The organism is Pseudomonas azotoformans (genome assembly GCF_900103345.1).
Taxonomy (GTDB): domain Bacteria; phylum Pseudomonadota; class Gammaproteobacteria; order Pseudomonadales; family Pseudomonadaceae; genus Aquipseudomonas; species Aquipseudomonas azotoformans.
Genome location: NZ_LT629702.1, coordinates 3,194,263 through 3,251,721, shown reverse-complemented (window position 1 = coordinate 3,251,721; position 57,459 = coordinate 3,194,263). Strand labels below are relative to the sequence as shown.

Below are 57,459 nucleotides of genomic sequence, written 5' to 3'. Positions count from 1 at the left end.
GATCGTACGCTGGAGGCATTTTCGCGGCCATTCATGCAACGCTACGCTGGCTCCTATCGATTTGGAGAACTTGTAGTCTACGAGGACGGAACCCGCAGCAATCTGGTCTTCGATGACTACGACGATGCGCAATTCGCGTGGCGCTACCCAGACTTGACCGACCAAGTCTTGTATACGGCACAGGTAGTGGCGCACACGGTTCGTATAGAGATGGCTGATGAAGCGCGTGTGTTGGTCATCTTTCAGCGCGCCCAGGAACGGCTAAAAGAAGTGCTGGAAATGCCTGACCAGGACGCAAACCGAGTCATTCGCTCGTTAAAGGAAAATGGCTGGCAGGTATCGGGGAAATTGAAGAAAGCTTATCCGCAGCTGGAAGTGATTCACCTAGCCGAACGGATTGTGGAAGCGGTGCGATCCGCATTTGAAGATCAAGAATTGGGTAGCGGGGACGATTGATCGGAATGGGCCATCCGCGCACTTGCACCCCATGCTAGTGCGCGACCCACGGTCTACCCGCCAACCCCATCCACCCGCATCACCGCTGCAACCGAGCCCGCTTCTTCTTCGCATGAAAATGCCGAAAATGCGCATCCTGCGCCGCCGCCAGCAATTCCCGATCCCCACGCGTATCGCCCCAGGCACGCAGCCGATACTCGCCCAAATCCCCGTAAACCGCCTCAAGCCGCAACACCTTGTTCTCACACCGGCAGTTATTCCCGGTGAGCTTGCCGGTCAACACCCCGTCGACCACCTCAAGCTCCGTGCCGATCAGCTTGATCCCCAGCCGATTCGCAAACGGCTGCAACACCAGCGCCGGCGATGCCGAACACAACGTGACCTCCGCCCCGGAGCCCAACTCCTGCTCCACCGACAACACCCCGGTCGGCCGCATCAGCCGCGCCCAGGTCTTCTGGCAATACTCCTCGGCCTTCTGCTGCACCCATGCCTTCTCCACCCCGGTCATAAAGGTGCGGATCAACTGCGCCTTCAACTCATCCCGGCTGATCTGCCGCACCAGAAAGCGCAGCCCAGGCACCGCCAGTTTGACCATCCGGCCGTAGAACTCGCCGGGGCCAAAGGCAAACTTGAGGAAGGGCACGAAACTGTCGTGATGGGTCAGGGTGCCGTCGAAGTCAAAGACGGAAAGTACTTTGGCGTCAGCGGGGCCGGCTTCGAGCATGTCTGGGTTCACGGGTTGGCCTCGGTCCTATCGGGTATTTTTTGAGTGTGCATCAGGTGTGACAGCGGGAGTCTACTCCCGTGCCAATCTTCCGACTCTGGCGTAAAGCCCTTCGGTGAAGACGTCCCGGTCACTCGACCGGTGACAACGCTGATGGCAATTGGGGCACAAGGCTACAGCATTGGTGGTGCGATCCGAACCACTCAGGGCGAGGTGACCAGCTTGATGTGCTTCAAGAAGTGGCAATTCACCGCGTACAAAAAAGCCCTGAACACGTCAGGGCTTCATGGGGTTGCTTGGCTCAGGAATCAATCCCAGCTCAGCGCACCGCCAGTCTGGTACTCGATCACACGGGTCTCGAAGAAGTTCTTCTCTTTCTTCAAATCCATGATTTCGCTCATCCACGGGAAAGGGTTGGTGGTACCTGGGTACTCTTCCTTCAACCCAATCTGCGACAAACGACGGTTGGCGATGAACTTCAAGTAGTCTTCCATCATCGCCGCATTCATCCCCAACACCCCACGCGGCATGGTATCGCGAGCATATTCGATCTCCAGCTGAGTCCCTTGCAGGATCATCTGGGTCGCTTCTTCCTTCATCTCGGCATCCCACAGGTGTAGGTTTTCGATCTTGATCTGGTTGATCACATCGATACCGAAGTTCAGGTGCATCGACTCATCGCGCAGGATGTACTGGAACTGTTCCGCCACGCCGGTCATTTTGTTGCGACGGCCCATGGACAGGATCTGGGTGAAGCCGCAATAGAAGAAGATGCCTTCCAGCACGCAGTAGTAGGCGACCAGGTTGCGCAGCAGTTCCTTGTCGGTCTCGACGGTGCCGGTTTCGAACTTCGGATCGGAGATCGAACGGGTGTACTTCAAACCCCAGGCGGCTTTTTTCGCGACCGATGGGATCTCGTGGTACATGTTGAAGATCTCGCCTTCATCCATGGCCAGGGATTCGATGCAGTACTGGTAGGCGTGGGTGTGGATCGCTTCTTCGAAGGCCTGGCGCAGGATGTACTGGCGGCACTCCGGGTTGGTGATCAGGCGGTACACGGCCAGCACCAGGTTGTTGGCGACCAGGGAGTCGGCGGTGGAGAAGAAGCCCAGGTTGCGCATGACGATGCGGCGTTCGTCGTCGGTCAGGCCTTCGGGGTTTTTCCACAGGGCGATGTCGGCGGTCATGTTGACCTCTTGCGGCATCCAGTGGTTGGCGCAGCCGTCGAGGTACTTCTGCCAGGCCCAGTCGTACTTGAAGGGGACGAGTTGGTTGAGGTCGGCGCGGCAGTTGATCATGCGCTTTTCGTCAACGGCGACGCGGGCGGAGGCGCCTTCGAGTTCGGCGAGGCCTTCGGCGACGTCGAGTTTGTCGAGGGCGGCCTTGGCGCGGACGATGGCGGCGGAGTCATTGGCGGTGACGGCGCGGGCTTCGATGGCGGCGGCGGCGCCGGCACCGTCGAGGCGGTCCATGTTGGCTTCGGTGGCGTGGCCGGCGTTGGCGCCTTTGGTGGCTACTTCGCCTTCTTCTTCTTTGTCGAATTCGTCCCAGCTCAGCATGACGTGTCGTCTCCTGCGTGAGGGCTCAAAGGTGCCCGTGTGAAACCGGATGGTTGGGTGTTCACACGGCCCCCAGGGCCGCGGTGGATCTTAAGGAATCGTTTGTTGCAGCTAGCGCACGCATTAAACGGAATAGGGTTACGGGTGCTCTGCGTGAGGCTTGAGGTGCGGAGCGGTGGTTGCTTGCTCCAGCGGGAGGCCTCAGGTCTGACTCTTCATCCCAGTGTAAAGGGATATTGCAGGCCCGATTTACCCGCGCATTGTAGGGGAAAAAAAACGGTTTGTGTTGAGGCGGATGGTCACGGAGAGCGGCCAGAATGGCGTGTTTTTCGGCCAGAGTGCGGGTTTATAAGGCTTTGCTGGGGTTGGATTTTTTTGACGGGCGGTGGGATGTTTTTTGTGGGGCGCAGAGAGGCGTGAAGCGTCAGGCTTTATAGAGGTGGTGTGGCGGCTATCGCTATCGGGGGCAAGCCCCCTCCCACATTGGGGCGGGGTCGGTGCTTTGCCGCAAGAACAATTTCTTGCGGCGAATAAGTTCGAACTAACCAAGTGATTATCCGTTAGAACAACCATTGCCCATCACGTGGTAATTAAGAATATGACGCTGGCCCTGCGAGTCTTCATATTCCATCTTCACCGGTACAACTTCACACACTTCCGGAATACTGCTCATGGACAGTACTTTTGCCACGTCCAGATGGGTGCTGTAAGTGTAGTCTTCAACGATCGGGGTGTTGCGGCCAGCTACGTCAGTCGGGGCTTCGTCGGCCAGGGCGGCGGTGGCGCACAAGCTGCTGAGGGCCATAACTACTAAAGCTTTCATTTCTCTATTTACCTTCTTCAGGGCGAAAGGGGTCACGGGGCCCTTGTGAGGCCACGTGTGTAACTTAAGAGTTGGGAAGTTCGGATTAACGTTGCCTTCGTGGGGGCTGTTGCGTTGTTAATCACAGTGTCGTGTTGACGGAAGTGATTTTAGGCCCCCAAGTTATATTCATATACCCGTGCTTTTGATAAACACTATTGGCGGTTTTTGTAACAATCCTGTGGTAAAGCTTTTTTCACAAAGCCGCAAAGCGCCACGGCCCGCGGGTTAGAGGTGCAAACGGGGATATCAGGGCAATTTGTAGGGGCTTGTTACTACCATCGTCGAATGGTTCTATAGGGCCGCCCCGGCTACAACAGGGCCATACAACAACAACTATGTCACCGAGGTAAGAAAGATGAGTGCGGCTTCCCTGTACCCCGTTCGCCCCGAAGTAGCAGCCAACACGCTGACCGACGAGGCGACCTACAAGGCCATGTACCAGCAGTCGGTGGTCAACCCCGATGGCTTCTGGCGCGAGCAAGCCAAGCGCCTTGACTGGATCAAGCCTTTCACCACGGTGAAGCAGACCTCTTTCGACGATCATCACGTCGACATCAAGTGGTTCGCCGATGGCACCCTGAACGTTTCCTACAACTGCCTGGACCGTCACCTCGCCGAGCGTGGCGATCAAATTGCGATCATCTGGGAGGGCGACGACCCTGCCGAGAGCCGCAACATCACCTACCGCGAGCTGCACGAAGAAGTCTGCAAGTTCGCCAACGCCCTGCGCGGCCAGGACGTGCACCGCGGCGACGTGGTGACTATCTATATGCCGATGATCCCCGAAGCCGTGGTCGCCATGCTGGCGTGTACCCGTATCGGTGCGATTCATTCCGTGGTGTTTGGCGGTTTCTCGCCGGAAGCCCTGGCCGGTCGCATCATCGACTGTAAGTCGAAGGTGGTGATCACTGCCGACGAAGGTATCCGCGCCGGTAAGAAAATCCCGCTGAAGGCCAACGTCGACGACGCCCTGACCAACCCGGAAACCAGCAGCATCCAGAAAGTCATCGTGTGCAAGCGCACCAATGGCCAGATCAAGTGGAACCAGCACCGTGACATCTGGTACGAAGACCTGATGAAAGTGGCGGGCACTGTGTGTGCGCCCAAGGAGATGGGCGCCGAAGAAGCGCTGTTCATCCTCTACACCTCCGGCTCCACCGGCAAGCCCAAGGGCGTGCAGCACACCACCGGCGGCTACCTGTTGTATGCCGGCCTGACCCACGAACGCGTGTTCGACTACCGTCCGGGCGAAATCTACTGGTGCACCGCCGACGTCGGCTGGGTCACCGGCCACACCTATATTGTCTACGGGCCGCTGTCCAACGGCGCGACCACCGTGCTGTTCGAAGGCGTGCCGAACTACCCGGACATCACGCGGGTGGCGAAAATCGTCGACAAGCACAAGGTCAATATCCTTTACACCGCGCCGACCGCGATCCGCGCCATGATGGCCTCCGGCACCGCTGCCGTGGAAGGCGCCGATGGCAGCAGCCTGCGCCTGCTCGGTTCGGTGGGTGAGCCGATCAACCCGGAAGCGTGGGACTGGTACTACAAGAACGTCGGCCAATCCCGTTGCCCGATTGTCGATACCTGGTGGCAGACCGAAACCGGCGGCAACATGATGAGCCCGCTGCCGGGCGCTCATGCGCTCAAGCCGGGTTCGGCGGCACGGCCGTTCTTCGGCGTGGTACCGGCGCTGGTGGATAACCTCGGCAACCTTATTGAAGGCGCGGCCGAAGGCAACCTGGTGATCCTCGATTCGTGGCCGGGCCAGGCGCGTACCCTGTACGGCGACCATGACCGTTTTGTCGACACCTACTTCAAGACCTTCCGTGGCATGTACTTCACCGGTGACGGTGCGCGTCGTGACGAAGACGGTTACTACTGGATCACCGGCCGTGTGGACGACGTGCTGAACGTGTCCGGCCACCGCATGGGCACCGCCGAGATCGAAAGCGCCATGGTTGCCCACCCTAAAGTCGCGGAAGCGGCGGTTGTGGGTGTGCCGCACGACATCAAGGGCCAGGGCATCTATGTGTATGTCACCCTCAAAAACGGCGAAGAGCCGAACGAAGCGCTGCGCCTGGAGCTGAAAAACTGGGTGCGCAAGGAGATCGGGCCGATTGCTTCGCCGGACGTGATCCAGTGGGCGCCGGGCTTGCCGAAGACGCGTTCGGGGAAAATCATGCGGCGTATCCTGCGCAAGATCGCCACGGCTGAGTACGACGGGCTGGGGGATATCTCCACCCTGGCGGACCCGGGTGTGGTGGCGCATTTGATCGAGACGCACAAGACCATGAACGTCGCGTAAGGCGGGATAGTCAGATAAAGCCCCACCCGGTGTAAGCCGGGTGGGGCTTTTTTGTGCGACCTCAAAACCACCGGAGATCCAGTGTGGGAGGGGGCTTGCCCCCGATTGCAGTGGTTCAGTTGAAATGCCTTTCACTGACACACCGCTATCGGGGGCAAGCCCCCTCCCACATTTGGATCACCGGCAGATCAATAAATATCGGTTTATCGTGTAGGACGTTTCTGAATGTTACCGCCCACCCTGAATGTGTAACCTCGCGCCCAAACCTGAGGCAATGCGCTACGCTCCTGCACCGAAAAACCCCATTCCAGACACCCCAGGAAATAAGATTAAACGCCAGACTTGCCGTGCCAGAAGGGTTTGCGAATAATAGGCCCGCAATTTGCAGCGTCTACAGGTTTAATGTCTTTTGTCTCTGCATAAAATCCAGAGGCTGTCAATGAGCTGGAACCGCTTTCTCGGTGCTTCTGTAAATTGTTGTCGCATTGAGGAAATATCGGCTTCCAGCCTGTCGTTAGAATGCCGATCACTCGCTCGTCGTCTCCGGTGTTGAATCGGTGTAGGACGCAGCACCGCTATTCGGTTTCCCTTACGCCGCATCGTGGGCCATGGCTCATACTGCTGTTTTGCCCTATACCGATGGAGTCCCAAGATGAAGAAACTCGTGCTGTTGGGCGCCCTGGCGCTGTCCGTGCTGTCCATGCAGGCTTTCGCTGATGAAAAGCCCCTGAAGATTGGTATCGAAGCGGCTTACCCTCCGTTTGCCTCGAAGGCGCCGGATGGCAGCATCGTCGGTTTTGACTACGACATCGGCAACGCCCTGTGCGCAGAGATGAAGGTCAAGTGCACGTGGGTCGAGCAGGAATTCGATGGCCTGATTCCTGCGCTGAAAGTGCGCAAGATCGACGCGATCCTGTCGTCCATGTCCATCACCGACGACCGCAAGAAGTCCGTGGACTTCACCAACCGCTACTACCTGAGCCCAGCGCAGCTGGTGATGAAGGAAGGCACCACCGTCAGCGACAGCCTGGATGAATTGAAAGGCAAGAAGATCGGTGTGCAGCGCGGTTCGATCCACGATCGTTTCGCCAAGGAAGTCCTGGCCCCTAAAGGCGTCACGGTTGTGCCTTACAGCTCGCAGAACGAAATCTACCTGGACGTGGAAGCCGGTCGCCTCGACGGTACTGTGGCTGATGCCACCCTGCTGCAAGACGGCTTCCTGAAAACCCCGGCCGGTAAAGGCTACGCGTTCGTGGGCCCACAGTTCACCGACGCCAAGACTTCGGCGACGGCATCGGTATTGCTGTGCGTAAAGGCGACAAGGCCGAACTGGACAAGATCAACGCGGCCATCGCGGCGATCCGTGCCAACGGCGAATACAAGAAAATCCAGGACAAGTACTTCGACTTCGATATTTACGGCGCTGACCCTAAGTAACTCGTCGCAGCTGTCTGTCCCAAATGGCGCAAGCAACAGAATTCCTGAGGTTTGCGCCATTTTTTCATCCCCCTTTTCGAGGACCTGAATCATGTTGAAAGGCTACGGGGCCGTCATCCTCGATGGCGCATGGTTGACGCTTCAGCTCGCCTTGTCGTCCATGGCCTTGGCCATTGTTCTGGGTCTGATCGGGGTCGCGTTACGCCTGTCACCGGTGCGCTGGTTGGCCTGGCTGGGTGACTTGTACTCCACGGTGATCCGCGGGATCCCCGACCTGGTGCTGATCCTGCTGATTTTCTACGGCGGCCAGGACCTGCTCAACCGCGTCGCGCCGATGCTCGGCTACGACGACTATATCGACTTGAACCCCTTGGCCGCCGGTATCGGCACCCTGGGTTTCATCTTCGGCGCCTACCTCTCGGAAACCTTCCGTGGCGCCTTCATGGCCATTCCCAAGGGCCAGGCCGAAGCCGGCCTGGCGTATGGCATGAGCAGTTTCCAGGTGTTCTTCCGGGTGATGGTGCCGCAGATGATCCGTCTGGCGATCCCCGGTTTCACCAACAACTGGCTGGTACTCACCAAGGCCACCGCGCTGATTTCGGTGGTGGGCCTGCAAGACATGATGTTCAAGGCCAAGCAGGCGGCAGACGCCACCCGTGAGCCTTTTACCTTCTTCCTCGCAGTGGCGGCGATGTACCTGGTGATCACCAGCGTGTCGTTGCTGGCCCTGCGTCATCTTGAGAAGCGCTACTCGGTAGGCGTAAGGGCGGCTGATCTATGATCTTCGACTACAACGTCATCTGGGAGGCCATGCCGCTGTACCTTGGCGGCCTGGTGACCACCCTGAAACTGCTCGCCATCTCGCTGTTCTTCGGCCTGCTCGCGGCCTTGCCCCTGGGCCTGATGCGCGTGTCCAAGCAGCCGATCGTCAACGGCGCGGCCTGGCTCTACACCTACGTGATCCGCGGCACGCCGATGCTGGTGCAGCTGTTCTTGATCTACTACGGCCTGGCCCAGTTTGACGCCGTGCGCGAAAGCTTCCTGTGGCCGCTGCTGTCCAGCGCCACGTTCTGTGCGTGCCTGGCGTTTGCGATCAACACCAGCGCTTACACCGCCGAGATCATTGCCGGCAGCCTCAAGGCCACGCCCAATGGCGAGATCGAAGCGGCCAAGGCCATGGGTATGTCGCGCTACAAGCTGTATCGCCGCATCCTGCTGCCGTCGGCCCTGCGCCGTGCGCTGCCGCAGTACAGCAACGAAGTGATCATGATGCTGCAGACTACCAGCCTGGCCTCCATCGTCACCCTGATCGACATCACTGGTGCCGCACGCACGGTGAACGCGCAGTTCTACCTGCCGTTCGAAGCCTATATCACCGCCGGCGTGTTCTACCTGTGCCTGACCTTTATCCTGGTACGCCTGTTCAAGTTGGCCGAGCGCCGCTGGCTGAGCTACCTGGCGCCACGGAAGCATTGACATGGAACGTATCGATCACCGGTTGCCCTGGGGTCACCTGGGCTGCGAGCGCCAACTGAGCGTGTTCCGTTTCGGCAAGGGCGAGCGCAAGGCTTATATCCAGGCCAGCCTGCACGCCGACGAATTGCCGGGCATGCGCGCCGCGTGGGAGCTGAAAAAGCGCCTCGTCGAACTGGAACAGCAAGGTGCGCTCAACGGCGTAATTGAGCTGGTGCCGGTCGCCAACCCGATGGGCCTGGGCCAACTGCTGCAAGGCAGCCACCAGGGGCGTTTCGAGGTGGGCAGCGGCAAGAACTTCAACCGTGATTTCGTCGAATTGAGCGAGCCGGTTGCCGCGTTGCTTGACGGCAAGCTGGGCGATGATCCCCACGCCAACGTGCGCATGATCCGCCAGGCCATGAGTGACACGCTGAACGCGCTGCCCGAACCCAGCAGCCAGTTGCAGGGCATGCAGCGCATCCTGCTGAGCCACGCCTGCACCGCCGATGTGGTGCTCGACCTGCATTGTGATGCGGAAGCCGCGCTGCATATGTATGCGCTGCCGCAGCATTGGCCGCAGTGGCGTTCGCTGTCGGCGCATTTGAATGTGAAAGTCGGCCTGCTGGCGGAAGACTCCGGCGGCAGCTCGTTCGATGAAGCCTGTTCGCTGCCGTGGCTGCGCTTGTCCCAGGCGTTTCCCGAGGCACAGGTCCCGCTGGCCTGCCTGGCGACGACTCTGGAATTGGGTGGCCAGGCTGACACCGGCCGCGACGAAGCGGTCTTCCACGCCGAAGGCATCCTGGCGTTCCTCGCTGAGCAGGGCTTGATCAAGGGTGAATGGCCCGCGCCGCAATACGAGCCGTGTGAAGGCGTGCCGTTCGAAGGCACCGAATTGCTGTTCGCGCCCCACGCCGGGGTGATCAGTTACCTGCGTAAAGCCGGTGAATGGGTCGAAAAAGGCGAACCGATTTTTGAAGTGATTGACCCCCTGGAAGACCGCGTCAGCACTCTGTGCGCGGGCACCTCGGGGGTGCTGTTTGCCGTTGAACGGCTACGTTATGCCCAAGCGGGTTTCTGGCTGGCCAAGGTGGCGGGGCGCGAAGCGCTGCGTCACGGGCGCTTGCTCAACGACTGACCACCTGTTTTTGTGAGAACCGACCGCATGTACAAACTTGAAGTCCAAGACCTGCATAAACGCTATGGCAGTCATGAAGTGCTCAAAGGTGTGTCCCTGGCCGCCGCGGCCGGTGATGTGATCAGCATCATCGGTTCCAGTGGTTCGGGCAAAAGTACCTTTTTGCGCTGCATCAACCTGCTGGAGCAACCCCACGCCGGCAAGATCCTGCTCAACAACGAAGAGCTGAAGCTGGTGGCCAACAAGGACGGCGCCATGAAGGCCGCCGACCCTAAACAGTTGCAACGCATGCGTTCGCGCCTGTCCATGGTGTTCCAGCATTTCAACCTGTGGTCGCACATGACCGCGCTTGAAAACGTGATGGAAGCGCCGGTGCACGTGCTGGGCATGTCGAAGAAAGACGCACGTGAAAAGGCTGAGCATTACCTGGCCAAGGTCGGCGTGGGCCATCGCAAGGATGCGTTCCCCGGCCACATGTCCGGTGGCGAGCAGCAGCGCGTGGCGATTGCCCGTGCCCTGGCGATGGAGCCGGAGGTGATGCTGTTCGACGAACCCACCTCGGCGCTGGACCCGGAACTGGTCGGCGAAGTGCTCAAGGTGATGCAGGACCTGGCCCAGGAAGGCCGCACCATGGTGGTGGTGACCCACGAAATGGGCTTTGCCCGTGAGGTGTCGAACCAGTTGGTGTTCCTGCACAAAGGTATCGTCGAAGAGCGCGGCAACCCGCGGGAAGTGCTGGTGAACCCGCAGTCCGAGCGTTTGCAGCAGTTCCTGTCCGGCAGCTTGAAATAATCAAGGCTGCTTTTTCGCACTGAATTAGTGCATGCTCCACAGCCTTGAGGCCGGCCTCGATCCCCAGTGGGAGCGGGCTTGCTCGCGAATGCGGCGTGTCAGTCAATACATCTGTATCTGATATAGCGTTTTCGCGAGCAAGCCCGCTCCCACATTTGGATCTTCATCGGCTTTAAGGATTTGTGCTCGTTTCCGGGCTAGCATTGGCCCTTGTCTTTATTACCGTTACTGGCTTCGGATAGCACTCCATGACCGCCCATAAAATTGGTTTCCTGATTTGGCCCAGCACAAAAGCACTCACGCTTGCGCTGGCTGAGGAGGCCTTGCGCGTTGCCCAGCGGGTGCATCCGGATGTGGTCTATGAGCTGTCGTTCCTGCAAGCCGAGCCGGCGGCCGAAGGCGCTTGGCAACTGCCCGGCGAGCCGTGGGCCGGCAAGCTCGAGGGTTTCCAGAAGCTGTTCCTGCTGGCGGATGAGCCACCGACCGTCATTGCCTCGCAACTGAGCACGGCACTCAAGCAGTTGGTGCGGGCCGGTTGCGTGATTGGAGGCTTGTCGGCCGGTGTTTACCCGTTGGCCCAGCTTGGTTTGCTCGACGGCTACCGAGCCGCCGTGCACTGGCGCTGGCAGGACGATTTCGCCGAGCGTTTCCCCAAGGTCATCGCCACCAGCCATCTGTTCGACTGGGACCGCGACCGTCTCACCGCCTGCGGTGGCATGTCGGTACTCGACCTGCTGCTGGCGGTGCTGGCCCGTGATCACGGCGCGGAACTTGCCGGTGCGGTGTCCGAAGAGTTGGTGGTGGAACGCATCCGCGAAGGTGGCGAACGCCAGCGTATCCCGCTGCAAAACCGCCTGGGCTCCAGCCATCCGAAGCTGACCCAGGCGGTGTTGCTGATGGAAGCCAACATCGAAGAACCGCTGACCACCGACGAAATCGCCCAGCACGTCTGCGTGTCGCGACGACAACTGGAACGCATCTTCAAGCAATACCTCAACCGCGTCCCCAGCCAGTACTACCTGGAACTGCGCCTGAACAAGGCCCGCCAGATGCTTATGCAAACCAGCAAGTCGATCATCCAGATCGGCCTGTCGTGCGGCTTCTCCTCGGGGCCGCATTTCTCCAGCGCCTACCGCAACTTCTTCGGCGCCACCCCTCGCGAAGACCGCAACCAGCGGCGCAGCAGCAGCCCGTTCGAACTGTCATCGGTGCCGTCCGAACGCGGTTGAGCGCCTGCTTCACTCCTCTTCTGGCGGGCCCTGCGGTGGAATCAACCGGTTGCCCGCGGCATCCCGTGTAGCCGCCTGGACATACAGGGCAAAACCGGTGCGCAGGTAATACTGCCGCAACAATTCCAGACTGTGCTCAGACAGCGGGTTGCCGCGCAGGTCGGAGTCGTTGTCGAAGGTTGTTGCGACTTCCAGTATGGCCTCGGGCAACGTCTCGATCAGGTTGTTGCTCAGGTCCAGCGTATGCAGGGACGGTAGTTGGAATACTCCCTCGGGAACCTCACGCAATTGGGCATCACGCAGGTGCAGCGAGCTCAGCTGATACAAACGGCTGACAGCTGGCGCGTGGCCCAGAGGGTTGTTGCTCAGGTCGAGGAATTCAATGCCATTCAAGTTTTCCAGTGAACGCGCACTTTCGGGCGTCAAGCTCAGTCGGCATTCGGCAAGGTCCAGGGAGGACAGGTGCGGCATGCTGAAAATCGACGTCGGCAGGGTTTGCAATGAGCATCTGTTGAGGGTCAGTGTCTGCAGCTCGGAGAACCCCCTGAGGGTGCCGTCGACTTCGGTGGTTGTGCCGTCGCTGATCAGTTCGAACGAAGTCACATGCTCGAAGCGCGCGTTGAGTTGTGGCAGGGCGCCGAGTATGGGGGTTTCGAGTATCAGTGCATGGGTCAGCTCTTCATCGAGGCTTTCTTCATCTTCGGGGCTTTCATACCGCCAGGCTTGCTTGAGCAGTGTTTTGAAATTGCGTCGTACCAGTTGCTGTGTGGCGCGTGTCTGTTCGTCCAGGGGGATGTCGAGGATCGGGTGATGGGTCGGCACATCGACAATCCATTCATCCAGGTCGGTGTCCAGCTGCCGGTATTCCTCTTCGAGCTCGCTCATTTCAGCGTCTATGTCGCTCATCGTGCCTGGCAGTTTGAAGCTGAAACGATCGGCCTCGCTGGCGATGAAGGTCGGGTAGAGCTGTTGCACGCGTGCGCGCTGAGCGTCGGAAACCCTGGCTCTGAAGAACTCTCCGGTGCGTTGGCAATAGGCCTTGATCCGTTCCAATGCCTGCCCGGACAACGGGTTGCCCGACAGGTCAACGCCCCGGGCGATCGCGTCGGGCAAATCAGAGAGGCTCGCCGGCAGGTCCTCAATGGCATTGTTGCTCAGGTCAACCGCCGCATGCAGTTCGCTGCTCAGCAGGCCGGTCGGCACTTCGCGCAGGCCGGTGTTGCGCAGGTGCACGCGGCTCAGTTGGGGGAGTCGGTTGAAGTCCGGCACGAGTCCCAGTGGGTTGTGGTTGAGGTCCAGGAATGCCAGGTTGCTCATCCCTTCCAGACCCCGCACCGAGGACGCTGACAGCGTGATCGAGCATCGAGGCAGGCCGAGGAACTCCAGGCGTTGCAGGTTGAACAACGGCGCGGGGATATCCCCCAGCGGCGCGTCGCTGATGTCGACAACGTTCAGCTTGTTGAAGCTGGACAGGAAGTGATCCAGGTGCAGGGGGCGCCCGTTACCCTCGATACGAATGCCGCCGATATGCTCGAAGCGGATGCTCAACTGCGGTAACTCACCGGCCAGGGCGCGCGAGATTTCCAGGGAGTTGAGCCAGCGGGTCTGTTGCGGGGTTTCGCGCCGCCAACTGCGTTCCAGCAGTTCCTTGAGCACGGTTCGGCGTCCGCGCTCTACGTCGGAGAGGGCGGGGGCCCGGGCCCAGGTCTGGAGTTCTTCGGTCAGGGTCTGATAGTCGGCGGCCAATTGCGCGAGAGCCACTCTGCCGGCCTCGATGTCGCCCGGCAGGTCGAAGATGAACCGGTTGATCTGCTCGTCGCGGAACGTCGGAAACAGCCGTTGTGCGTCACTCATGTCGGCGGGCAGGGCATTGGCCTCCAGGTAGGTGCCGTGTGCCTGGTAGTAGGTCTTGACCTTCTCCAGCGTCGCCCGTGAGAGCGGATTGCGGGACAGGTCGAAACGGCGGCTGGATTCGGCCGACAATTCGAACATGGCCTCTGGCAAGGTACTGATCCGGTTGTCGTTCAAGATAGCGGCTTGAAGCTCCGTACGACTGAGCAGGCCGGCCGGCAGGCGCTCGATGCCGGTATTTGACAGGTCCAGGGCGACCAGTTCAGGCAGGGCCTCGACACTGGGGACGAGGCCGAGCGGGTTGCCGTTCAGGTCCAGCGAGCGCAACTGATGCATCGCCGACAGCCGCGCCAGGCTCTCCGGCGTGAGGGTGATCCGGCAATTGCTCAATTGCAGTGAATTCAACTGAGGCAGCGAGGTGATGTGCGCGGGCAGAACATCCAACGGGGTGTTCATGACCCCCAACTGGCGCAGCATGGGAAAGCGGCTGAGAAAGGGCAGCACGCCCTGCAGATACTCGGAGCCGTCCAACAGCAGCATGGAAATGTGATCGAACTGGGCGTCCAGGCGTGGCAGCTCACCCAGGAAGTTGGCGTTCAGGTTCAGCACATGGCCGTCGCGGGCCGGGTCTTCGTAGTAATCGTCGATCCTGGTTTCGCGGCGCCAGGCTTGCTTGAGCTGATGGGCAATGGTCAAGCGGTTCTGTTCTTCCTGACGCCGCTCCCAGGTGCTCAACGCCTGGGCGCTGGTCGGGTGGTGGGTTGGAATATCCGTTTGCCAGGCCAGCAGGTCTCGGTTCAGTTGTGTGTATTCCTGGGCCAGTTGCGCGAGCTGTGTTGCTGCGCCGCCCGGGCGAGTCTGCAACTGCTCAATGAGCGCGTGCAGTTGGGTATCCCTCAGGCCGGGGTACAGGGTACGTGCCCGTTGCTGCAGGCTCACCGGGCTGCCCGCGGTGCGCGGTTGTTGGGCATAACCCGCATCGTTGCCGAGCAGTTGCAGGGTTTCGACGGCGGGTTCCGGCTCGGCGCCCAGCAGTACCCGCAGCTCGTGGCGTGGCGGCGGGTGTTGGCGCAGGCGTTCGCGCAGTTCAGGGCCTTGGTGGATGCCGATGTTCAGCTGATCGCGCTGGGCATCGGGGAGGGCGTGGAGGATGGAGGTGTAGAGGTCGGTCTCGCCGGACAGCGGGCCGCGCTCGTCATAGGGCACGTAGCGGCCGCTATCCAGGCGTACCAGGCTGCGGCGGATGGGGGCGGTGTCGGGGCCGATGCTGCGCCACAGCGGCCCGTCGATGGTGCGGTGCCGGGCTTGCAGGTTGACGTCGGTGGACCAGCCCGGCAGCAACCGCAGTGCGCTCAGCGTCAGTTGGTCGCTGTCGAGGTTGATGTGCGAGTCCAGGTGTTGCCCCTCGTAGGCGCGATTCAGGCGTACCTCGGTAAGGGCCGCCTGGGCCAGTTGCGCCAGGCGCGGTGGCGTGCGCTGTTCGCGCAGTGCCGTCAGTTCCTGCGCGGTTGCCTGGCCCAGCAACTTTTCGGCAACCGAGGCGGGCAAGCCGGGGGCGCTGTCGATCAGCCGCTGGGCCTGGGGGTGTGCGGAATGCTGCCGGAACCCATAGCGCGATTCGAACAGGGCACCTCGATGCTTGCGTGCGATCTCGGCCAGCCGCTTCCTCAGGTTGCGCGCGCGGGTTTCCAGGCTCAATTGCGGGTCGCTGGCGCGCTCGCCGAACTGTGCGCGGATCTCTTCCGGGGTCAGCGCTTTCAGCACTGCCTTGAGCAGATCACCGTTGGTCAATTGCGCTTCATGAATTTGCACCAGGGGCTTGAACTGGTCGCCAAAGGTCCACGCCACACGGCCCTGGTCATCCAGGAAGCGCAAGCCCCGGGTGTGTGGCCATGAGCCGTTGGCGGTGAGCAGTTGCAGCAGGTCCTGCGGGTCGATACGGCCGTACACCGCCGGGTCATCGCTGTTCAGGCGTTCGATCAGGGTGTCCAGGTCACGCTCGATGCGCAGCCGTGCCAGGGCGTCATCAAGCAAGGGTGGCAGGGGCTCGCTGTGAAGGTGCATCTTGCGCAGGCCGTCTTCAGGGGTGCCGCTGAGGGTCAGGGCCAACTCGCGGTCGGCGTCACTGAGGCCCTGCGCCCGGTGACCCAGGCGACCGAGCAGGGTGGGTTTGGCCCATTGCAGCGGTTGGTCGAGTTCGGTCCGCCAGGTGCCGTGCTCGTTGTGGTGCAACTGCGGTTGATAGGCGTCGGCCCGTGTTGGGTGTTGGATGCGGTACTGGCCGTCCTCAGGGGACTTTTTCACCGCATAGAGTTTGCCTTCCAGCGGCAGGATCGATTCCTTGCGCACGTCATGCAGGCCGCGTGCGTCGATACCCAGGTGCGGCGGCAGTTGCAGCTTCTGCTGGTAAGGCTCGAGATCGGGTTTCCAGTAGCGGCGGGCGCCATTGGCGAGGGTGACCGGCTTGAAGCGGTCGATGAAGGCCAGTGTTTGCGGCGACAACAACTTGCGTAATTCAGGCACGCCGATTTGCGTGCCGGCGGAAAACAGTCCCAACTGAACCGCAGACTCCAGCAGCCCCATCAGGTGCGCGAACGCTTCGCGGTCGAGCCCTTCGGCCCAATCGACGATGCCCTCGAAGACGTCGTCGAGCAGTTGATAGGCCATGTAGCCCAGCATCAGCTCTCCAAGCCCCGGGATGAAGGGTGCAACCACCATCAGCAGCGTGTTCACAATGGAGGAGGCCACATTGACGAACGCATCCCACCGCGCCCAGCGGGCGTTGCGGTCCACGGTGGCGGTGGCGACCGCCAGGGTGCGGGCGTCATTGAGGATTTTGTTCAGCCTGGATTGATAGAGGAATACCCACGGATCGCCCAAGATCGGGATGGCGGAGAATTGCAGCTTGGGGTCGTCGGTGGGTTCGGCGCGCCAAGGGGCCAGACCTTTGCCTTGATCACTGGGGTGCCAGGTGATTTTCTCCAGGCGTTGGCTGAGGTCGGCGAAAAACGCGCCGAGGTGCTCGTGGGCCACGAAGCGACTGAAGAACGCCTGGTAATCGGTGGCGCGCAGTTGTCGGGTCAGTTCCTGTTTGAAGGCCAGCGCAGAGCGATATTCCTTGAGCGGGTGTTCCGGGTCATCTGGCACATAGGCCACCAGGCGCCGCACGCTACGGGTGTTTTCAAGATCCGGTGCGAACAGCAGGATGCCGGTCAGCGGCGTGCCCATCATGCTGAATTCATGGCACAGCACCGCATCGGTGCCGAGGCGCAGGCCGGTACGGCCATCGATGAAACCCTCTATCACCTGCGCGTAATCGTCCTGGATATCCTGCTGCAGCCGTGCCAGTTGCAGCGCTGCTCGCAGGGCGGCTTTCTGGCTGGCGTCGACCTTGGTTTGCAGCACCGCGCTGGCGACCGGGCTGTCCATGCCCAGCCCGCTACGCAGGTAGCGCAGGTAGCGGGCGCCCAGGTCGAGGTCGCGACACAGTTGGGCGAAGACAGCGACCGGCAGTTGGTGTTTGATCGCCGGCAAGGTGTCGAACCGGCCGGAAGCGTCGGGACGGGTGATGTAGGTGGAGGCCGGTTCATAAGCGTCCGCCAGGGTTTCCTTGTGTTCGAAGTTGTGCAATGCGGCGTCCAGCAGCGACACGGTCCAGGCGCGGGCTGCACCGGATCGCACGGGAAACCACGGGATGGTCAGGGGGATGTACAGGCGGATAAAGGTCGTTTCTACGTCCAGCTCAAGGTTGAACTGATGTTTCAAGGCGTCTGCAAGCAAGGGTTTGCCGAACGCCTTGGCATCCTTGAGATCCTTGAGCGCGTTGTCGACGCGGCTCTGGGCTTGCCAATGTGCACCGTTCAGCTGTTTGAAGGCGGCTTGCTGCGCGGCGTTGGCGGTTGGTAAAGGCAGGGGCGCAGCTTTTTTGAACGCCTCGCGCTGGCGCACGGACGCGCTGAGCAGCCAGCCGGGCAGGGCGCCGGTCAAGGGTTCAAAGTCTTGGTCGGGACGGCTGTTATCGCTGACTGCCGGTACAGGAGAAGTCGGGGTTGTCATGCTCGGATCCATGAGGGGGCTCGAAACCACGAGTAAATCAGCCACCTCGGCATGCCGGACTTTAGATAGTTATGCCGCCGGCACGTCTGGCCCTCACGCAAACGGCGCGCAGCGTTTAAACTGCGCCATTGCGATGCTATTTGTCGCATTGGCGTAAACCCACGTAAAACGCGGGTTGGCGCTATAAGAAGTTGTCGCTTGGCGACAAGGCCCTACTGAAAACTGTCCTTACAATCCCTGCATCGCCCGCCAGTTCCAGGCAGGCGTTCCTCTTCAGGAGACTCCGATGTCCGTTGAGCAAGCCCCGGTGCAACGTGCCGATTTCGACCAGGTCATGGTTCCCAACTACGCACCTGCCGCCTTCATCCCCGTGCGTGGCGCAGGTTCCCGTGTGTGGGACCAGGCCGGTCGCGAGCTGATCGACTTTGCCGGCGGCATCGCGGTCAACGTATTGGGCCACGCCCACCCGGCGCTGGTCGGCGCGCTGACCGAACAGGCCAACAAGCTGTGGCATGTGTCCAACGTGTTCACCAATGAGCCGGCCCTGCGCCTGGCGCATAAGCTGATCGACGCCACCTTCGCCGAGCGCGTGTTCTTCTGCAACTCCGGCGCCGAAGCCAACGAGGCCGCGTTCAAGCTGGCCCGTCGCGTCGCGTTCGACCGTTTCGGCACCGAGAAGTACGAGATCATCGCCGCGCTGAACAGCTTCCACGGCCGTACCCTGTTCACCGTCAACGTCGGTGGCCAGTCCAAGTACTCCGACGGCTTCGGTCCTAAAATCACCGGCATCACCCACGTTCCTTATAACGACCTGGCCGCGCTGAAAGCTGCGGTGTCGGACAAGACCTGCGCCGTGGTACTGGAACCTATCCAGGGCGAAGGCGGCGTATTGCCGGCCGAACTGGCCTACCTGCAAGGTGCTCGTGAGCTGTGTGACGCCAACAACGCCTTGCTGGTGTTCGACGAAGTGCAGACCGGCATGGGCCGTAGCGGCCACCTGTTCGCCTACCAGCATTACGGCGTGGTGCCGGACATCCTCACCAGCGCCAAGAGCCTGGGCGGCGGTTTCCCGATTGCAGCCATGCTCACTCGCGAAGACCTGGCCAAGCACCTGGTGGTCGGCACCCACGGCACCACCTACGGTGGCAACCCGCTGGCCTGCGCGGTAGCCGAGGCGGTGATCGATGTGATCAACACCCCTGAGGTGCTGGCTGGCGTGAATGCCAAGCACGAGCTGTTCAAGGCGCGCCTGGAGCAGATCGGCAAGCAGTACGGCATCTTCACCGAAGTACGTGGCATGGGCCTGTTGCTCGGTTGCGTGTTGAGCGATGCGTTCAAAGGCAAAGCCAAGGACGTGTTCAACGCGGCCGAGAAAGAGAACCTGATGATTCTGCAAGCCGGCCCCGACGTGGTGCGTTTTGCGCCGAGCCTGGTGGTGGAAGACGCGGATATCCAGGAAGGCCTGGACCGTTTTGAACGTGCAGTAAAAACGCTGACGCAAGCCTGATACACCCTTATTTGCCGGACCGTGTCATGTGGGAGGGGGCTTGCCCCCGATAGCGATGGGTCAGCCACCTGATTTATCAACTGACAGACTGCTATCGGGGGCAAGCCCCCTCCCACATTTGACCTGCGTTGAATCAGGAACTGTCCGGTATTTTTTTCCTATGAGTTTTTCGAGTTAAGGAGTGACACCATGCTGGTGATGCGCCCCGCGCAAATGGCTGATCTGGGCGAGGTACAGCGTCTGGCTGCGGACAGCCCGATTGGTGTCACCTCCTTGCCGGATGACGTGGAACGCCTGAGCGACAAGATCGCCGCGAGCGAAGCGTCTTTCGCCGCCGAGGTGAGTTTCAACGGCGAAGAAAGCTATTTCTTTGTGCTCGAAGACACCGAGACCGGCAAGCTGGCCGGTTGCTCGGCCATTGTCGCGTCGGCCGGTTACTCCGAGCCGTTCTACAGCTTCCGTAACGAGACCTTCGTGCACGCCTCCCGCGAGCTGAAGATCCACAACAAGATCCACGTGCTTTCCCAGTGCCACGACCTCACCGGCAACAGCCTGCTCACCAGTTTCTACGTGGTGCCCGAGCTGGTCGGTTCGCCGTGGTCGGAACTCAACTCCCGTGGCCGCCTGCTATTCGTCGCCAGCCATCCCGAGCGCTTTGCCGACTCGGTGGTGACCGAGATCGTCGGCTACAGCGACGAGAACGGTGACTCACCGTTCTGGGACGCCATCGGCCGCAACTTCTTCGACCTCAACTACGCCGCCGCCGAGCGTCTGTGCGGGCTGAAAAGCCGCACCTTCCTCGCCGAACTGATGCCGCATTACTCGATCTACGTGCCGCTGCTGCCGGACGAAGCCCAGGAAGCCATGGGCCAGGTGCACCCGCGTGCGCAGATCACCTTCGACATCCTGATGCGCGAAGGCTTCGAGACTGACCATTACATCGACATCTTCGACGGCGGCCCCACGCTGCACGCACGGGTCTCGGGCATTCGTTCGATTGCCCAGAGCCGCGTGGTGCCGGTGAAGATCGGCGAGATGGTCAAGGGTGTCGGTCGCCAGTACCTGGTGAGCAACGCGCAGTTGCAGGATTACCGCGCGGTGATGCTGGAGCTGGACTACGCGCCCGGCAAACCGGTGACCCTGGACCTGGCAGCCGCCGAAGCTCTGGGCGTTGGCGAAGGCGCGAGTGTGCGTCTGGTAGCGGTTTAAAGAATTGAGTGTCGCGGGTGGCTGCCAAACAGCGGCCCGTCTGAGGAGATAGCATGATCGTTCGTCCCGTACGCAGCAGCGATTTACCGGCCCTGATTGATCTGGCGCGCAGCACCGGCACCGGTCTCACTACCTTGCCGGCCAACGAAGAGCGCCTGACCCACCGCGTGGGCTGGGCTGAAAAAACCTTTCGCGGCGACGCCGGGCGCGGCGATGCCGACTACCTGTTCGTGCTGGAGAACGACGAAGGCCGCGTTGTGGGCATTTCCGCCATCGCCGGCGCCGTCGGCTTGCGTGAGCCCTGGTATAACTTCCGGGTTGGCCTGACCGTCAGCGCCTCCCAGGAACTGAACATCTACCGTGAGATTCCGACGCTGTTCCTGGCCAACGACCTTACCGGCAACTCCGAACTGTGTTCGTTGTTCCTGCACGCCGATTACCGCAGCGGCCTCAACGGTCGCATGCTGGCTAAGGCGCGCTTGTTGTTCATCGCGGAATTCCCGCAATTGTTCGGCAACAAGATCATTGCCGAGATGCGCGGGGTGTCCAACGACGCCGGGCGTTCGCCGTTCTGGGAAAGCCTGGGGCGGCACTTCTTCAAGATGGAATTCAGCCAGGCCGATTACCTCACCGGCGTGGGCAACAAGGCATTCATCGCCGAGCTGATGCCGAAGTTTCCGTTGTACAGCTGCTTTCTCTCCGAAGATGCGCGCAACGTGATCGGCAAGGTCCACCCGGACACTGAACCGGCGCTGAGCATGCTCAAGAGTGAAGGTTTCAGCTACCAGGGCTACGTCGATATTTTCGACGCGGGACCTGCGGTGGAGTGTGAGACCCAGAAGATCCGTGCCGTTCGCGACAGTGAAACACTGGTCTTGGCGATCGGTACCCCAGGCGACGACGCCACGCCGTTCCTGATCCATAACCGCAAACGCGAAGATTGCCGCATCACCGCCGCCCCGGCGCGCCTGGCAGCCGGAACCCTGGTAGTCGATCCACAGACCGCCAAGCGCCTGGGATTGGTGGTAGGTGATCAAGTGCGTGCCGTACCGTTGTCCGCTGCTCGGGAGTCGAAATAATGAATTCGCTGTACATCGCAGGTAGCTGGCTGGCTGGCCAGGGTGAGCTGTTTGAATCGCGCAACCCTGTGACCCAGCAGGTGCTGTGGGCCGGCAATGGCGCCACTGCCGAACAGGTCGAATCCGCCGTGCAGGCCGCGCGTCAGGCTTTCCCCGCCTGGGCCAAGCGACCGCTGGAAGAGCGCATCGGCGTGCTGGAAACCTTCGCTGCCACTCTGAAAAAACGCGCCGACGAAATCGCCCGCTGCATCGGCGAAGAAACCGGCAAGCCACTGTGGGAGTCGGCCACCGAAGTCACCAGCATGGCCAACAAGATCGCGATCTCGGTACAAAGCTACCGCGAGCGCACCGGCGAGAAGAGCGGCCCGCTGGGCGATGCCACTGCCGTATTGCGCCACAAACCCCACGGTGTGGTGGCGGTGTTCGGCCCTTACAACTTCCCCGGTCACTTGCCGAATGGGCATATCGTCCCGGCCTTGCTGGCGGGTAACATCGTGCTGTTCAAACCGAGCGAGCTGACCCCCAAAGTCGCCGAGCTGACCGTGCAGTGCTGGATCGAAGCCGGCCTGCCGGCGGGCGTGCTGAACCTGCTGCAAGGTGCGCGAGAAACCGGCATCGCCCTGGCGGCCAACCCCGGTATCGACGGCTTGTTCTTCACCGGCTCCAGCCGCACCGGCAATCATCTGCACCAGCAGTTCTCCGGGCGCCCGGACAAGATTCTCGCGCTGGAAATGGGTGGCAATAACCCGCTGGTGGTCGATGAAGTGGCCGATGTGGATGCGGCGGTCTACACCATCATCCAGTCGGCGTTTATCTCCGCCGGTCAACGTTGCACCTGTGCCCGTCGCCTGTTGGTGCCGGAAGGTGGCTGGGGCGACGCGTTGCTGGCGCGCCTGGTGGCGGTCAGCGCGACCATCGAAGTCGGCGCGTTCGATCAGCAGCCGGCGCCGTTCATGGGCTCGGTGATTTCCCTTGGCGCGGCGAAAGCCTTGATGGACGCCCAGGAGCTGATGTTGGCCAATGGTGCGGTGGCGCTGTTGGAGATGACCCAGCCACAGGACCAGGCCGCGTTGCTCACGCCGGGCATCATCGACGTGACCGGCGTGACCGAGCGCGAAGACGAGGAGTTGTTCGGCCCCTTGTTGCAGGTGATCCGCTACGCTGATTTTGAAGCGGCGATTGCCGAGGCCAACAACACCCAGTACGGCCTGGCCGCAGGTTTGTTGTCGGATTCCGAAGCGCGCTACCAGCAGTTCTGGCTGGAAAGCCGTGCCGGTATCGTCAACTGGAACAAACAACTGACCGGCGCCGCGAGTACCGCACCGTTTGGTGGGGTAGGGGCGTCGGGTAACCACCGCGCCAGTGCCTATTACGCGGCGGATTATTGTGCGTACCCGGTGGCGTCGTTGGAAACACCGACCTTGTTGGTGCCAGCAACACTGACCCCTGGGATAACACTGATCTAAAAATGTGGGAGCGGGCTTGCTCGCGAATGCGTTCTGTCAGTTGATGTATGAGGTGACTGGTCCACCGCTTTCGCGAGCAAGCCCGCTCCCACATTGGGTTTGTGTTGTGTTGAAGATTGCTTATAAAAACAGATGTTCGTGGAGCCTCGCCGATGAAATCCTATGAAGTCAATTTTGACGGTCTAGTGGGGCCGACCCATAACTACGGCGGTTTGTCCTTCGGCAACGTCGCGTCCCAGAGCAACAGCCAGCAGCATTCCAACCCCAAGGAAGCGGCGTTGCAGGGCCTGCAGAAAATGAAAGCCCTGATGGACATGGGCTTTGTACAAGGTGTGTTGGCGCCCCAGGAACGCCCTGATGTGGCCGCCTTGCGCAACCTGGGTTTCAGCGGCACCGACGCGCAAGTGATCCAGCAGGCGGCCAAAGACGCGATGCCGTTGCTGGTCGCGAGTTGCTCGGCGTCGAGCATGTGGGTGGCCAACGCCGCCACCGTCAGCCCGAGCGCCGATACGGCGGATGGCCGCGTGCATTTCACTGCTGCCAACCTCAATTGCAAGTACCACCGCAGCATCGAGCATCCGACCACCAGCCGCGTGTTGGGGGCGATGTTTGCCGATCAGAAGCACTTCGCCCACCACGCGGCGCTACCCGCCGTGGCGCAATTCGGCGATGAAGGCGCGGCCAACCACACGCGTTTCTGCCGTGAGTACGGTGAGGCGGGTGTCGAGTTTTTCGTGTTCGGCCGCAGCGCGTTCGACCCTCGCTACCCGGCGCCGCAGAAGTACCCGGCACGCCAGACCCTCGAAGCCTCCCAGGCCGTCGCACGCTTGCACGGTTTGAAGGATGACGGCGTGGTCTACGCCCAGCAGAACCCGGCGGTTATCGATGCCGGCGTGTTCCATAACGACGTGATCGCGGTGGGTAACGGCGAAGTGCTGTTCTACCACGAGGACGCGTTCCTCCATACCGAACAGATGCTCGCCGAGTTGCAAGGCAAGTTGGGCAAGCTGGGGGGTAACTTCCAGTCGGTGTGCGTGCCCCGCGCCCAGGTCAGCGTCGAGGACGCGGTACGTTCCTACCTGTTCAACAGCCAACTGCTGAGCCGCGCCGATGGTTCGATGCTGCTGATCGTGCCGGAAGAATGCCGCGCGAATGAACGCGTCTGGCAGTACCTGCAAAACCTGACCGCTGCCGGTGGTCTGATCCGCGAAGTGAAGGTATTCGACCTCAAGCAAAGCATGCAGAACGGTGGTGGCCCGGCGTGCCTGCGTTTGCGCGTAGCGTTGAACGAAACGGAGCTGGCGGCGGTGAATCCAGGCGTTATCATGACCGCGCCGTTGTACGACACCCTGACCCAGTGGGTCGGCAAGCACTACCGCGACAGCCTGCGCGAGAGCGACCTGGCTGATCCGCAATTGCTGCTTGAGTGCCGGACGGCACTGGATGAACTGACGCAAATCCTTAAACTGGGCTCGGTTTATCCTTTCCAGATCAATTAACGCCACCTTCTTTTACGCCCTATGCTGAGAGCTACTTTATGACCACCGACACCCTGAAACTGATTCTTGAAGACACCGACGGCACCCAGCTGGAAACTTCCTGCACCCGCGTCGCCGTGGTCTGGCAGGGCAAGGAAATCTGGATCCAGCATGACGGCCGTGGCCAACTGCTGATCGGCGTGGACGTGGAAGAGGGCGACGCCGAATACGCCAACCTGCTGATGCGCCCACTGGCCACCAACCTGATGAGCCTGCAGCTGGAAATGGAACCGGCCGAGGTTGAAGGCGATGACGACGATCACGTCCACGGCCCAGGCTGCAACCACTAAGGAAGCTGCGTATGCTCGCCCTTGGCAAACTGCTTGAACTGACCCTCGCCGGTCGCGAACCGGCGCAAAAAATTCAACTGACTGTCGACGGCGTGCAGATGCGCTGGCTCAGCGAGGGCGCACTTGAAGTGCGCCCGCCTGAGGCGAAGGACAACGGCAGCGACCTGCTGCTGTCGTCCGGCATCCATGGCAACGAAACCGCGCCGATCGAACTGCTCGACCGCCTGTTGCATGGCATTGCCCGTGGGGAAATCAAGCCCCGCACCCGTATTCTGTTCCTGTTCGGCAACCCCGAGGCCATGCGTCGCGGCGAGCGTTACCTCGAACTGGACGTCAACCGGCTGTTCAACGGCCGGCATGAGAAAAATATCGGCCCGGAGGCCATGCGCGCCGCCGAGCTGGAGCAACTGGCCCGCAGCTTCTTTAGCCAGCCCGGCCGTTCGCGCCTGCATTACGACCTGCACACGGCGATTCGTGGTTCGAAGATCGAGCAGTTCGCCCTGTACCCGTGGAAGGAGGGTCGCCAGCATTCGCGCCACGAGCTGGCGCGCCTGAACGCTGCTGGCATGCAAGCGGTGCTGCTGCAGAACAAGACCTCGATCACCTTCACCGCATTTACCTACGAGCAGCTCGGCGCCGAGGCGTTCACCCTGGAATTGGGCAAGGCGCGGCCGTTCGGGCAAAACCAGAGCGTGGACGTGTCCCGCCTGGAAACACGCCTGAAGCAGATCATCGAAGGCACCGAGCCGCCGACGAGCAGCCTCGACGGCCTGCAGCTGTTTGCCGTCTCCCGTGAAATCATCAAGCACAGCGACGCCTTCCTGCTGCACCTGCCGGCGGATGTGGAAAACTTCTCGCCGTTGGCCCAGGGCTACCTGCTGGCCGAAGACGTGGCCAAGACCCGCTGGGTGATCGAGGAGGAGGGCGCGCGGATCATCTTCCCCAACCCGAAGGTGAAGAATGGTTTGCGGGCGGGGATATTGATTGTGCCGACTACGGACGCTGGCCTGGCCTGAAGCTCAAGGCCTGGTCAGATCCAAATGTGGGAGGGGGCTTGCCCCCGATAGCGGTGGGTCAGTTGACAATTAAGTGACTGACACACTGCCATCGGGAGCAAGCCCCCTCCCACCTTGTACTTTGCCGTGTTGCTTAGACCGCTACCGCGCGTGGCTCGCTACGGCGAATCGCGCGGACTTTGTGCAAGGTGTCGGCGCAGGTGCGTGCTGCTTCCTGGCCTTTGTGCACGAAGTGCTCGTAGAAGAAAGTCTGGTGTTCGCTGCCGGCGTGGAAGTGATGCGGGGTCAGGGACACCGAGAACACCGGCACTTCGGTTTCCAGCTGCACCTGCATCAGGCCGCTGACCACCGACTGGGCGACGAACTCGTGGCGGTAGATGCCGCCGTCCACCACCAGCGCGGCGGCGACGATACCGGCATAACGGCCGGTCTTGGCCAGCAGCTTGGCATGCAGGGGCATTTCAAAGGCGCCGCCGACTTCGAAGAAATCGATGTCCGATTCCTGGTAGCCCTGGGCGATGATCTCGGCGAGGAAGCCTTTACGGCTCTGGTCGACAATTTCCTTGTGCCAGCAGGCCTGGATAAACGCGATACGTTCGCCGTGGTGGTGCTTGGCTTTGCTGTCGATTGCGGTGGGTTGCATGTTCTGACTCCTGTTTAAGAAAAAAACAGGGCGTTATGAATCGAATGGGATTTAAGGGTACGCGAGCACACATCGTGCGCGGCCCTCAGGTGCCAATCCCGTTCTCTCTTCATCCGGACTATGACCGTCGGCCCCGGGATCACACCGGGTCTGCTGACCTTGTCGCCGTCCTGCGTGAGCAGTTCGAGGCGCCAAGCGCTCGCGGGCTATACACATTGCGTGTAATTACCGCCGGTGGGGAATTGCACCCCGCCCTGAGAACGTTGCCGCCAGAACCCTGGCGGCGGAGAGTTTTTAACACGGTTTTTTGAAAACTGCACGGCCGCGGTATCGATAAGCTATATCGGTTTGTTTGGTTGGTATTCGATTGAATGCAGTTGGGGCTTGATATTCCGTGGCGTTGCCCGCAGTAATCACTCACAAAAGGCACTTACTGAACCCTCGAGAGGCTTGTTTCATGTCTGTGATCGACCTGCGCAGCGACACCGTGACCCAACCCACCCCCGGTATGCTCGACGCGATGGCCACTGCCGCCAGCGGCGATGACGTGTATGGCGAAGACCCCAGCGTCAATCGGCTGGAGGCCGAACTGGCCAAGCGCCTGGGCTTTGCCGCGGCGTTGTTCGTGCCCACCGGCACCATGAGCAACCTGCTGGCGTTGATGGCCCACTGTGAGCGCGGCGAGGAATACATCGTCGGCCAACAGGCCCATACCTACAAATACGAGGGTGGTGGTGCCGCAGTGCTCGGCTCGATCCAGCCGCAGCCGCTGGAAGTGCAGGCGGACGGCTCCCTGGATCTGGACCAGGTGCTGGCGGCGATCAAGCCTGATGACTTCCACTTCGCCCGTACCCGTCTGTTGGCATTGGAAAACACCATGCAGGGCAAGGTGCTGCCGCTGGAGTACCTGGCCAAAGCCCGCGCGTTTACCCGGGAGCATGGCCTGGCCCTGCATCTGGATGGCGCACGGCTCTACAACGCAGCGGTGAAGCTGGGGGTGGATGCGCGGGAGATCGCGCAGCACTTCGATTCAGTGTCGGTGTGCCTGTCCAAGGGCCTCGGTGCGCCTGTCGGCTCGGTGTTGTGCGGGTCCACGGCGCTGATCGCCAAGGCCCGGCGCCTGCGCAAGATGGTCGGCGGTGGCATGCGCCAGGCCGGTTCCCTGGCCGCTGCGGGGTTGTATGCCCTGGATCACCAGGTGCAGCGCCTGGCTGACGACCACGCCAATGCCCAATGGCTGGGGGATGAGTTGCGCAAGGCGGGTTACGAGGTGGAGCCGGTGCAGACCAACATGGTCTATGTGCAGATCGGTGACCAGGCCCAGGCCTTGAAGGCGTTTGCCGCCGAACGCGGGATCAAGCTGAGTGCCGCAGCGCGCTTGCGCATGGTCACGCATTTGGATGTGAGCCGGGCGCAGGTCGAGCAAGTGCTCGCGACATTCGTCGAATTTTCGCGCAAATGACTGTGCAGACCGTCTAATTGAGCCTCTCTATCGCATAAACACGCTGTACCACCGGCAAAGGGCCGATATAATGCGGCCCTTTGCCGTCGCTCCGTCTGATGATGTTGCGCACTGGCCTTTGGCCGCAGCCTCCGTGGAAGAACCTAATGAAAAGCGCAGAAATCCGTGAAGCCTTCCTTCGCTTCTTCGAAGAGCAAGGTCACACCCGTGTCTCCTCCAGCTCCTTGATCCCAGGCAATGACCCTACCCTGCTGTTCACTAACGCGGGGATGAACCAGTTCAAGGACTGCTTCCTGGGCCAGGAAAAGCGCGCGTACACCCGCGCCGTCAGCAGCCAGAAATGCGTACGCGCCGGTGGCAAGCACAACGACCTGGAAAACGTCGGCTACACCGCCCGTCACCACACCTTTTTCGAAATGCTCGGCAACTTCAGCTTTGGCGATTATTTCAAGCAAGACGCGATCAACTTCGCCTGGACCTTCCTGACTGGCGTGCTGAAACTGCCGAAGGAAAAACTCTGGGTCACCGTCTACGCCAGCGATGACGAAGCCTACGACATCTGGACCAAGGAAGTCGGCGTGCCGGCTGAGCGCATGGTGCGCATCGGCGATAACAAAGGCGCGCCGTACGCCTCCGACAACTTCTGGACCATGGGCGATACCGGCCCGTGCGGCCCTTGCACCGAGATCTTCTACGACCACGGCGCTGACATCTGGGGCGGCCCACCCGGCTCGCCAGAAGAAGACGGCGACCGTTACATCGAGATCTGGAACAACGTGTTCATGCAGTTCAACCGCACCGCCGATGGCGTTCTGCATCCGTTGCCAGCGCCGTCGGTGGACACCGGCATGGGCCTGGAGCGGATCAGTGCGGTGATGCAGCACGTACACTCCAACTACGAGATCGACCTGTTCCAGAGCCTGCTGGCCGCTGCGGCCAAGGCCATTGGCTGCACCAATGAAGACCAGGCTTCCCTCAAGGTAGTGGCTGACCACATCCGTTCCTGTGGCTTCCTGATTGCCGACGGCGTGCTGCCGTCCAACGAAGGCCGTGGCTACGTGCTGCGTCGCATCATCCGTCGTGCCTGTCGCCACGGTAACAAGCTGGGCGCCAACGGCAGTTTCTTCTATCAGATCGTCGCGGCCCTGGTGGCCGAGATGGGCGAAGCCTTCCCGGAACTCAAGCAGAACCAGGCGCACATCGAGCGCGTGCTCAAAGCTGAAGAAGAGCAGTTCGCCAAGACCCTGGAGCAGGGCCTGAAGATCCTCGAGCAAGACCTCGCCAACCTGCAAGGCTCCGTGGTGCCGGGCGACGTGGTGTTCAAGCTCTACGATACCTACGGTTTCCCGATGGACCTGACCGGCGACATCGCCCGTGAGCGCAACCTGACCCTCGACGAGGAAGGTTTCGAGCGCGAGATGGAAGCCCAGCGCGTGCGTGCACGTTCGGCCAGCTCGTTCGGCATGGACTACAACAGCCTGGTCAAGGTTGACGTAGCCACTGAATTCACCGGCTACAAGGCCACCAGCGGTTCGGCCAAAGTGGTCGCCCTGTATAAGGACGGCCAGTCGGTTGATGTACTGAATGAAGGTGATAACGGTGTTGTGGTTCTGGACCAGACCCCGTTCTACGCCGAGTCCGGTGGCCAGATTGGCGACTGCGGTTTCCTCAAGGCGGCTTCCGGTCGTTTTGATGTGCGTGACACCACCAAGACCGGCGGTGCGTTCCTGCACCACGGTGTGTTGGCTTCGGGCAGCCTGACCGTCGGTGCGCCGGTCGATGCCCAGGTGGACGCTGATGTGCGTCATGCCACTTCGCTGAACCACTCGGCCACGCACTTGCTGCACGCCGCACTGCGCCAGGTTCTGGGTGAGCACGTGCAGCAGAAGGGTTCTTTGGTAGACAGTCAGCGCCTGCGTTTCGACTTCAGCCACTTTGAAGCGATCAAGCCTGAGCAGATCAAGGCACTGGAAGACATCGTCAACGCCGAGATTCGCAAGAACACCGCGGTAGAAACCGAAGAAACCGATATCGAGACCGCCAAGGCCAAGGGCGCCATGGCGCTGTTCGGCGAGAAGTACGGCGACAGCGTGCGCGTACTGAGCATGGGCGGTGACTTCTCGGTGGAGCTGTGTGGCGGTATCCACGCCAACCGTACCGGCGACATCGCCCTGCTGAAAATCATCAGCGAAGGCGGCGTGGCCTCCGGTGTGCGTCGTATCGAGGCGGTGACCGGCGCTGCGGCCCTGGCCTACCTGAATGCGGCGGAAGAACAACTCAAGGAAGCGGCCAGCCTGGTCAAGGGCAGCCGCGACAATCTGATCGACAAGCTGTCCGCTGTGCTGGAGCGCAACCGCGCCCTGGAGAAACAGCTGGAGCAGTTGCAGGCCAAGGCGGCCAGCGCGGCCGGCGACGATCTGTCGGCTTCGGCGGTGGACGTCAAGGACGTCAAAGTCCTGGCTGCACGCCTGGACGGCCAAGACGGCAAGGCGCTGTTGGCCTTGGTCGATCAGTTGAAGAACAAGCTCGGCCGCGCAGTGATCCTGCTCGGCGGTGTCCATGAGGATAAGGTCGTGCTGGTTGCGGGTGTGACCAAGGACCTGACTGGCCAACTCAAAGCCGGTGATTTGATGAAGCAAGCCGCCGCGGCAGTGGGCGGGAAGGGTGGTGGTCGTCCGGACATGGCGCAAGGCGGTGGTGTAGACGCCGGCGCCCTGGACGCGGCCCTGGCCCTGACCGTGCCGTTTGTCGAGGCAGGTATTTAAGGCACTGTTAACCGGCCCGTGGTCTAGTCACGGGCCGGTGCGGTGCTGGTTGATTGGATATTAGGCGCCCCTTTACGGGCTGAGGCGGCTTAGAAATGGCTTTGATCGTACAGAAATTTGGAGGCACCTCGGTCGGTTCTGTCGAAAGAATCGAGCAGGTGGCCGACAAGGTTAAGAAGTTCCGCGATGCCGGCGACGACCTGGTGGTGGTGCTGTCGGCCATGAGCGGCGAGACCAATCGCCTGATCGATCTGGCCAAGGCAATCAGTGGTGATCAACAGCCGCTGCCGCGTGAGCTGGATGTGATCGTGTCCACCGGCGAGCAGGTGACCATCGCCTTGCTGGCCATGGCGTTGAATAAACGCGGTGTGCCGGCGGTGTCCTACACTGGCAGCCAAGTGCGCATCCTCACTGACAGCGCGCATACCAAGGCGCGTATCCTGCAGATTGACGATCAGAAAATCCGTACGGACCTGAAAGCCGGGCGCGTGGTAGTTGTAGCTGGCTTCCAGGGTGTGGACGAGCAGGGCAACATCACCACCCTCGGGCGTGGCGGTTCGGACACCACCGGCGTGGCGCTGGCAGCGGCCCTCAAAGCCGATGAATGCCAGATCTACACTGATGTGGATGGCGTCTACACCACCGACCCACGGGTGGTGTCCGTGGCCCAGCGCCTGGACAAGATCACCTTTGAAGAGATGCTGGAAATGGCCAGCCTCGGTTCCAAGGTGTTGCAGATCCGTGCGGTGGAATTCGCCGGTAAGTACAACGTTCCGCTGCGCGTATTGCACAGCTTCAAAGAGGGTCCGGGCACCCTCATTACTATTGATGAAGAGGAATCCATGGAACAGCCGATCATTTCCGGTATCGCTTTCAACCGTGATGAAGCCAAGCTGACTATCCGTGGTGTGCCAGACACTCCGGGCGTGGCGTTCAAGATCCTGGGCCCTATCAGTGGCGCGAACATCGAAGTCGATATGATCGTGCAGAACGTTTCGCACGATAACACCACCGATTTCACCTTCACTGTGCACCGCAACGAGTACGATGCGGCCGAGCAGATCCTGCAGAACACTGCAAAGGAAATCGGTGCCCGTGAAGTGGTCGGCGATACCAAGATTGCCAAGGTGTCGATCGTGGGCGTGGGCATGCGTTCCCATGCCGGCGTTGCCAGCCGCATGTTCGAGGCCCTGGCCAAGGAAAGCATCAACATCCAGATGATCTCCACCTCGGAAATCAAAGTCTCGGTGGTGATCGAAGAGAAGTATCTGGAACTGGCTGTACGCGCTCTGCATACCGCTTTTGAGCTGGACGCTCCGGCCCGACAGGGCGAGTGACGCAGTGCCAGGAAGGCGCGGTTTACCGCGCCTTTCCTTTTTTTGTAGGGCGCATGTTCTTTTGCGTGCGCTCGACAATACTTAGGCAGTAGGGCTATGGCCTTTGGGTTGTAGGTCGAAGGCCTTTTTTTTGCAGACTGTTGTTCCTGAACTGAAATGCGTGAGGAGAAAGGTATGCTGATTCTGACTCGTCGTTGCGCAGAAAGCCTGATTATCGGTGATGGCGAAATCACCGTGACCGTGCTTGGCGTCAAAGGCAATCAAGTGCGTATCGGGGTTAACGCTCCGAAAGAGGTAGCGGTGCACCGCGAGGAAATCTACCTGCGGATCAAGAAAGAGAAGGACGAAGAACCAAGCCTTTAATTTTTATCGTTTTTTATGTTTGCAAACGGGGATGAACGTGGTTAATATACGCCCCGTGTTGCGGAGAGCTGGCCGAGTGGCCGAAGGCGCTCCCCTGCTAAGGGAGTACACCTCAAAAGGGTGTCGGGGGTTCGAATCCCCCGTTCTCCGCCATTATTTGCTTAGTACGTTGCAATCTGGTTTTTTCGGTAAGTTGTTGAAATTACTCGAAAAAATAGCTTTACATAGAGATTGAACGGCCTATAATGCGCGGCAACAAATGCACTCGTAGCTCAGCTGGATAGAGTACTCGGCTACGAACCGAGCGGTCACAGGTTCGAATCCTGTCGAGTGCACCATTTAAGAGTCAGTTGCAGCAATGCAGGTGATTCGGTTACAACCAGTTGTGATCTGGTCTAAAAACACAATTTGCACTCGTAGCTCAGCTGGATAGAGTACTCGGCTACGAACCGAGCGGTCACAGGTTCGAATCCTGTCGAGTGCACCATACAAACAAAAAGCCCGCCTAGTGCGGGCTTTTTGCCGTCTGGGCTTTGTGCGTGGTTTCTTCTTTTTCTTTTGCCTTCATGTGTTTTCCTTTCCTGCTGCGTCGTCGCAGTTCATAGATGCGGCCATTGCTCAGCTTTGGCTCGCAAGCGCTTGTTCTTTCCAGTTTTTTGACGTTTAAAGTGGCCGGGCGGTGTATCATTGCGCCCGTCAGCCCCGCCGGGGCTTGTGGAATACCTCCATGGACTTACCCAGTAGTTACTCAGTGCCCCGTTTTACCAATCATGAATTGACTGATTGATCCTTCCGGCGTGCCCCGCTGCTGGGAGTGGAGTTCGCCTATGACCGAAGTAGAAGTAAAGAAAACACAAGAAAGCCTGCAGGATCGTTTGGCTCAAGTCATCGAGCTGCTGCAGCGCCAGCGTGTGGTCGAAGACCTTACGCACCGCCAGGATGGCCCGAATAACAACCTGGTTGAAAACCTGGTTCACCGGCAAAACCTCGTCGAGCTACAGCGCAAGCTTGACGACCTGCACTCCGCCGACGTCGCCTATATTCTCGAAGCCTTGCCGCTGGATGATCGACTGACCCTCTGGCAGTTGGTGAAGGCTGACCGCGACGGCGACATCCTTCTCGAAGTATCTGACTCGGTTCGTGAAACCCTGATCGCCGACATGGACGATCACGAGCTCCTGGCAGCGGCCAAGGAGATGGACGCCGACGAGCTGGCTGACCTGGCTCCTGAGCTGCCCCGTGATGTTGTCCATGAGCTGATGGAGGCCCTCGACGGCCAGCAGCGTGAGCGTGTGCGCTCCGCACTGTCCTACGACGAGGATCAGGTCGGTGCCCTGATGGACTTCGAGATGGTCACCATCCGCGAGGACGTCAGCCTGGAAGTGGTACTGCGTTATCTGCGCAGACTCAAAGAGCTGCCGGGTCACACCGACAAATTGTTCGTGGTGGATTACGAAGGCATTCTCAAGGGCGTGCTGCCAATCAAGCGCCTGCTGGTCAACGACCCTGAAAAGAAAGTGGCCGACGTCATGGCCAGCGACCCGGTGAGTTTTCATCCGGATGAAGACGCCTACGAAGCTGCCCAGGCGTTTGAGCGTTATGACTTGATCTCGGCGCCGGTGGTCGACAAGAACGGCAAGTTGATTGGTCGTTTGACCATCGACGAAATGGTCGACTTGATTCGGGAAGAAAGTGAGACCGAAGTCCTCAATATGGCGGGTTTGCGTGAGGAGGAAGATATCTTCGCCTCGGTTTGGCGCTCACTGCATAACCGTTGGGCGTGGCTGGCCATTAACCTGATCACGGCCTTTATCGCGTCGCGGGTTATTGGATTGTTCGAAGGTTCTATCGAGAAGCTGGTGGCGCTCGCCGCGCTGATGCCGATTGTGGCCGGGATCGGCGGAAACTCGGGTAATCAGACGATTACCATGATTGTGCGCGCCATGGCGCTGGACCAGGTGAGTACCGCCAACTCATCGCGTTTGTTGCGTAAGGAGCTGGCGGTTGGCCTCATCAACGGTCTGGTGTGGGGTGGGGTAATCGGTGTGGTGGCTTATTTGCTGTATGGCAGTTGGTCGCTCGGTGTGGTGATGACGGCTGCGATGACCCTCAACCTGCTACTGGCTGCGCTGATGGGGGTATTGATCCCGATGACCCTGGCTCGCCTTGGGCGCGACCCTGCCATGGGTGCCAGTGTGATGATCACGGCCATGACCGACAGCGGTGGTTTCTTTATCTTCCTGGGCTTGGCAACGATCTTCCTGCTCTGATTCCATCCTGCGGGGGCAAATCTGCCCCCGCTTTGCATTCTCTTCCCAAATCCCGGGCAAAAAAAAGCCAGCACATGGCTGGCTTCGGCTTTCAGTTGCAGATCAATTGGCTTCTGCGGCCGCCTCAACGTCGTGCGCGATAAGCGAGACGAGAGCATTTTGCTGGCGGTGGGAGAGCTGACGAAAACGCTGCAGCAGTTCGCGTTCGTGCAGCGACAGCTCTGGGCTGTCCAGGCGCATGCTCAACTCGTCGCCCAGCGCACCTTCCTGAATGAGGCTTTGTTCCAGGCGAGCGATGATTTCGGAGTTCATGCTGCGGTGATGATTGCGAGCCACCTCGGCAATGCGTTCCCGCATTCCGTCTGGCAGACGTACGACGAACTTGTCAGCCGTACGGCTGGAATAAATTGCCTGTTTCAATGGGCGCATATATTTAACCGGTTAGTTCAGGGGAGCGGTTTTTGGAATTGGCCGCAAGATGAGTGTTAAGACAAGGCTCACGACCAAAGTTCAACCTGAATTGCAAAGAGGCCGCATCATGCCTCAGATTTGACAGTTCCTTGGCGTCAATTCTGTGACAAATATTGAACTGCCTAAAGGCTTTATGCCAGCACTCATTTGCATTTTTGCGGACTGGTTGGAAAATTTTTCACCGCGTGAATCCGCGAGGGAACTTCCCGCAAGCCCGGGCCACCACAGGGTTTCAGGCCGCACATCCTATAGCAAAGTGGCCCTTTGCCCTTAGCTTTAAGACTAGTGGCAATTTGCCGATATGCGAGGATCAGGCGACATAAGGTCGGGCGCAGAGGGGATTAGCGCAGGACAGGGTCGAATTTGATGCGACGACCGACGATGAGCGTCAGCAATAAGAGGCTGGCGAATACACCGCTGGCAACGAAAGCGGTGGTTGTGCCGTCTTGAGATTCCGCACCCAAACCCAGAACCGCTGTGGCAACGGTCAGGCACAGGAACAGCCAGGCATATTTATTCATCAACGGCTTCCTCAGAATACCCAGTGTTCAGTAGCAGGTGCCGCTTGGGTGTCTTGGGCCAGGCGTACCGGCGATTGCGCGTTCGGAGTCATCACTGCCAGTTGCGGGCGTTGTTGCAAATGGTGGGGGATGGCCTGGCTGATCTGCGCAGGGTCGTTGCTGCCGGTGGATTGAAAATGAAGCATGACCAAAGCGACCAGGGCGACGGTGTTCAGGGCTAACAGAAGGGCACTGTTCATGATTATGTTCTCCGTTTAACGCCGTGGCTTATTGGGGGTTGTAGGAGGAGTATTGCAGGTGTCGTGCCAATCTATTAATTAAATAAAATCAGATACTTAAGTATGGTTTCAATGGCTGTTAGGTTGCAATTTGCAATGATGGCATTTTGAGGGAGTGCATTTTGCACGATACAGCCCGTGCGCCCGCGTCGCCGGGGCTGAAACACGATCAACCAGGCAAGTATCGGCCTACACTCAAAAAGCCTACGGACGACATGACAAAACCTACCCTGGCCGTTAACATGCACGCCGTCTGTCGCCGCGTCCCAGTGTAGCGGCTGTCATTTGTCCCAGTAGCTCAATTGGATAGAGCATCCCCCTCCTAAGGGGAAGGTTGGCCGTTCGAACCGGCCCTGGGACACCAGATTCGAAGCCCTGTACAGACTATTCTGGCGGGGCTTTTTTGTGGGCGCCTTTCAAAGACGGGTCGAACCTTGCCGGTGTTAAGCGTTCACAGCACGTGTGCATGCATTTTTCACAATCGGTGTACCTCGCAAGCACTCGGGCAGCGTCTGAGCCTTTAAGCAAAATAATCCCCGGAAACAGCGCATGTTGCCTGTTCGGGCCCGGCTACCCCGGACTATCATGCCGATAGCCCTGTCTCTCACTGCAAGGAGCCGCTCGGAACGCCGATGCGCCAGATCTGGAAATCTTTTCGAGCCCTTTATTTCGCCTCCTTGATGATGCTGATCGGCTCCGGCCTGCTCAGTACCTACCTGGCCTTGCGCCTGGCGGCCGATCATGTAGACAGCCTGTGGGTCGGTGCGCTGATGGCGGCCAACTATTTTGGCCTGGTGCTGGGCGGCAAGATCGGGCACCGCCTGATCGCCCGGGTTGGGCATATTCGTGCTTATGCAACCTGCGCCGGGATTGTCGGCGCGGCGGTGCTGGGCCATGGCCTGATCGACTGGCTGCCGGCCTGGATTGTGCTGCGGATGATCGTGGGCCTGGGGATGATGTGCCAGTACATGGTCATCGAGAGCTGGCTCAACGAACAGGCCGACGCCAAGCAGCGCGGCGTGGTGTTCAGTGGTTATATGATCGCGTCCTATCTTGGGCTGGTGCTTGGCCAGTTGATCCTGGTCATGCACCCTCAGCTCGGCCTCGAACTGCTGATGCTGGTCGCACTGTGCTTTGCGCTGTGCCTGGTGCCGGTGGCCATGACTCGCCGTATTCACCCGGCGCCCCTGCATCCGGCGCCGATGGAGCCACGCTTCTTCATAAAGCGCGTGCCGCAGTCGTTGAGTACCGTGCTGGGCGCAGGGGTGATCGTGGGCTCGTTCTACGGCCTGGCGCCGCTCTATGCCTCCCAGCAAGGCCTCACCACCGAGCAGGTGGGCCTGTTCATGGGTAGCTGCATTTTTGCCGGCTTGTTGGTGCAGTGGCCGTTGGGCTGGTTGTCGGATCGTTATGACCGTGCGCTGCTGATCCGTTGTTTTGCCCTGTGCCTGGCGGTGGCTGCATTACCGTTGGCGATAATGACCCAGGTGCCGCTTGAAGTGTTGTTCGTGGCGGGCTTCCTATGTTCGCTGGTGCAGTTCTGCCTGTATCCACTGGCGGTGGCGTTCTCCAACGACCATGTGGAAGGTGACCGTCGCGTGTCACTAACGGCGATGTTGCTGGTGACCTACGGCGTCGGCGCGAGTATCGGGCCGTTGCTGGCCGGTGTGGTGATGAAGGTGTTTGGCAGTCACATGCTGTATGCGTTTTTCAGCCTGTGTGCGCTGATCCTGGTGTGGCGGATTCGGCCGAAAGCCGTGACCAACCTGCATCAGGTGGATGACGCGCCGCTGCACCACGTGGCGATGCCCGACAGCATGTCCAGCTCGCCGTTGGTAGCCTGCCTCGATCCACGGGTAGACGAGGCGGTGGTGCAGGAGCAAATGCAAACCGCCACGCCGGAACCTGACCCGGAAACGCTCACACCAGTCGACGAGCCGCTCTTTGAGGGGCCGCCTGAGCCGCCGGGCCCGGACGAGCATCCTCATGACTTGAGCAGGGCGCGCCCCTGAATGCAAAAACGGGCAGATCCCATCAGGGGCTGCCCGTTTTTGATGGCCGCGATCTTTGAGTTTAAAAATCGTCGTCTTTATCGAAGCGCCGCGCTTCGCGTTGCAACTGGTACACAAAACGCTCGACCTGACGCTGCACCAAGCCACTCATATTGTGGAAGCGCACGCCGGCAAACGTGGTGTTGATCTTCTCTTCGAAGTGCAGGTAACGCAGTTCGACCGAGGTGGTCATGCTGCCGAAGGGCAGGGCGGCGATAAAACGGTCGTAGACCTGGCCCAATTGCAAGCGTTCGGAGATATCCCCTTCAAAGCGCAATTTGCAACCTGTAGCGGAAATATCCAGCAGTTTGCCGCTGATCGGGGCCTTGAGCTTCTCGCCACCCAGTTCGATGTTTACCAGTTGCGCCAGCTTCAGGGCAGCGCGAAAGGCATTGCGACGCTGGTGGTAGACGACTTCGTCGGGCAGGCTGCCGGTGTAGATGCGGTGGCCGTCTTTTTCGCTGATGCTCAGGTTGCCGTTGCTTTCCCATGCAATGCGTACGCCGTCGTGGAAACCTTCGATACGGAAGGGTTCGCCATTTTCGAGGTAGCGTTCACCGTCGCGGGGGATCATTTCATCCAGGGCCAGCGTGCCGCTGTCCCGATTGACATCCACCAGGTAGCTCTGAAAGCGCTGGCTGCGTTCGTGGAAGGTGATGATCAGCGGGTCGTGGCTTTCTTGCAGCATGCGCAAGGTACTGGCGATTTCCAGAGGCGTGGTGAGGACCTTGGGTGGCTGCGGGGCATCTTCCGCATTAAGGGCGTTGAACACGGTTCTTCCATCTCCAGACAAAATACGACTACACGCAAGAGCGGGCATTCTGCCAGTATGTAGCGCGCCTTGGATAGGCCGCGCTGTAAACCGGCGTCAGGCTTGGCTGCGGGTGCTTGGCTTGACCAGGCGCGAGGTGGAACCCTGAGCGTTGTAAAGCGCTGGAGGCTCTCCGCCGTGAAGTATACGCAACTGGTTGGCGGTCGTGGCTTGCTGAAGCTGGATCGACTGACCGTTGAGCTGGTTGGCTTCCTGGCACTGGGTGAGCAATTGGTTGAGTTCTTTGCTCTGGGCCAGTAGTTGATCACCAACCGAGGAGTGGCTGGCCAACTGCGCGAGGCCATCATGGTCGGCGGGCAGGCCCAGGCTGACGAGGATCTCGCTGCGTTTTTTGCCGTGCTGTTCCAGCAGGACAATCAGCGATTGCTTGCGCGCCAGAATTTCTTCCAGCAGGGGCATGTCCCGGCCGTAAAGGGCCAGGGATTCTTCCCTGAGCAGTTCGAGCAGCAATTGCGTCGGTGCTAGATCATCAATGATCAGTTGAAGCAGGGTTTCGTCGTGATGCATGGCTGGCCTTGGGGTTTAAGCGTCCAAAAGCCCGGCGCAGGCCTTTGCCTAGCGCTCGGCTTCGAAATTAAGCAGCTTGCTGGCTACACGGTTGCTGTCGACTTTATAGCTGCCATCGGCGATTGCCTGTTTCAATTCGGCCACACGGGCTTTATTGACCACCGGTTGATCGCGCAGCGAGTCAGTGACCTTCTGCAACTGTTGAGCCTCATTGCTCAGGTGTACGGATTCCCCGCTCTGGCTGGCGCTGGCCTGTTCTGCCTTGGCGGGCAGTGGCTGAGCCTTGGCTTCTACGCTGTCCTTGGTGCCGACAGTGCGCGTAGGTGCCGACGTTGTCGGGGTGCTATTTAAACGGCTGAAATCGATGACCATGATCAAAAAACCTCTGGGTATTTGGACGCTTGCCATGTTTTCGGCCATATCCGGACAAACTTTAGGCTCGAATGACAATAAACTGCACCGGCCGGCATCCAACCGACAGTGTAGGAAAAGCTGGCGTCTGATACCAGTGGTCTATAAAGCCACCTCCACTTGGCCGGGGGCCGTGACTCGTGCCTTGATCACCCGGTTGGAGTTGAGATTCTTCACGCGGATCTGTTCGCTCATGCCGCCGTTGGACAAGGCCTCCCCTGGCATCTTGACCTGCAGCGCGCCACTGCTGGCGGAAATCACTACCTGGTCACCTTTGCGAATCACCTCGGCCTGCTCCAGGTGCACCAGGGTGATGACCTGGTCGGTGACCACTGGTCGGGTCAGTTTCTGCCCGATGGCCTGGTCGAGGGAGGTCAGGTAGCCCTGGTTGATCATGCTGATGTCACGCTCGCGCAACACCACGTCCTCAAAACCGATAATGCCCGTGCGTTTAAGCGGGCGGGCAACCACCACCACATCGCGGAACAATTTGACCTGGGCGGGCACGAACACCGTCCAGGGCGAGGCGCCGTCGCAGCGCACCTTCACCGTTACGCGACCGATGGGCTGGGCGGGGCTTTCCAGGGTGGCTGTCAATTCCTTGTCGCACATGGGCATGCGCAGGCGCGGGTCCAACTGGTTGACCTGGATTTCGTAACGTCCCGGCGTCTGGGTGGTCGCCAGATAATCTTCTACAGTGAACTCAAGAAAGCCCTGGGTGACGCCGATAAGTAGATCAGGCAAGGTGACGTTATCTGCGCGGGCCGTGGCGCCCAGGCCCAAGGCAAGCAGTGCCAGCGGTGCGCAGAGCAGTCTGCAATACCGTGTCAGGTGGAGGCGTCGGGAAACTGTCGTTTTAATATCCATGACCAATAAATAGCAAAGCTCGTGCCGTTTAGTGTTGGGTGCGCGTCACTGCCCTTATAGGTATGGCCGAAGGTTTTAGCGTGGGAGTCAAGGCATGGCAGGAGTAATGGATTCAGTAAACCAGCGCACACAGCTGGTGGGGCAGAATCGCCTGGAGTTGTTGCTTTTTCGCCTGGATGGCAAGCAGCTGTATGGCATCAACGTGTTCAAGGTGCGGGAAGTGCTGCAATGCCCCAAGCTGACGATCATGCCCAAGTCCAGCCCGGTGGTGTGTGGCGTTGCCAACATCCGTGGCGCGACGATCCCGATTCTTGATCTGGCCCTGGCCACCGGTTCCGCCGGTTTGCAGGACCGCGAAAGCCCGTTCGTGATCATTACCGAGTACAACACTAAGACCCAGGGTTTCCTGGTGCGTTCGGTGGAGCGCATCGTCAACATGAACTGGGAGGAGATCCATCCGCCGCCCAAGGGCACGGGGCGCGATCATTACCTTACGGCGGTGACGCGGGTCGACAACCAGTTGGTGGAAATCATCGACGTCGAAAAAATCCTCGCCGAAGTGGCGCCTACCTCCGAGTCGATCTCGGTGGGTGTGGTGGACGCCGAAACCGCGCACAAGGCAGTCTCACTGCGCGTGCTCACGGTGGACGACTCGTCCGTGGCGCGCAAGCAGGTGACCCGTTGCCTGCAAACCGTCGGCGTTGAAGTGGTCGCCCTCAATGATGGGCGCCAGGCGCTGGACTACCTGCGCAAGCTGGTGGATGACGGCAAGAAGCCGGAAGAAGAATTCTTGATGATGATTTCCGACATCGAGATGCCGGAAATGGACGGCTATACCCTCACGGCCGAGATCCGCAACGATCCACGCATGCAAAAATTGCATATCATCCTGCATACTTCGTTGTCGGGCGTATTCAACCAGGCGATGGTCAAGAAGGTCGGTGCCGATGACTTTTTGGCCAAATTCCGTCCTGATGACCTGGCATCCCGGGTTGTCGACCGGATCAAGGCAGCAGATCACAGCTAAGGTGTTTCCCTTGGCGGTCATACGATTTTAGAGGCGGTATCAGTGTCTACGGGTAATTTGGATTTTGAACAGTTCCGGGTCTTCCTGGAAAAAGCCTGTGGCATATTGCTCGGTGAAAACAAGCAGTACCTGGTATCCAGCCGTCTCAACAAACTGATGGAGCAGCAGGGCATCAAGTCGTTGGGTGAGCTGGTCCAGCGCATCCAGGGCCAGCCGCGCAGCGGGCTCAAGGAAATGGTGGTCGATGCCATGACCACCAACGAAACCCTGTGGTTTCGCGACACCTACCCGTTTGAAGTGCTCAAGAGCAAAGTGCTGCCGGAAGCCATCAAGGCCAGCCCGGGCCAGCGCCTGCGCATCTGGTCGGCCGCCTGCTCCTCGGGGCAGGAACCGTACTCGATTTCGATGTCCATCGATGAGTTCGAGCGGACCAACATGGGCCAGTTGAAGGCTGGGGCGCAAATCGTGGCCACCGACCTGTCCGGCACCATGCTCACCAACTGCAAGACCGGCGAGTACGACAGCCTAGCCCTGGGGCGTGGGTTGTCCCAGGAACGCCTGCAGCGCTACTTCGACCCGAAAGGGGCTGGACGCTGGGCGGTCAAGGCGCCGATCAAGAACCGCGTGGAGTTCCGCTCCTTCAACCTGCTCGACAGCTACGCCAGCCTCGGCAAGTTCGACATGGTGTTCTGCCGCAACGTGCTGATCTATTTCTCGGCCGAAGTGAAGAAAGACATCCTGTTGCGTATCCACGGCACGCTCAAGCGTGGTGGTTATCTGTTCCTTGGCGCTTCTGAGGCGCTGAACGGTCTGCCGGACCATTTCCAGATGGTGCAGTGCAGTCCGGGGATCATCTACCAGGCTAAATAAGGTTGCGCGGTAAAAAATGTGGGAGGGGGCTTGCCCCCGATGACGGTGTGTCAGTGATCGATGTATCAACTGAACCACCGCCATCGGGGGCAAGCCCCCTCCCACATTTGTTTTGCGGCAAGCCTAAGTAAAGCGGCAACCCTCATTGCCGCTTTACTGGCGCCACGCGGAAACCGCTTGCCGCTTTTCTGGCATTGCCGCCAGCAACCCCCCTCCGAGACCCTTGATATACGGGCCTGCGCAAGATTGGCATGCACCTTGCTATAACCCTGTTAACGAAAAGCAGGTCAGCCCTTGAAGGTTTACGCCATGAGCATCAGCTTCGATAAAGCGCTCGGTATCCACGAACAAGCCCTGGGCTTCCGCGCCCAGCGTGCCGAAGTCCTGGCCAACAACATTGCCAACGCCGACACCCCGAACTACAAGGCTCGGGACCTGGATTTCTCCGCCGTGCTCGCCGCACAGCAGGACAAGACCAAGAACGGCACCTTCGCCTTGAATATGACCAACAGCCGTCATATCGAAGCCCAAGGCCTGAGCAATGGTGACGAGTCGTTGCTGTATCGCACGCCGATGCAACCGTCGATCGACCAGAACACCGTCGACGCCCAACTGGAGCAATCGGCCTACGCTGAGAACTCGGTGAACTTCCAAGCCAGCTTTACCCTGCTCAACAGCAAATTCAAAGGGCTGATGTCAGCCCTGCGTGGAGAGTAAGCCATGTCCCTGTCCAGTGTTTTCAATATTGCCGGCAGTGGCATGAGCGCGCAGACCACGCGCTTGAACACCGTCGCCAGTAACATCGCCAACGCCGAGACCGTGTCTTCGAGCATTGACCAGACCTACCGTGCCCGTCACCCAGTGTTCGCCACCATGTTCCAGGCAGGCCAGAACAGCGGCAGCGATTCGCTGTTCCAGGACCAGGGTGCCGCCGGCTCCGGCGTGCAGGTGCTGGGTGTGGTCGAGGATCAAAGCAACCTCGAAGCCCGCTACGAACCCAACCATCCCGCCGCGAACGAAAAGGGTTATGTCTACTACCCCAACGTCAACGTGGTCGAGGAAATGGCTGACATGATTTCCGCCAGCCGCTCGTTCCAGACCAACGCGGAAATGATGAACACCGCCAAAACCATGATGCAGAAGGTCCTGACCTTGGGTCAGTGATAAGGGGCGCCAAATAATGGCCATCGTTGATACGTCAAACAACACGCCGGTCCAGGACCTGTTCAACTCCAAGGTCAAGAATGCCCAGGACAACAGCAGCGTCAGCGACGCCGCCAACAAGGCGACGGGCAAGCAGGCGTTGGGCAAGGATGCGTTCCTGCAACTGCTGGTGACCCAGCTGAAAAACCAGAACCCGCTGTCGCCGCAAGACAACGGCGCGTTCGTGGCACAACTGGCGCAGTTCAGCAGCCTGGAAGGCATCAACACCCTGAATGACTCGGTGAATGCGATCTCCACCAACTTCAGCTCGTCCCAGGCATTGCAGGCGTCGTCGCTGGTCGGGCGCTCGATCATCATCCAGACCGACAAGGCCATGGTTGACACGAGCAAGAGCATGACCGGTTCGGTGGCGGTGACCTCGGCGGTGGGCAACGTCTCCGTCAAGATCACCGACAAAGACGGCAACGTGGTGCGCACCATCGACATGGGTGCCCAGAGCGCCGGCACCCAGAACTTCATCTGGGATGGCAAGAACGACAAGGGCGAGGTTGCCCCGGCGGGCACCTACACCTTCAACGCCACCACCAAGAACGACAAGGGCGACTCCGTTGCCCTGGCCACTTCGCTGCCCGCGACGGTAACGAGCGTGACCTTGAGCAAGACCGGCGGCGAAATGCTGCTGAACCTGGCGGGCGGCATGGGCAGCGTCAAGCTGTCGCAAATTCAGACTATCGGTACATAGAGCCGGCTAGATACGGCAGAGGGAGAGAAACATGTCTTTTAACATCGGCCTTAGCGGCCTCTATGCGGCCAACAAACAACTGGACGTGACCGGCAACAACATCGCCAACGTCGCGACCACTGGCTTCAAGTCGTCCCGTGCGGAATTCGCCGACATCTACGCGGCGTCCAAGCTGGGCACTGGCCAGAACAGCATCGGCAACGGTGTGAACCTGGCGGCCGTGTCGCAGCAGTTCACCCAAGGTGACGTCAACGGCAGCGGCGGTATCCTGGACATGGCGATCCAGGGTGGCGGCTTCTTCGTGCAGAAGGGCAGCGACGGTTCGCTGGAATACACCCGCAGCGGTGCCTTCCGTGCCGACAAAGACGGCTACATCACCAACAACACCGGCACCTCGCGCCTGCAAGGCTACGCGGCGGATGCGGATGGCAAGATCATCAAGGGTGGCCTGACCGACCTGCAACTGAACCTGTCGAACCTGCCGCCCAAGGCCTCCACCAAAGTGGACTCCACCAGTAACCTGAACTCCTCGGAGCCAGTGATCGACCAGGTGGCCAAGCCGTTCAACCCGAACGACACCAGCACCTTTACTACCCAGTACAGCACCACCTTGTACGACTCCCAGGGCAACGCGCACCCGATGGTGCAATACCTGGTGAAAACCGACGGTAACAAGTGGAATGCCTATACCCTGATCGATGGTCGCAACCCTAACGGTTCGGCGCCAACCGGCACCCCATCGACCCCACCTGTGCCATCGACCTTGACCTTTGACGGCGCCGGCAAGCTGACCAGTGTGGTCACCGGTGGTGTCTCCGATAAGACCCTGACCATTACCGGTTGGGTTCCTGGCACCGTGACCAATGGTGTGTGGAAGGCCAACGGTGCGGATGCGAATCCAACAGGTATCGCCGTCAACATGGCCAACATCACCCAGTACAACTCGGCCACCTACCGCAACCCACCGGTCACCGATGGCTACGCCACCGGCCAGATCACCGGCCTGAAAATCGACGGCAGCGGCGTGTTGTTCGCCACGTTCAGCAACCAGCAGAGCAAGGCCATCGGCCAGATCTCCCTGGCTAGCTTCAACAACGAGCAGGGCCTGCAGCCAGCCGGCGGTACTACCTGGAAAGAAACCTTCGCGTCGGGCCAGCCGGGTTACGACACTCCGCAAGCCGGTACCCTGGGGTCGATCGTGGCCAACTCCCTGGAGAACTCCAACGTCAACCTGACCAACGAGCTGGTGGACCTGATCAAGGCCCAGAGCAACTACCAGGCGAACGCCAAGACCATCTCCACCCAGAGCACCATCATGCAGACCATCATTCAGATGACCTGATTCTGTTACTCCGACGTCAGTGCTTTTCGGAAGGCCCCTCAATCGAGGGGCCTTTTTTGTGTGGGTAAGATTTTTACTTACTCATCTGGCGCCGACGCGGGAACAACTTACACCCCTCTCGCCACGGATTGACTATCGGACGCAAGTCGTCCAACGACAATCTAAGGTGCAAAATGGCGATTTATACGCGGCGGGTGAAAGGAGGGGCAGGGCAGCACGAATTTGTAATGAATAACCGCCACTTGTATGGGCAGAAAATTCAAACAGGCACAGCCGAAGACGACAAGGCCGCCAATACGGAATCAGTCAGAAAACTGATCGGCGAATTGATAGACGCCGAAGCAACCTCCAAGAGTCAGACTGTTCAAGACCTTCGCGACAAGCTGAATAAAAAACGCGAAGAGTTGGGGGACGAACAATTCAAAGAGATCATGAAGGCGCTGATGGAGAGCGCGGACCCCTCCTGGTTGGAGCTTCTACGGCGTCTGATGCGTGAGTTGTTTCCCGACGATGGCGGCATTACGCCACCTGTCACGCCACCAAAAGGAGGTGGTGGAGGCGGTGGAGGCGGTGGAGGCGGTGGTGGACGAGTTAGAGTGAACCCGCAGGACTTTGGTCCCAGCGAGTCGATGAGTAACAAGCCAATTACCGAGGGCGCAAAACACTACAACTATAAGCCCGACAACAGTAATCCCGGGAAAAAACCAGACAATATCTGGAGTGGATTCAGACAAGGGCCCGACGGCAACTGCATTACGGTTTCGGCGATAAAGGCCGCCATGATGCAGTTCGGTCAGAAACCTACGGACGTGTTCAAGGAGGTAAAACAGACAAGCAGCGGTTATGACGTGACAATGCGTGATGGCTTCAAGCTTTCTTTATCCAATGATGAAGTGAGACGGGCTGCCACTCACGCCCAATTCATGGGCGATGATCCAGCCATGATGACCGACGCCAATTTCATGTATGCGGCGAGTGCAAAGCGGGCTCAGATGGAAAACAACGATGGTAGGGCCGGGCGCAGTTTCGAGGCCGCGATGGACAGTCTCAATGATGGTGAGTTCGCGCGGGAGGGCTTGGATCGTCTAGGTCTGAAAGGGCGATACAGGCCGGCCACTGACGCTGATTTGCGAAAAAGTAAGGTGGGAACAGTGGAGTACGGAGGGCACTCGATGGCAGTGATCGATGGCCGGATCGAGTTGTGGGGCAGGCGCGGTGGTGTGCCTCAATCAGGTATAGCGACCGTGTTGTTTTAGATCGAACGCCCTTTGTTTCCGGGCAAAAGAAAGCCCCCGATACACCAAAGGTCTATCGGGGGCTTTCAGCCTTGGGTTAAACCCAAGGTGGTCTCAGCTTACTGGCAAGCTTCGCAATCCGGCTCGTCAATCGCGCAGGCCTTTGGCACGGGTGCCGGGCCGGCTGGGGCTGCAAGCACCGAGTCATCACCGTGGTTGCCGCTGGAAACCGCGTTCAGCTTACCGGTGTTGATGGTCGACTTCTCGGTGCTGGTCGCGGCCAGGGCACGGAGGTAGTAAGTGGTTTTCAGGCCACGGTACCACGCCATGCGGTAGGTCACGTCCAGCTTCTTGCCCGAAGCGCCGGCGATGTACAGGTTCAGGGACTGTGCCTGGTCGATCCACTTCTGACGACGGCTGGCGGCGTCAACGATCCACTTGGTGTCCACTTCGAAGGCGGTCGCGTAGAGCTCTTTGAGTTCCTGCGGGATGCGCTCGATCTGCTGCACGGAACCGTCGTAGTACTTCAGGTCGTTGATCATCACCGAGTCCCACAGGCCGCGAGCCTTGAGGTCGCGAACCAGGTACGGGTTGATCACGGTGAATTCGCCCGACAGGTTCGATTTCACATACAGGTTCTGGTAGGTCGGTTCGATCGACTGCGACACGCCAGTGATGTTGGCGATGGTGGCGGTCGGTGCGATGGCCATGATGTTGGAGTTACGAATGCCTTTCTGCACGCGGGCACGTACTGGCGCCCAGTCCAGGGATTCGTTCAGGTCAACGTCGATGTACTTCTGGCCGCGGGCTTCGATCAGGATCTGTTGCGAATCCAGCGGCAGGATGCCCTTGGACCACAGCGAACCCTGGAACGTCTCGTAGGCGCCACGCTCGTCGGCCAGGTCGCAGGAAGCCTGGATCGCGTAGTAGCTGACCGCTTCCATGGACTTGTCGGCGAACTCGACCGCTGCATCCGAACCGTACGGAATGTGCTGCAGGTACAGCGCATCCTGGAAGCCCATGATGCCCAGGCCCACCGGACGGTGCTTGAAGTTGGAGTTCTGCGCCTGTGGCACCGAGTAGTAGTTGATGTCGATCACGTTGTCGAGCATGCGTACGGCGGTGTTGACGGTGCGCTCCAGCTTGGCGGTGTCCAGCTTGCCGTTGACGATGTGGTTCGGCAGGTTGATCGAGCCCAGGTTGCAAACGGCGATCTCGTCCTTGTTGGTGTTCAAGGTGATCTCGGTGCACAGGTTCGAGCTGTGGACCACGCCCACGTGCTGCTGCGGGCTGCGCAGGTTGCACGGGTCTTTGAAGGTCAGCCATGGGTGGCCGGTTTCAAACAGCATGGACAGCATTTTGCGCCACAAGTCTTTGGCCTGGATGGTCTTGAACAGCTTGACCTTGCCTGGGTATTCGGTGAGGGCTTCGTAGTACTCGTAGCGCTCTTCGAAGGCTTTACCGGTCAGGTCGTGCAGGTCCGGCACTTCGGATGGCGAGAACAGGGTCCACTTGCCGTCATCGAAGACACGCTTCATGAACAGGTCAGGGATCCAGTTGGCGGTGTTCATGTCGTGGGTACGACGACGGTCATCACCGGTGTTCTTGCGCAGCTCGATGAACTCTTCAATGTCCATGTGCCAGGTTTCCAGGTAGGCACACACCGCGCCTTTGCGCTTGCCACCCTGGTTAACCGCAACGGCGGTGTCGTTGACGACTTTCAGAAACGGCACGACGCCCTGGGACTTGCCGTTTGTGCCCTTGATGTACGAACCCAGTGCGCGCACCGGGGTCCAGTCGTTGCCCAGGCCGCCAGCGAATTTGGACAACATGGCGTTGTCGTGGATCGCGTGGTAGATGCCCGACAGGTCATCCGGCACGGTGGTCAGATAGCAGCTGGACAGCTGTGGACGCAGGGTGCCGGCGTTGAACAGGGTCGGGGTCGACGACATGTAGTCGAAGGACGACAGCAGGTTGTAGAACTCGATGGCACGGTCTTCTTTCTGCTTCTCTTCGATCGCCAGGCCCATGGCCACGCGCATGAAGAACACTTGCGGCAGTTCGAAGCGGATACCGTCCTTGTGGATGAAGTAACGGTCGTACAGGGTCTGCAGGCCCAAGTAGGTGAACTGCTGGTCACGCTCGTGGTTGATCGCCTTGCCGAGTTTTTCCAGGTCGAAGGTGGCCAGGACCGGGTTCAGCAACTCGTATTCGATACCCTTGGCGATGTAGGCCGGCAGGGCCTTGGCGTACAGGTCGGCCATCTCGTGGTGAGTGGCGCTGTCGGCGACTTTCAGGAAGCCCAGGCCTTCGGCACGCAGGGTGTCCATCAGCAGGCGCGCGGTCACGAACGAATAGTTCGGCTCGCGTTCAACCAGGGTACGGGCGGTCATCACCAACGCGGTGTTGACGTCGGTCAGGGCCACGCCGTCGTACAGGTTCTTCAGGGTTTCGCGCTGGATCAGGTCACCGTCGACTTCTTCCAGGCCTTCGCAGGCCTCGGTGATGATGGTGTTCAGGCGGCCCAGGTCCAGCGGCGCAAAGCTGCCGTCGGCCAGGGTGATACGGATCGACGGATGCGCTTGCACGGCGGCTTCTTCGGCCGGGGAACGTACGGCACGTTCCTTGGCGCGCGAGTCACGGTAGATCACGTAGTCGCGCGCGACTTTCTGCTCGCCGGCACGCATCAGGGCCAGTTCGACCTGGTCCTGGATTTCTTCGATGTGGATGGTGCCGCCCGAGGGCATTCGACGCTTGAAGGTCGCGGTGACTTGTTCGGTCAGGCGGGCAACGGTGTCGTGGATGCGCGACGAAGCGGCAGCGGTGCCGCCTTCAACTGCAAGAAACGCTTTGGTGATGGCGACGGTGATTTTGTCATCGGTGTAAGGAACGACAGTGCCGTTACGCTTGATCACACGCAGTTGGCCAGGTGCGGTGGCGGACAGATCCAGGTTCGAATCAGCGGCCTGCGGCACGGAGCCTTGCGGGTTCTCGCGAGTTGTGTCGGTTTGCATGGGGGGTTGTCTCCACGTTCTATATTTGATTGCGAGTGCCAGGCTCTTCCTGCAACACCCGTACCGTTTTCCATATCGGGGATGGGAAACAGCTGCCATCCGCGTGAGCGGTTTGGTCTACTGAAAATCGGTTGGTTCCATGCTGCGCTAGCAATAAAACGCTTGAATTTCGAGCCACTTGTGTGGTTGGGCGATTTCTGCGAAAACCCCACATGTAGGGTCTTCTGTAGTGCCGAGGTACAAGATAATGCGTTTTTGAGGGGTTAGCAACGCAGTAACCTGTGGATAACGCTGTGAGTAAAATGTGTAAGAAAGGTAGAACAGCTGTGTAGGCCGCATTGCTGCTGGATTACACCGTTTGTCATTAAATGTTTCGGCCTGAAAACAAGCGGCCCATTTTCGAAGGGCGCGAACCCTATCACAAAAAAACGCGATCACCGAATGGATTTCCCGGCTTGTGTTTGAGGGCTGGCCCATGGCTACAATCGGCCCTATTTTGTTCATGCCAGATGACAACTGTAGGAGCGAGCTTGCTCGCGAAAGTCGTCAACGATAACCCTGGCATCCTGGATGAACGCGGTGCCCTTGCGTTTTTCGCGGGCAAGCCCGCTCCTACAATAATTAGAACTGAGGTCGCGCATGGAGCAAGAAGCCTGGCAGGTATTGATAATCGAAGACGACCAGCGATTGGCCGAATTGACCCGTGAGTACCTGGAGAGCAACGGCCTGCGGGTCTCGGTGGAAGGCGATGGCGCCCTGGCAGCGGCGCGGATCATCGCCGAACAGCCCGACCTGGTGATCCTCGACCTGATGCTGCCCGGCGAAGACGGCCTGAGCATCTGCCGCAAGGTGCGCGAGCGCTATGACGGCGTGATTCTGATGCTCACCGCGCGCACCGACGACATGGACCAGGTGCTGGGCCTGGACATGGGCGCCGACGATTACGTGTGCAAGCCCGTGCGTCCGCGCCTGCTGCTGGCGCGCATCCAGGCCTTGCTGCGGCGCAGTGAGTCGGCCGAGACCGCCAGCGCGGAGAACCAGCGCCGCCTGCAATTCGGCCCCCTCGTGGTGGACAATGCCCTGCGCGAAGCCTGGCTGAATAATGACGGCATCGAACTGACCAGCGCCGAGTTCGACCTGCTGTGGCTATTGGTGGCGAATGCCGGGCGCATTCTGTCCCGCGAAGAAATCTTCATTGCCCTGCGCGGCATCGGCTACGACGGCCAGGATCGCTCCATCGACGTGCGTATTTCTCGCATCCGCCCCAAGATAGGCGACGACCCGATCCACCCGCGCCTGATCAAGACCATTCGCAGCAAAGGCTACCTGTTCGTCCCCGAAGCCGCCGCCGACATGCCGCTGTGAACTCGATCTTCCTGCGCATCTACGGCGGCATGTGCGCGGCGCTGATCCTGGTGGCGCTGCTCGGCGTACTCGCCCTGCACCTGCTCAACGAGGTGCGCAGCGGCCAGTACCGCGAGCGCCTGGCCCATGGCACCTTCGCCTTGATGGGCGACAACCTGCAACCCATGAGCGCCATCGAGCGCCAGCGCGCCCTGGCGGTGTGGGAGCGTTTGCTGGGGATCCCGCTGGAGTTGCGCCCGCTGGCTGATGCGCAACTGGACTTGAGCCAGCGCAATCGCCTGCAACGCGGCCAGGTGCTGGTGCAACAGACCGGGCCACATGCCGCGCGGGTACTGCGCTTGGTCAGCGAACAGGAGCCGCTTGTGCTGACCGGTGAAGTGCAGCAGATCAGCGAACAACTGGCACGCGCGACCATCTACCTGCTGGCCGATGAACTGGTGCGCTTCCCGGTGGCGGAACAGCCGCAACGCCTGGCGGATTTGAAGGAAGCCAAGGGCTTTGGCTTTGACATGCACCTGATGCCCCTTGACCAGGCCGATATGGATGAAGACCAGCGCCGTCGTGTATCGGAAGGCGATACGGTGATGGCATTGGGCAAGGGCGGCGATTCGATCCGCGTGTTTGCCGGCATGGTCGGTACGCCGTGGGTGCTGGAGATCGGCCCGTTGTATCAGATGAACCCTTACCCGCCGCAATGGCTGATCCTGATCGCCTTGATCGGCCTGACCCTGATCGGGCTGATCGTCTATCTATTGGTGCGCCAGCTTGAGCGTCGGCTGCGTGGTCTGGAAGCCGCCGCCACGCGGATCGCCAAGGGCAACCTGGAAGTCCGGGTGCCGGCCCGTGGTGCCGATTCGGTGGGGCGGCTGGCGGCGGCGTTCAATGGCATGGCCGAGCATTTGCAACAGCTGCTGGCGATCCAGCGCGAACTGGTGCGCGCGGTGTCCCACGAGCTGCGCACGCCGGTGGCGCGCTTGCGTTTTGGCCTGGAGATGGTCGGCGACGCGACTACCGTCGAGGCACGGCGTAAATACCTGGAGGGCATGGACAGCGACATCCAGGACCTCGACGGCCTAGTGGATGAAATGCTCACTTATGCGCGCCTGGAACAAGGCTCGCCGGAGCTGAATTTCCAGCGGGTCGACCTTGATGCGTTGCTCGATCAGGTAATCGGCGAATTATCGCCACTGCGTCCGCAAATAAATGTAGCCCGCGGTATTTGCTTGTCTTCGGCGCATTGGGACGATGCCTGGGTCGACGCCGAACCGCGTTACCTGCACCGTGCCCTGCAGAACCTGGTGAGCAATGCCATGCGCCACGCCCAGGGCCAGGTGTTGATCAGTTATCAGGTGGGCCAGGTACGTTGTCGCATCGACGTGGAAGACGACGGCCCCGGCGTGCCGGAAAGCGCCTGGGAGCGAATCTTCACGCCCTTTCTGCGCCTGGACGACAGTCGTACCCGTGCCTCGGGCGGGCATGGCCTGGGGTTGTCGATTGTGCGGCGGATTATCTATTGGCACGGCGGGCGGGCGTTGATCAGCAAGAGCAATAATCTGGGCGGCGCGTGTTTCAGCTTGAGTTGGCCCAGGGATCAGGATAAACCCTGATAGATCAGGCGCTGACTGCGACCAGGCTCAACAACTGCCCATCATCCACCGCGAACTGCCCCACCAATTCCTTGCCATGGCACCACTCTTCGGACAGGTCCGTCAGCAGTCGCAGCCGCAGATGCCCGCCCTCTGACCATTCCAGCAACTCGGCATGCTCAAAGTAGAAACGCTTCTGCACAATGGGGTAGAGCGCCTTGAACAGGCTCTCCTTGGCGGAGAACGTCAGCGTTACCAACTGCGCTATCTGCTCTCTTGGCAAGGTGGCCATGCGCTGCAGTTCATCAGCCGTCAGGATTTCCCCGGCCAACCGCTCCGCCCGCTCCAGGCTCAGCACATTCTCCAGGTCCATCCCCAGCCCGCGCCATTGCGCCTTGTGCGCGACAATCGCGGCGGCGTGCCCGGTACTGTGAGTGATGGAGCCACTGATGTGCGCAGGCCACACCGGTGCGCGGTCTTCGCCGATCGCCGGGATGCAGTCGAGGTGGTCGAGTTGTTGCAGGGCGGCACGGGCGCACAAGCGGCCGGCGAGGAACTCGGCCTGACGCTTGGCCACCGAGCGCTGGATGCTCGCCGGTGGCGGCACGGCACAGCGCTGGAAATCGCCAGGCGTGAGCAGGGTCGGGTCAAAACGCGTGCTGAGAAACACCGTGCCGGGCAACGGTTCGGGCAGCGGCCAATGGGCGTCGAGTGGGGTGCAGCAAGCGGGTAAGGGATTCATGGGCGGTATTTTGCCGAGTTGAGGGGCGCGAGGATAGCCCGCTGCGGTTCAGGTGAGGTTCAGAGCCTGTTCAGGGGGAGTTCAGGGGCGCCTGCGTAGTCTGGGGCATACAGCCAAACGCATAGAGGTAACACCATGACTGCGATCAAACAGCTGATGTTGGCGTTAACCATGCTCAGTGCCACCGCTGGGGTCCAGGCATCCGACGGCGCCTTCGCCGCATTCGGCGGTGAAAAAACCAAGAAATCCAGCACCTTGATCCAGCGTGTCAGCTTCGAAGAAGCGGGCAGCCAACCCACGCCCTGGGGCCAGTCCCTGGGCCTTGCAACCCCGCAGCCGGGCTATCGCGCCGGTTATGAACACCTGACCGGCCAGTTCAATGGCATTAAACTGCGCCCGCAAGACCTGCAGGGCCGCTATGATATCCCTCTGTCGGACAGTTGAATTGCCTTGGAGAGCCTTATGAAATTGCTGGTGGTGGAAGATGAAGCGCTGCTGCGTCATCACCTGTTTACCCGCCTGACCGACAGCGGGCATGTGGTCGAGGCCGTGGCCAATGCCGAAGAGGCGCTGTACCAGACTGGCCAGTTCAACCATGACCTGGCGATCATCGACCTGGGCCTGCCCGGCATGGGCGGCCTGGACCTGATCCGCCAACTGCGTACTCAGGCCAAGACCTTTCCGATCCTGATCCTCACCGCCCGCGGTAACTGGCAGGACAAGGTCGAAGGCCTGGCTGCGGGTGCCGACGACTACGTGGTCAAACCGTTCCAGTTCGAAGAGCTGGAGGCGCGGATGAACGCCTTGCTGCGGCGCTCCAGTGGCTTTACCCAGTCGACCATCGTTGCCGGGCCGTTGCTGCTGGACCTCAACCGCAAGCAAGCGTCGCTCGAAGAGCAGCCGCTGGCGTTGACCGCCTACGAATATCGGATCCTTGAATACCTGATGCGCCATCACCAACAAGTGGTGGCCAAGGACCGCTTGATGGAACAGCTCTACCCCGATGACGACGAGCGTGATCCGAATGTCATCGAGGTGCTGGTCGGCCGCCTGCGCCGCAAGCTGGAAGGCCCGGCCGGGTTCAAGCCGATCGATACCGTGCGTGGCCTGGGCTATCTGTTCAATGAGCGCTGCCGTTGATTCGCTCGCTACGCGTGCGCTTGATGCTGGCGGCCGCGACCTTGGCCGTGCTGTTCATGCTCGGCCTGTTGCCGGCCATGCAAGGGGCGTTCAGCCTGGCGTTGCAGGATTCCATCGAGCAGCGCCTGGCGTCGGACGTCACCACCTTGATCTCGGCCGCGCGGGTTGAAAACAACCGCCTGCTGATGCCGGCGCAGTTGCCCGACGAACGCTTCAACCTCACTGACAGCCGCCTGCTCGGCTATATCTACGACCGCGAAGGCCACCTGGTGTGGCGTTCGCGGGCGACCAAGGAAGAAAACATCAACTACAAACCGCGTTATGACGGGCGCGGGAATGAATTCGCACGGATTCGCGAGGCCAACGGCCAGGAATTCTTCGTGTATGACGTCGAGGTCAGGCTGCTGGGCGGCAAGAGTGCCGCCTTCAGTATCGTGGCCCTGCAACCGGTGCGCGAATACCAGTTGACCCTCGAAGGCTTGCGCGAAAATCTCTATCTGGGCTTCGGCGCGGCGCTGCTGGTGCTGCTGACCTTGCTGTGGCTGGGCCTGACCTGGGGCCTGCAAGCGCTGCGGCGGCTGAGTCAGGAACTTGACCAGATCGAAGGCGGCACCCGTGAGAGCCTCTCCGAACAACACCCCCGCGAATTGCTGCGCCTGACCGGCTCTCTCAACCGCTTGCTGCACAGCGAGCGTGAACAACGTACGCGCTACCGCGACTCCCTCGACGATTTGGCCCACAGCCTGAAAACCCCGCTCGCGGTGTTGCAGGGAGTGAGCGAAGAAATGGCCCAGCGTCCGGAGGATCGTGAGCAGGCCCGGGTGCTGCAATCGCAGATCGAGCGCATGAGCCAGCAGATCAGCTACCAGTTGCAGCGCGCCAGCCTGCGCAAAAGCGGCCTGGTGCGCCACCAGGTGCGCCTGGAGCCGGTACTGCAAAGCCTGTGCGATACGCTGGGCAAGGTCTACCGCGACAAGCGCGTCAGCGTGTCCTTCGACCTGCCGGAAGAATGCGACGTGCCAATCGAGAAGGGCGCTTTGTTGGAGTTGCTCGGCAACCTGCTGGAAAACGCCTACCGCCTGTGCTTGAGCGAAGTGCGCATCAGCCTGGTGGAAAGCCTGGAAGGCACCGAACTGTGTATAGAGGATGACGGGCCTGGCGTGCCGCCGGATCAGCGTGCACGAATTCTGCAACGGGGTGAGCGCCTGGATCGCCAGCACCCGGGGCAGGGGATTGGCTTGGCGGTGGTCAAGGACATCATCGAAAGCTACGGTGCGCGGTTGACCCTGGGCGATTCGCCATTGGGTGGCGCCGCCTTCAGGATTCACTTCCCGGCTTTGTGATCTTTATCGGCTGTACAGGCCTCATCGGGGGCAAGCCCCCTCCCACCTTTATATGTATCCAAACATCAAAATGTGGGAGGGGGCTTGCCCCCGATAGCGTCAGTCCAAACGCTACATCTTTAGCTCTCTTGTGCTCGGTAAGCCCCCGGCGTCAACCCCGTCCACTTCTTGAACGCCCGATGAAACGCCGACGGTTCGGAAAACCCCAACTGCTCGGCAATCTCCTGCAACGACAAATCCGCGCGCCCCAAATGATAGATGGCGATGTCCCGCCGCAACTCATCCTTGAGTGCCTGAAAGCTGGTGCCTTCCTCGCGCAAATGCCTGCGCAGGGTTTGCGGGCTGATGTGCAGGTGCTGGGCGACGGCTTCCAGATCGGGCCAGGGTGTACGGTCGCGGCTGAGTAAACGGCGGAGCTGGCTGCTCAAGCTGTCGCCTTCATCCGGCCGTGACAACAGGTCGGCGGGGGAGCGTTCAAGGAAGTGCTTGAGCGTGCGCTCGTCCTGCAACAGCGGCAGGCTCAGGTAGCGGCTGTGAAACACCAGGCTGCTGTTCGGTGCGCCGAATACCTGGGCACAGGGAAACAGCAGGTCATATTCGCTGGCGTGAGCCGGCATCGGGTAGCTGAAGGTGGCCTGGTGCAGGCGGATGCGTTGGCCGATCAGCCAACTGCCGAGTCGATGCCAGATCACCAGCAGGCATTCGCTGAGGAAGTGATCCGGGTCCCACAGTTGCGAGTCGTCCAGGCTCAAGCGGGCCATGTCGCCTTCACGTGTCAGATGCCAGCGTGGGCCTTGCGCAAATAGGCTATAAAACAATAAGCCGCGTTCCAGAGCCTTCTCCAGGGTGCGGCAGTGGATCAACGCGTGGCACATCATGGCGAAGGTGCCACGTTTGCTCGGGCCGTCGGCGAACCCCAGGTATTCATCGTCCAGCGCCAGCCAGAGCATTTGCAGCAGCCGGGTAAATTGTTCCGGTGCGATGCGGGCGCGGGGTTCGGTCAGCAATTCCGGGGTGATACCTGCCTGCAACAGCAGGCTCGAGTAGTCGTAGCCTGCCCTGCGCGCGCCGCCAAGGGCTGCCCGAGCGTAGTGGCTGGCGATGGTACGTTCACGCATGCGAAGGCCTCGTCCATG

At 60.1% G+C, this 57,459-nt stretch carries 47 protein-coding genes, 4 tRNA genes, 2 pseudogenes and 1 riboswitch (1 of these 54 only partly in view); of the genes and pseudogenes, 37 read left to right on the top strand and 16 right to left on the bottom strand.

Going from position 1 to position 57,459, the window contains the following annotated elements:
* On the top strand, positions 1 to 456 hold the end of the coding sequence (locus BLR69_RS14515) for a Fic family protein (protein ID WP_071496654.1). The gene continues 1,089 nt to the left of window position 1, outside the view; the window shows 456 of its 1,545 coding nt (coding positions 1,090-1,545); its start codon lies beyond the left edge, outside the window; its stop codon occupies positions 454 to 456.
* Positions 457 to 535: 79 nt separating this feature from the next.
* Here BLR69_RS14515 and BLR69_RS14510 read toward each other — a convergent pair whose 3' ends face one another.
* The 4 genes and pseudogenes from BLR69_RS14510 to BLR69_RS14495 all read right to left on the bottom strand — a co-directional run bounded on the left by BLR69_RS14510 (position 536) and on the right by BLR69_RS14495 (position 3,562).
* Positions 536 to 1,180, bottom strand: a complete 645-nt coding sequence (locus BLR69_RS14510; RefSeq protein WP_033901931.1) for an HAD-IB family hydrolase — start codon at positions 1,178 to 1,180, stop codon at positions 536 to 538.
* A gap of 72 nt (positions 1,181 to 1,252) precedes the next feature.
* A pseudogene (locus BLR69_RS31170) lies at positions 1,253 to 1,426 on the bottom strand (HNH endonuclease); the annotation flags it as partial.
* Between the two features lie 62 nt (positions 1,427 to 1,488).
* A complete protein-coding gene (locus tag BLR69_RS14500; protein ID WP_076955195.1) occupies positions 1,489 to 2,739 on the bottom strand; it encodes a ribonucleotide-diphosphate reductase subunit beta in 1,251 nt (416 codons plus the stop codon).
* Positions 2,740 to 3,292: 553 nt separating this feature from the next.
* Complete coding sequence (locus tag BLR69_RS14495; RefSeq protein ID WP_028617622.1) at positions 3,293 to 3,562, bottom strand: DUF2790 domain-containing protein; 270 nt, start codon at positions 3,560 to 3,562, stop codon at positions 3,293 to 3,295.
* A 397-nt stretch (positions 3,563 to 3,959) separates the two neighbouring features.
* On the opposite strand from BLR69_RS14495, the gene acs reads away from it, so the two are divergent.
* From acs to BLR69_RS14460, 7 genes and pseudogenes are all read left to right on the top strand, one after another.
* Positions 3,960 to 5,915 carry an acetate--CoA ligase gene (gene acs / locus BLR69_RS14490; RefSeq protein ID WP_071490555.1) on the top strand — a complete coding sequence of 652 codons (1,956 nt, stop codon included), beginning with the start codon at positions 3,960 to 3,962 and terminating at the stop codon, positions 5,913 to 5,915.
* 652 nt (positions 5,916 to 6,567) lie between these two features.
* Positions 6,568 to 7,352 (top strand): annotated as a pseudogene (locus tag BLR69_RS14485) (ABC transporter substrate-binding protein).
* Between the two features lie 91 nt (positions 7,353 to 7,443).
* Positions 7,444 to 8,133 (top strand): ABC transporter permease, encoded by a 690-nt coding sequence (locus BLR69_RS14480; RefSeq protein WP_010208305.1) that lies wholly within the window; start codon positions 7,444 to 7,446, stop codon positions 8,131 to 8,133.
* Complete coding sequence (locus tag BLR69_RS14475; protein ID WP_058426872.1) at positions 8,130 to 8,828, top strand: ABC transporter permease; 699 nt, start codon at positions 8,130 to 8,132, stop codon at positions 8,826 to 8,828. The genes BLR69_RS14480 and BLR69_RS14475 overlap by 4 nt, the downstream gene beginning before the upstream one ends.
* 1 nt (position 8,829) lies before the next feature.
* On the top strand, positions 8,830 to 9,942 hold the full coding sequence (locus tag BLR69_RS14470; protein ID WP_071493991.1) for a succinylglutamate desuccinylase/aspartoacylase family protein: 1,113 nt from the start codon (positions 8,830 to 8,832) through the stop codon (positions 9,940 to 9,942).
* Between the two features lie 27 nt (positions 9,943 to 9,969).
* Positions 9,970 to 10,734 (top strand): ABC transporter ATP-binding protein, encoded by a 765-nt coding sequence (locus tag BLR69_RS14465; RefSeq protein ID WP_003214336.1) that lies wholly within the window; start codon positions 9,970 to 9,972, stop codon positions 10,732 to 10,734.
* 248 nt (positions 10,735 to 10,982) lie between these two features.
* Positions 10,983 to 11,963 (top strand): GlxA family transcriptional regulator, encoded by a 981-nt coding sequence (locus tag BLR69_RS14460; protein WP_071493990.1) that lies wholly within the window; start codon positions 10,983 to 10,985, stop codon positions 11,961 to 11,963.
* Positions 11,964 to 11,972: 9 nt separating this feature from the next.
* On the opposite strand, the gene BLR69_RS14455 is transcribed toward BLR69_RS14460, so the two are convergent.
* Positions 11,973 to 17,870, bottom strand: coding sequence for a dermonecrotic toxin domain-containing protein (locus BLR69_RS14455; protein WP_071493989.1), 5,898 nt, complete (start codon positions 17,868 to 17,870; stop codon positions 11,973 to 11,975).
* 286 nt (positions 17,871 to 18,156) lie between these two features.
* Between BLR69_RS14455 and BLR69_RS14450 the strand changes: the two genes are divergently transcribed.
* From BLR69_RS14450 to astE, 7 genes are all read left to right on the top strand, one after another.
* The gene (locus BLR69_RS14450; RefSeq protein ID WP_071493988.1) at positions 18,157 to 19,377 is read left to right on the top strand and encodes an aspartate aminotransferase family protein; all 1,221 of its coding nucleotides are present in this window, start codon (positions 18,157 to 18,159) and stop codon (positions 19,375 to 19,377) included.
* Between the two features lie 189 nt (positions 19,378 to 19,566).
* On the top strand, positions 19,567 to 20,586 hold the full coding sequence (gene aruF / locus BLR69_RS14445; protein WP_071493987.1) for an arginine/ornithine succinyltransferase subunit alpha: 1,020 nt from the start codon (positions 19,567 to 19,569) through the stop codon (positions 20,584 to 20,586).
* Between the two features lie 53 nt (positions 20,587 to 20,639).
* Complete coding sequence (astA, locus tag BLR69_RS14440) at positions 20,640 to 21,665, top strand: arginine N-succinyltransferase (RefSeq protein ID WP_071493986.1); 1,026 nt, start codon at positions 20,640 to 20,642, stop codon at positions 21,663 to 21,665.
* Positions 21,662 to 23,131, top strand: coding sequence for a succinylglutamate-semialdehyde dehydrogenase (gene astD / locus BLR69_RS14435; protein ID WP_166794312.1), 1,470 nt, complete (start codon positions 21,662 to 21,664; stop codon positions 23,129 to 23,131). The genes astA and astD overlap by 4 nt, the downstream gene beginning before the upstream one ends.
* A 152-nt stretch (positions 23,132 to 23,283) precedes the next feature.
* Positions 23,284 to 24,630, top strand: coding sequence for an N-succinylarginine dihydrolase (astB, locus tag BLR69_RS14430; protein WP_071493984.1), 1,347 nt, complete (start codon positions 23,284 to 23,286; stop codon positions 24,628 to 24,630).
* A 38-nt stretch (positions 24,631 to 24,668) separates the two neighbouring features.
* Positions 24,669 to 24,959, top strand: coding sequence for a topoisomerase II (locus BLR69_RS14425; RefSeq protein ID WP_071493983.1), 291 nt, complete (start codon positions 24,669 to 24,671; stop codon positions 24,957 to 24,959).
* A gap of 11 nt (positions 24,960 to 24,970) precedes the next feature.
* Complete coding sequence (gene astE, locus BLR69_RS14420; RefSeq protein ID WP_071493982.1) at positions 24,971 to 25,975, top strand: succinylglutamate desuccinylase; 1,005 nt, start codon at positions 24,971 to 24,973, stop codon at positions 25,973 to 25,975.
* Positions 25,976 to 26,108: 133 nt separating this feature from the next.
* Here the strand turns inward: astE and BLR69_RS14415 are convergent, their stop codons facing one another.
* Entirely contained in the window at positions 26,109 to 26,618 is a 510-nt protein-coding gene (locus tag BLR69_RS14415; protein WP_071490545.1) for a 6,7-dimethyl-8-ribityllumazine synthase, read from the bottom strand.
* Positions 26,619 to 26,714: 96 nt separating this feature from the next.
* Positions 26,715 to 26,884: riboswitch (FMN riboswitch) on the bottom strand.
* Between the two features lie 191 nt (positions 26,885 to 27,075).
* Here BLR69_RS14415 and ltaE point away from each other — a divergent pair.
* From ltaE to mgtE, 8 genes are all read left to right on the top strand, one after another.
* A complete protein-coding gene (gene ltaE, locus BLR69_RS14410) occupies positions 27,076 to 28,080 on the top strand; it encodes a low-specificity L-threonine aldolase (RefSeq protein WP_071493981.1) in 1,005 nt (334 codons plus the stop codon).
* 146 nt (positions 28,081 to 28,226) lie between these two features.
* A complete protein-coding gene (alaS, locus tag BLR69_RS14405; RefSeq protein WP_071493980.1) occupies positions 28,227 to 30,845 on the top strand; it encodes an alanine--tRNA ligase in 2,619 nt (872 codons plus the stop codon).
* A 95-nt stretch (positions 30,846 to 30,940) separates the two neighbouring features.
* A complete protein-coding gene (locus BLR69_RS14400; protein WP_071493979.1) occupies positions 30,941 to 32,182 on the top strand; it encodes an aspartate kinase in 1,242 nt (413 codons plus the stop codon).
* 174 nt (positions 32,183 to 32,356) lie between these two features.
* The gene (csrA, locus tag BLR69_RS14395) at positions 32,357 to 32,545 is read left to right on the top strand and encodes a carbon storage regulator CsrA (protein WP_003175645.1); all 189 of its coding nucleotides are present in this window, start codon (positions 32,357 to 32,359) and stop codon (positions 32,543 to 32,545) included.
* Positions 32,546 to 32,607: 62 nt separating this feature from the next.
* Positions 32,608 to 32,698 (top strand) — tRNA-Ser (locus tag BLR69_RS14390).
* A 108-nt stretch (positions 32,699 to 32,806) separates the two neighbouring features.
* Positions 32,807 to 32,883, top strand: a tRNA-Arg gene (locus BLR69_RS14385).
* Positions 32,884 to 32,955: 72 nt separating this feature from the next.
* Positions 32,956 to 33,032: transfer RNA gene (locus BLR69_RS14380), tRNA-Arg, on the top strand.
* Between the two features lie 340 nt (positions 33,033 to 33,372).
* A complete protein-coding gene (gene mgtE / locus BLR69_RS14375; protein ID WP_016979786.1) occupies positions 33,373 to 34,815 on the top strand; it encodes a magnesium transporter in 1,443 nt (480 codons plus the stop codon).
* 102 nt (positions 34,816 to 34,917) lie between these two features.
* Here mgtE and BLR69_RS14370 read toward each other — a convergent pair whose 3' ends face one another.
* From BLR69_RS14370 to BLR69_RS14355, 3 genes are all read right to left on the bottom strand, one after another.
* The gene (locus BLR69_RS14370; protein ID WP_003175643.1) at positions 34,918 to 35,244 is read right to left on the bottom strand and encodes an Arc family DNA-binding protein; all 327 of its coding nucleotides are present in this window, start codon (positions 35,242 to 35,244) and stop codon (positions 34,918 to 34,920) included.
* Between the two features lie 383 nt (positions 35,245 to 35,627).
* A complete protein-coding gene (locus BLR69_RS14360) occupies positions 35,628 to 35,807 on the bottom strand; it encodes a PA3371 family protein (RefSeq protein ID WP_071493978.1) in 180 nt (59 codons plus the stop codon).
* Between the two features lie 11 nt (positions 35,808 to 35,818).
* The gene (locus tag BLR69_RS14355; RefSeq protein WP_071493977.1) at positions 35,819 to 36,046 is read right to left on the bottom strand and encodes a hypothetical protein; all 228 of its coding nucleotides are present in this window, start codon (positions 36,044 to 36,046) and stop codon (positions 35,819 to 35,821) included.
* A 326-nt stretch (positions 36,047 to 36,372) separates the two neighbouring features.
* Between BLR69_RS14355 and BLR69_RS14350 the strand changes: the two genes are divergently transcribed.
* Together BLR69_RS14350 and BLR69_RS14345 are read left to right on the top strand one after the other, a co-directional pair.
* Positions 36,373 to 36,449 (top strand) — tRNA-Arg (locus tag BLR69_RS14350).
* A gap of 268 nt (positions 36,450 to 36,717) precedes the next feature.
* Positions 36,718 to 38,097 carry an MFS transporter gene (locus tag BLR69_RS14345; protein ID WP_071493976.1) on the top strand — a complete coding sequence of 460 codons (1,380 nt, stop codon included), beginning with the start codon at positions 36,718 to 36,720 and terminating at the stop codon, positions 38,095 to 38,097.
* Between the two features lie 61 nt (positions 38,098 to 38,158).
* Here BLR69_RS14345 and BLR69_RS14340 read toward each other — a convergent pair whose 3' ends face one another.
* From BLR69_RS14340 to flgA, 4 genes are all read right to left on the bottom strand, one after another.
* Positions 38,159 to 38,908 carry a flagellar brake protein gene (locus BLR69_RS14340; protein ID WP_071493975.1) on the bottom strand — a complete coding sequence of 250 codons (750 nt, stop codon included), beginning with the start codon at positions 38,906 to 38,908 and terminating at the stop codon, positions 38,159 to 38,161.
* Between the two features lie 96 nt (positions 38,909 to 39,004).
* On the bottom strand, positions 39,005 to 39,475 hold the full coding sequence (locus BLR69_RS14335; RefSeq protein WP_071493974.1) for a flagella synthesis protein FlgN: 471 nt from the start codon (positions 39,473 to 39,475) through the stop codon (positions 39,005 to 39,007).
* A 48-nt stretch (positions 39,476 to 39,523) separates the two neighbouring features.
* Positions 39,524 to 39,847, bottom strand: a complete 324-nt coding sequence (gene flgM / locus BLR69_RS14330; protein WP_058427496.1) for a flagellar biosynthesis anti-sigma factor FlgM — start codon at positions 39,845 to 39,847, stop codon at positions 39,524 to 39,526.
* Positions 39,848 to 39,988: 141 nt separating this feature from the next.
* A complete protein-coding gene (flgA, locus tag BLR69_RS14325; RefSeq protein WP_071493973.1) occupies positions 39,989 to 40,753 on the bottom strand; it encodes a flagellar basal body P-ring formation chaperone FlgA in 765 nt (254 codons plus the stop codon).
* A 94-nt stretch (positions 40,754 to 40,847) separates the two neighbouring features.
* Between flgA and BLR69_RS14320 the strand changes: the two genes are divergently transcribed.
* The 7 genes from BLR69_RS14320 (at position 40,848) to BLR69_RS14290 (ending at position 47,154) form a co-directional block, all read left to right on the top strand.
* Positions 40,848 to 41,780: a chemotaxis protein CheV gene (locus BLR69_RS14320; RefSeq protein ID WP_071493972.1), complete on the top strand. Its 933-nt coding sequence runs from the start codon at positions 40,848 to 40,850 to the stop codon at positions 41,778 to 41,780.
* A 42-nt stretch (positions 41,781 to 41,822) separates the two neighbouring features.
* Positions 41,823 to 42,650 carry a protein-glutamate O-methyltransferase CheR gene (cheR, locus tag BLR69_RS14315; RefSeq protein WP_027607785.1) on the top strand — a complete coding sequence of 276 codons (828 nt, stop codon included), beginning with the start codon at positions 41,823 to 41,825 and terminating at the stop codon, positions 42,648 to 42,650.
* 309 nt (positions 42,651 to 42,959) lie between these two features.
* On the top strand, positions 42,960 to 43,367 hold the full coding sequence (gene flgB / locus BLR69_RS14310; RefSeq protein ID WP_010208346.1) for a flagellar basal body rod protein FlgB: 408 nt from the start codon (positions 42,960 to 42,962) through the stop codon (positions 43,365 to 43,367).
* 3 nt (positions 43,368 to 43,370) lie between these two features.
* Complete coding sequence (gene flgC, locus BLR69_RS14305; protein WP_071493971.1) at positions 43,371 to 43,814, top strand: flagellar basal body rod protein FlgC; 444 nt, start codon at positions 43,371 to 43,373, stop codon at positions 43,812 to 43,814.
* 16 nt (positions 43,815 to 43,830) lie between these two features.
* Positions 43,831 to 44,556, top strand: coding sequence for a flagellar hook assembly protein FlgD (flgD, locus tag BLR69_RS14300; protein ID WP_058427492.1), 726 nt, complete (start codon positions 43,831 to 43,833; stop codon positions 44,554 to 44,556).
* 31 nt (positions 44,557 to 44,587) lie between these two features.
* Positions 44,588 to 45,898 (top strand): flagellar hook protein FlgE, encoded by a 1,311-nt coding sequence (gene flgE, locus BLR69_RS14295; RefSeq protein WP_058427491.1) that lies wholly within the window; start codon positions 44,588 to 44,590, stop codon positions 45,896 to 45,898.
* A gap of 173 nt (positions 45,899 to 46,071) precedes the next feature.
* Complete coding sequence (locus BLR69_RS14290) at positions 46,072 to 47,154, top strand: hypothetical protein (protein WP_071493970.1); 1,083 nt, start codon at positions 46,072 to 46,074, stop codon at positions 47,152 to 47,154.
* Positions 47,155 to 47,252: 98 nt separating this feature from the next.
* Here BLR69_RS14290 and BLR69_RS14285 read toward each other — a convergent pair whose 3' ends face one another.
* A complete protein-coding gene (locus BLR69_RS14285; protein WP_071493969.1) occupies positions 47,253 to 50,147 on the bottom strand; it encodes a ribonucleoside-diphosphate reductase subunit alpha in 2,895 nt (964 codons plus the stop codon).
* Positions 50,148 to 50,786: 639 nt separating this feature from the next.
* Between BLR69_RS14285 and BLR69_RS14275 the strand changes: the two genes are divergently transcribed.
* The gene (locus BLR69_RS14275; protein WP_071493968.1) at positions 50,787 to 51,512 is read left to right on the top strand and encodes a response regulator; all 726 of its coding nucleotides are present in this window, start codon (positions 50,787 to 50,789) and stop codon (positions 51,510 to 51,512) included.
* On the top strand, positions 51,509 to 53,119 hold the full coding sequence (locus BLR69_RS14270) for an ATP-binding protein (protein ID WP_071493967.1): 1,611 nt from the start codon (positions 51,509 to 51,511) through the stop codon (positions 53,117 to 53,119). Before BLR69_RS14275 ends, BLR69_RS14270 begins: the two co-directional genes overlap by 4 nt.
* A gap of 4 nt (positions 53,120 to 53,123) precedes the next feature.
* On the opposite strand, the gene BLR69_RS14265 is transcribed toward BLR69_RS14270, so the two are convergent.
* Entirely contained in the window at positions 53,124 to 53,840 is a 717-nt protein-coding gene (locus tag BLR69_RS14265) for a 4'-phosphopantetheinyl transferase family protein (protein ID WP_071493966.1), read from the bottom strand.
* Between the two features lie 135 nt (positions 53,841 to 53,975).
* Here BLR69_RS14265 and BLR69_RS14260 point away from each other — a divergent pair, with 135 nt between their 5' ends.
* From BLR69_RS14260 to BLR69_RS14250, 3 genes are read left to right on the top strand one after another with little or no spacing between them, the layout of a single operon-like run.
* On the top strand, positions 53,976 to 54,284 hold the full coding sequence (locus BLR69_RS14260) for a hypothetical protein (protein ID WP_071493965.1): 309 nt from the start codon (positions 53,976 to 53,978) through the stop codon (positions 54,282 to 54,284).
* A gap of 18 nt (positions 54,285 to 54,302) precedes the next feature.
* A complete protein-coding gene (locus tag BLR69_RS14255) occupies positions 54,303 to 54,980 on the top strand; it encodes a response regulator (RefSeq protein WP_058427484.1) in 678 nt (225 codons plus the stop codon).
* Positions 54,977 to 56,323, top strand: a complete 1,347-nt coding sequence (locus BLR69_RS14250; RefSeq protein ID WP_071493964.1) for an ATP-binding protein — start codon at positions 54,977 to 54,979, stop codon at positions 56,321 to 56,323. The genes BLR69_RS14255 and BLR69_RS14250 overlap by 4 nt, the downstream gene beginning before the upstream one ends.
* 119 nt (positions 56,324 to 56,442) lie before the next feature.
* On the opposite strand, the gene BLR69_RS14245 is transcribed toward BLR69_RS14250, so the two are convergent.
* A complete protein-coding gene (locus tag BLR69_RS14245) occupies positions 56,443 to 57,441 on the bottom strand; it encodes an AraC family transcriptional regulator (protein ID WP_071493963.1) in 999 nt (332 codons plus the stop codon).
* Positions 57,442 to 57,459 lie beyond the last annotated feature (18 nt).

Coding starts and splice junctions, on each gene's coding strand:
- BLR69_RS14510 (WP_033901931.1), bottom strand. CDS start 1,180: ATGCTCGAAGCCGGCCCCGCTGACGCCAAAGTACTTTCCGTCTTTGAC.
- BLR69_RS14500 (WP_076955195.1), bottom strand. CDS start 2,739: ATGCTGAGCTGGGACGAATTCGACAAAGAAGAAGAAGGCGAAGTAGCC.
- BLR69_RS14495 (WP_028617622.1), bottom strand. CDS start 3,562: ATGAAAGCTTTAGTAGTTATGGCCCTCAGCAGCTTGTGCGCCACCGCC.
- acs (WP_071490555.1), top strand. CDS start 3,960: ATGAGTGCGGCTTCCCTGTACCCCGTTCGCCCCGAAGTAGCAGCCAAC.
- BLR69_RS14480 (WP_010208305.1), top strand. CDS start 7,444: ATGTTGAAAGGCTACGGGGCCGTCATCCTCGATGGCGCATGGTTGACG.
- BLR69_RS14475 (WP_058426872.1), top strand. CDS start 8,130: ATGATCTTCGACTACAACGTCATCTGGGAGGCCATGCCGCTGTACCTT.
- BLR69_RS14470 (WP_071493991.1), top strand. CDS start 8,830: ATGGAACGTATCGATCACCGGTTGCCCTGGGGTCACCTGGGCTGCGAG.
- BLR69_RS14465 (WP_003214336.1), top strand. CDS start 9,970: ATGTACAAACTTGAAGTCCAAGACCTGCATAAACGCTATGGCAGTCAT.
- BLR69_RS14460 (WP_071493990.1), top strand. CDS start 10,983: ATGACCGCCCATAAAATTGGTTTCCTGATTTGGCCCAGCACAAAAGCA.
- BLR69_RS14455 (WP_071493989.1), bottom strand. CDS start 17,870: ATGACAACCCCGACTTCTCCTGTACCGGCAGTCAGCGATAACAGCCGT.
- BLR69_RS14450 (WP_071493988.1), top strand. CDS start 18,157: ATGTCCGTTGAGCAAGCCCCGGTGCAACGTGCCGATTTCGACCAGGTC.
- aruF (WP_071493987.1), top strand. CDS start 19,567: ATGCTGGTGATGCGCCCCGCGCAAATGGCTGATCTGGGCGAGGTACAG.
- astA (WP_071493986.1), top strand. CDS start 20,640: ATGATCGTTCGTCCCGTACGCAGCAGCGATTTACCGGCCCTGATTGAT.
- astB (WP_071493984.1), top strand. CDS start 23,284: ATGAAATCCTATGAAGTCAATTTTGACGGTCTAGTGGGGCCGACCCAT.
- BLR69_RS14425 (WP_071493983.1), top strand. CDS start 24,669: ATGACCACCGACACCCTGAAACTGATTCTTGAAGACACCGACGGCACC.
- astE (WP_071493982.1), top strand. CDS start 24,971: ATGCTCGCCCTTGGCAAACTGCTTGAACTGACCCTCGCCGGTCGCGAA.
- BLR69_RS14415 (WP_071490545.1), bottom strand. CDS start 26,618: ATGCAACCCACCGCAATCGACAGCAAAGCCAAGCACCACCACGGCGAA.
- ltaE (WP_071493981.1), top strand. CDS start 27,076: ATGTCTGTGATCGACCTGCGCAGCGACACCGTGACCCAACCCACCCCC.
- alaS (WP_071493980.1), top strand. CDS start 28,227: ATGAAAAGCGCAGAAATCCGTGAAGCCTTCCTTCGCTTCTTCGAAGAG.
- BLR69_RS14400 (WP_071493979.1), top strand. CDS start 30,941: ATGGCTTTGATCGTACAGAAATTTGGAGGCACCTCGGTCGGTTCTGTC.
- csrA (WP_003175645.1), top strand. CDS start 32,357: ATGCTGATTCTGACTCGTCGTTGCGCAGAAAGCCTGATTATCGGTGAT.
- mgtE (WP_016979786.1), top strand. CDS start 33,373: ATGACCGAAGTAGAAGTAAAGAAAACACAAGAAAGCCTGCAGGATCGT.
- BLR69_RS14370 (WP_003175643.1), bottom strand. CDS start 35,244: ATGCGCCCATTGAAACAGGCAATTTATTCCAGCCGTACGGCTGACAAG.
- BLR69_RS14360 (WP_071493978.1), bottom strand. CDS start 35,807: ATGAATAAATATGCCTGGCTGTTCCTGTGCCTGACCGTTGCCACAGCG.
- BLR69_RS14355 (WP_071493977.1), bottom strand. CDS start 36,046: ATGAACAGTGCCCTTCTGTTAGCCCTGAACACCGTCGCCCTGGTCGCT.
- BLR69_RS14345 (WP_071493976.1), top strand. CDS start 36,718: ATGCGCCAGATCTGGAAATCTTTTCGAGCCCTTTATTTCGCCTCCTTG.
- BLR69_RS14335 (WP_071493974.1), bottom strand. CDS start 39,475: ATGCATCACGACGAAACCCTGCTTCAACTGATCATTGATGATCTAGCA.
- flgM (WP_058427496.1), bottom strand. CDS start 39,847: ATGGTCATCGATTTCAGCCGTTTAAATAGCACCCCGACAACGTCGGCA.
- flgA (WP_071493973.1), bottom strand. CDS start 40,753: ATGGATATTAAAACGACAGTTTCCCGACGCCTCCACCTGACACGGTAT.
- BLR69_RS14320 (WP_071493972.1), top strand. CDS start 40,848: ATGGCAGGAGTAATGGATTCAGTAAACCAGCGCACACAGCTGGTGGGG.
- flgB (WP_010208346.1), top strand. CDS start 42,960: ATGAGCATCAGCTTCGATAAAGCGCTCGGTATCCACGAACAAGCCCTG.
- flgC (WP_071493971.1), top strand. CDS start 43,371: ATGTCCCTGTCCAGTGTTTTCAATATTGCCGGCAGTGGCATGAGCGCG.
- flgD (WP_058427492.1), top strand. CDS start 43,831: ATGGCCATCGTTGATACGTCAAACAACACGCCGGTCCAGGACCTGTTC.
- flgE (WP_058427491.1), top strand. CDS start 44,588: ATGTCTTTTAACATCGGCCTTAGCGGCCTCTATGCGGCCAACAAACAA.
- BLR69_RS14290 (WP_071493970.1), top strand. CDS start 46,072: ATGGCGATTTATACGCGGCGGGTGAAAGGAGGGGCAGGGCAGCACGAA.
- BLR69_RS14285 (WP_071493969.1), bottom strand. CDS start 50,147: ATGCAAACCGACACAACTCGCGAGAACCCGCAAGGCTCCGTGCCGCAG.
- BLR69_RS14275 (WP_071493968.1), top strand. CDS start 50,787: ATGGAGCAAGAAGCCTGGCAGGTATTGATAATCGAAGACGACCAGCGA.
- BLR69_RS14265 (WP_071493966.1), bottom strand. CDS start 53,840: ATGAATCCCTTACCCGCTTGCTGCACCCCACTCGACGCCCATTGGCCG.
- BLR69_RS14260 (WP_071493965.1), top strand. CDS start 53,976: ATGACTGCGATCAAACAGCTGATGTTGGCGTTAACCATGCTCAGTGCC.
- BLR69_RS14255 (WP_058427484.1), top strand. CDS start 54,303: ATGAAATTGCTGGTGGTGGAAGATGAAGCGCTGCTGCGTCATCACCTG.
- BLR69_RS14245 (WP_071493963.1), bottom strand. CDS start 57,441: ATGCGTGAACGTACCATCGCCAGCCACTACGCTCGGGCAGCCCTTGGC.